This is a genomic window from Rhodococcus zopfii NBRC 100606 = JCM 9919, from assembly GCF_001895025.1.
Classification (GTDB): domain Bacteria; phylum Actinomycetota; class Actinomycetes; order Mycobacteriales; family Mycobacteriaceae; genus Rhodococcus; species Rhodococcus zopfii.
The window spans coordinates 57077-114217 of the sequence record NZ_BCXI01000010.1 but is presented as its reverse complement, the minus strand read 5'-3'; the positions used below and the strand labels follow the sequence as shown (position 1 = coordinate 114217).

Below are 57141 nucleotides of genomic sequence, written 5' to 3'. Positions count from 1 at the left end.
CCGGCAGGGGGCATCATGGGTGCCACAGACGAGCCCACCACAGGGAGAGACACGATGACGACCGGCGATCCCGACACGTCCGTGGACGTCGTCGTGATCGGAGCCGGCCAGGCCGGGCTGTCCGCCGCCTACTACCTGCAGAAGTTCGGCAAGGACCCGGACCGCGGCTTCGTGGTGCTGGACAGGTCGTACGGACCCGGCGGGGCATGGCAACACCGCTGGCCGTCCCTGACCCTCGATACCGTCAACGGACTCCACGACCTGCCCGGATCGTCCTTCGCCGAGGCCGTCGACACCACCGACGGGACGGTCGCCGCCGCAGAGGCGGTGCCCGAGTACTACCGCGCCTACGAGCGGCAATTCCACCTTCCGGTGCGCCGGCCCGTCCAGGTGATCGTCGTGTGCGACCGCGGCGAATACCTGCGTGTGGAAACCGATCACGGCGTGTATGCCGCGCGCGGCATCATCAACGCGACCGGAACCTGGGAGCACCCGTTCGTGCCGTGGTATCCCGGTGCCACACGGTTCCGCGGTCGGCAACTGCACACCAAGGACTACCGGACCGCCGACGAATTCGCCGGTGAACACGTCCTCGTGGTCGGCGGTGGCATCTCCGCGGTGCAATTGCTCGACGAGATCTCCCGCGTCACCGACACCACCTGGGTCACCAGACGCGAACCCGCTTGGCGGGAAGAGAAATTCAGTCCCGAGATCGGGCGGGCCGCGGTCGCGCTCGTCGAGGACCGGGTCCGGCACGGCCTGCCACCGGGATCGGTGGTATCGGTGACCGGACTGCCCCTCACCCCGGCGATCCGCGCCGCCCACGAACGCGGTGTGCTCGAACATCTTCCGATATTCTCCGAGATCACCGAACACGGTGTCCGATGGCCGGACGGACGACAACTCGACGTCGACGTGATCCTGTGGTGCACCGGATTCCGGAGTTCTCTCGACCATCTGGCACCGCTCGGTCTGCGCAACCCCGGCGGCGGAATCACCATGACCGGCCGGCTCGCGACGCAGGTCGCCGCCGATCCGCGCATCCACCTCGTCGGATACGGTCCGTCGTCGTCGACGATCGGCGCGAACCGTGCCGGCCGGGCCGCGGCCCGCGAACTCGTCGACCACCTCGACGAACAGGCCCGCGCGAGGTGAGGGCACCCGGTTCGATGCTGCTGGTCGTCGCCGCGACGGCCGCGAGCCTGACCCTGTCGGCGCCGGCCGCCGTCGAAACGGTCGTGCCTCCCCCGCCGCCACCGGTTCCAGCGGAACCCCCGACCGCGGAGGAACTCGCGGCCCGGATCGTGCCCGCCGTCGTTACGCTCACTGCCACCGACGGCTGGACGGGGGTCGCGGGGACCGGCATCGTGCTGACGCCCGACGGTCTCGTGCTCACCAACCACCACGTCGTCAGCGGCGCCGACGAAATCACCGCCATCAGCGCAGCGACGGGACTGACGTACGACGTCGCCGTCAACGGATACGACCGCGCCCACGACATCGCGGTCGTGCAGCTGGGCAGCGCCCAGGATCTGCCGGTCGCGACGCTCGCCGATGCTCCCGGGCCGGGGGTGGGTTCGTCCGTCACCGCGTTCGGCAACTCCGACGGCGGCGGGGTGGTGGTCGCCGCGCCCGGCACGATCGTCGCGACCGGGCGGAACGTGCTGGTGCGGGATTCGGTCGACGGTTCGCGGCACCGGTTGACCGGGATGTTGCAGTCGGATGCGGCGATCCGGCCGGGCGACTCCGGTGGTCCGCTCGTCGACGCGTTCGGCGCGGTGGTGGGGGTGAACACGGCGGGCGCGGTCGGAGAGGACCCGGCCGACGCCCCCACCGCCCCGGAGGCCTATGCGGTGCCGATCTCCGCCGCAATGGAGATCGTCGAGCAGATCCGCTCGGGTGCCGGCGGCGGCACGGTGCATGTCGGCCCGACACCGCTGCTCGGGGTCACCGTCACCACGGTCCGCGAGGGCGGTGAGGACCGCGGCGCGGAAGTGCTGTGGGTGTCGTTCGATTCGCCGGCCGAGGCCGCCGGACTCGACATCGGCGACGTCATCACCTCGTTCGACGGCAACCCCGTCGCCTCGCACGGCGACCTCGAAACCCTCCTGATGACGCGCCGACCCGGTGACACCGTCGAGATCGGCTGGCGCAACAAGACCGGTGCCCGGCAAACCGCGACGGTTGCGGTCGAGTCCGGTCCCGTGCGCTGACTCGCCGGGAGCTGCTCAGCGCAGCCGGTGCGTGGTCTGCCCGTGCGGATGCTTCGCGAACACGAGCACCTTGCGCGGGTCGACCCGGAAGACCCCGGCGGTGAACTCGTCGGCGCCGAATCCTCCGTCGACCACCTCGAAGCGCCACCGCTCCCCGTACTTCGCGAGGTAGGCGTCGGCGATCACCTGAAGTTGCACGGAGTCGGTGATCTGCCTGGCGTTTCCCTCGACCACCACGTCGGTGCCGTCGGCCCACGTGTTGGCACCCGTCGTCACCGCCACCTGCGTCTCGTGCTGCAGGTTGCGTGCCTTCTGCTCGCCGGGACCCGTGCAGAACCAGAACGCGCCGTCGCACCACAGCCCGACGAGGGGGGTGACGTGCGGCCCGCCGCCGCGCCCGGTGGTGCTGAGCCAATACAGTTCCGCGTCCGCGAGCAGGTGCTCGGTGTCGCTCCACGCCATCGGCTGCGCGTCCGAATCCCCGAATCGTGTGTCGATGGTCGTCACCGGTGTGCTCATGCCGGCCTCCCTCGTTTCGTCGATTGTCCACCGGTACCGACCTCGACAACCGACGGAACTCAGCATCCCCGGGGTGGCGGGAACCATCGTTCGGTCCGACCGGGTGACGGGACCGTTCACCGGGGGCGGGATAATCGCCGGGTGAGCGCAACACTACGAATCGACGGGCTGTCCGCGTCCCGCGGCGAGCGGACGCTGTTCAGCGGGCTGGACCTGACGGTCGCGCCCGGCGACGTGATCGGGCTGGTCGGCGCGAACGGCGCCGGGAAGTCGACGCTGCTCACGACGCTCGCCGGTGTCGGCACCGCCGACGTGACCGGCACGATCTCGCTCAGCCCGCCGGACGCGACCGTCGGCTATCTCGCGCAGGAACCGGAGCGTATCGCCGGTGAGACCATCCTCGGGTTCCTCGAACGCCGCACCGGTGTCGCCGACGCCGAACGTGTGATGAACGCCGCGGCGGAAGCACTCGGCGAGTCCGACGTCGACGAATACACCCCGGCGCTCGAGCGGTGGCTCGCGCTCGGCGGTGCCGACCTGGTCGAACGCGCCGAGAAGACCGTCGCAGATCTGGGCCTCGACGTCGGGCTCGACGCCCTCATGACCGGTCTGTCCGGCGGGCAGGCGGCCCGCGCCGGACTCGCGGCGCTGCTGCTGTCGCGCTACGACGTGCTGTTGCTCGACGAACCGACCAACGACCTGGATCTGGCCGGCCTCGAACAGCTCGAGCGGTTCGTCGCCGAGACCCGCACCGCGGTGGTGGTGGTCAGCCACGACCGGGAGTTCTTGGCGCGCACCGTCACCGGCATCGTCGAACTGGATCTGACGCAACAGCAGATCGCCGTGTACGACGGCGGGTACGAGGCGTTCCTCGTCGAACGGGACGTCGCGCGACGGCACGCCCGCGAGGCGTACGACGAGTACGCCGACACCAAGCAGCAGCTCGAGGATCGCGCCCAGATGCAACGCAACTGGCTCGAGCACGGCGTCCGCAACGCGCGCCGCAAGTCGAAGGACAACGACAAGGCCGGCAAGAAGTTCCGGGCCGAATCCACCGAGAAGCAGGCGGCGAAAGCACGCCAGACGCAGCGCCGCATCGAACGGCTCGACGTCGTCGAGGAGCCCCGCAAGGAATGGGAGCTGCGGATGTCGATCGCGGTCGCACCCCGCAGCGGAGCGGTCGTGGCGACACTGAACGGCGCCGAAATACGACGTGGCGCTTTCCGTTTCGGCCCCGTGACGACTCAGGTCGACTGGGGTGACCGAATCCTCGTGACCGGCCCCAACGGTGCCGGGAAGACGACGCTGCTCGGCCTGCTGCTCGGTACGCTGACCCCCGATGCGGGCAGCGTGTCGCTGGGTTCCGGCGTACAGGTCGGCGAGATCGACCAGGCGCGCGGCCTGTTCGAGGGCGACGAGCCGTTGGTCGAGGCGTTCGGTGCACAAATTCCCGACTGGCCCGATGCGGAGGTCCGGACCCTGCTCGCGAAGTTCGGATTGAAGGGCCACCACGTGCTGCGGCCGGCGTCGTCGCTGTCCCCCGGGGAACGCACCCGTGCCGGGCTCGCGTTGCTGCAGGCCCGCGGGGTGAACCTGCTGGTGCTCGACGAACCGACGAACCATCTGGACCTTCCGGCGATCGAGCAGCTCGAACAGGCCATCGACAGTTTCGAGGGGACGCTGCTGCTCGTCACGCACGACCGGCGGATGCTCGAGACCACCCGCAGCACGCGACGCTGGCGACTCGACGACGGGACGCTGAGCGAGGAGGCCACGTGAGCGGCAGTGTCCGGGTCGACAGCTGGACGTGGTCGGTGCGGTTGTTCAAGACCCGATCGGCCGCTGCCACCGCATGCCGGGCCGGGCACGTGCGGGTCGACGGGGTGACCGCGAAGCCGTCGACGCCGGTGACGATCGGCGCGGAGGTCCGGGTACGCGCCCACGGACTCGAAAAGATCGTCGAGGTAACCCAACTGGTGAACAAGCGCGTCGGCGCCCCGATCGCGGCCACCGCCTACATCGACCGCAGTCCCCCGCCCCCGCCGAAGGAGATCCTCGCGTCGATCCCCCGCCGCGACCGCGGTACCGGGCGCCCGACGAAGAAGGACCGCCGCGAACTGGACCGGATTCGCGGGTTCAACGAGGACTGAGTTTTCGCGGTCACTCCTCGCCGGCGGGCGAAAGCCCGTGTTCCACGAAGGTGCGGAAGGCCCAGGCGAGGTCGTCCCGGGATCGGCGGGTTCCGCTCTCGTACCCGACGAGCATGTACATCGCGACGGTGGCGTGCCGTTCGGACAGCTCACGGTCGCCGGTCGCGGCGAAGTACGCGTCGGCGATGAACTGCCGGCGTTCTTCGTCGGCCTCGACCTGAACCGCCCGGACATCGGGGTCGTGGGCGGCCCACACGCGGATCGCCGCCTCGGAGTCGTGGGGCAGATTCAGGGCGATGTCGATCAGGAATTCGAGCCGCTCGACCGGGTCGGTGATTTCCCGGGCGTTGCCGATGAGCCGGTCGCTCCTGGTCTCGCGCCAGTAGTGGATGAGCTGGGACGTGTACTCCCCCCAGCTGGGGAACGCATGGTAGAAGGATCCGCTGGTGGCGCCGACCGCCTCGCACACCGTCGCGAGTTTCAATCCGGCATACCCGCGGCCGCCGAGGACGTCGAGCCCCGCCTCGAGGTAGCGCAGTTGGGCCCCCCGTGTGGGCACCTTCCTCTTTCCACCGTCCGCAGCCATGACTCCTCTACCTCGCATTCCGGACCGAATTGTGAACTCTTGCACAAAAGTGTAACCCTACTTACACTTCGGGCCGGTGCGAGGGAGGAGAACGTGAGCAAACCGAACCGCAACGCCGGACTCGACCCGGAAAGCCGATTCCTCGAGATCTACCGAAACGTCTCGAATCCGCAGCTACCCCAACGGATTCGACATCAAGACCATGGGCACCTTCACGCCGGGCTGCCCCGTGCCGCATGCCGCTCCGGAGGAGTCCACCCCGTAGCTACGAGGTCCGAGGACAAGGCCCGCTGACCGTTCGCGTCAGCGAGCCCCCTTCGTTCCGAGCGAATGTATCGTTCATCTCCTCAGATCGACTGAATGTACCGTTCGCTCGGATTGGGCGGTTGACAAAACGCGGGGTCGATCCCGCCGAGATCGCAGACGCCACCACGCAGGGTCCATCCTGTCCAGCTCGTCCCACAGCGGATTCCAGAAGCCCTCGTCCCGCATGCGTTCCACGGTCGGGCGTCGCGGGCGGTCACGACACGTCCTGTCGCGGCGACCGAGCGGTCTCGACCAGAGCCCGCTTGAGGATCTTCCCGGTGGCGGTCATGGGCAGCACGGTCATGAACTCGATCCGGCGGGGATACTTGTACGCCGCCATCTGCTCCTTGCACCAGTCGATCAGCTCGGTCTCGCCGAGTCGACTTCCGGGCTCGGGGATGACGAATGCCTTGACCTCCTCGCCGTGTCGCTCGTCGGGGACTCCCACGACCGCGGCCAGCGAAACCGACGGATGGCTCATCAGCACCTCCTCGATCTCTCTCGGATAGACGTTGAATCCACCGCGGACGATCAGGTCCTTGGCCCGGTCGACGATGTAGTAGAACCCGTCGTCGTCCCTGCGCGCGAGGTCGCCGGTACGGAACCAGCCGTCGCGCATCACCTCCGCCGTAGCCTCGGGCCGGTCCAGATATCCCTTCATGATGTTGTGCCCGCACAGCACGAGTTCACCGACCACGTCGGGTCCGATCACGGGGTTCTCGTGCTCGTCGATGAGCATCGCTTCGATCCCCCACACCGGAACCCCGATCGAACCGGGCCGCGGGTCCCGTTCGGGGTCGCTGAACATCGCCAAGGGCGACGTCTCCGATAGGCCGTAGCCCTCGAGGATTCCGATGCCGAAACGATCGGCGAACCGCGTCAGGATCTCCACGGGCAGCGCCGCACCGCCGGAGATCGCACGGCGGAGGGTGCGGGCGATCTGCTTCACATCGACGGACTCGTCCACCGCGCCGAGCAGCGCCCAGTACATCGTCGGGACACCCGCGAACACGGTGACCGACTCGGCGAGCATGAGGTCCAGTGCGGCCTTCGCCTCGAATCGCGGCATGAGCACCAGCGTTGCGCCCACCGATAACCCGGCGTTCATCGTTACCGTCTGCCCGAAGGAGTGAAACAGCGGCAGCGTGAGCAGGTAGGTGTCATGGCGCAGCGGATTGCTGTCGAACAGACGGTTCGCGGTCAGTGCGTTGAGGACCATGTTCGCGTGCGTGAGTTCCGCGCCCTTCGGCCGGCCGGTGGTTCCGCTCGTGTAGAGCACGACCGCGGTATCGGTGGGGCAGCACACCCCGGCGCGGGTCCCGACCAAGTCCAAGTCGATACCGGGCTGCACATCGGTTCCATCGGCCGTCGTCACCGCATCCGAATCCGCGGAGAGAAAAAGTATTTCGCGACAGCCGTCCGCTTCCGAGAACGCGGACCGCCCGTACTCACCCGTCGGCATCGCGTCCGTGCCCTCGAAGCAGAAGTAGAGCACTGCCCCGGAATCGTCCAGGTGGTAGGCGATCTCGCGGGATTTGAACAGGGTGTTCAGCGGCACCACCACGCCCCCGGCCTTGAGGATGCCGTAGTACACGGCGGGGAATGCAGGGATGTTCGGACACGTCAACGCAATTCGGTCGCCGGGCCGAATACCGCGATCGGCCAGCAGAGCCGCGATTCGGGCGGCGCGGGCATTCAGATCGGCGTAGGTGAGGCGCTCGGTGCCGTAGATCAAGGCGACCCTGTCGGGGTAGCGGCGAGCGGAATCTTCGAGAAGTACAGAAAGATCGAGCATGGGCTGGATCGATCCTGTCGTAGCGATGTGATGTCCGGTCGGCGACGCCTCGACGTCGTCTACTCTGCCTGCGAGAGCATCGGACTCGTGTCGTCGATCAGTTCCTGCAGCAGCTTCTCGGCACCGGGCCACGGGCCGTACCCCGCTGCGGGATTCAGATGCCCGACGTCACCGAGGTCGACAAGACGACTCCCCCACGCCTCGGCCATTCCGGCGACCCGCCGGAATCCGGCGAGCGGGTCGGTGCGGCTGGCCGCGACGATGCTCGGGAACGGCAGTGTGCGGCGCGGAACGGGCGTCCATCCCCCTCGTTCGAGTTCGTCCGTAGTGGGATATCCGGATGGGAGTGGCAACTCGACGTCCGCGGGGGTCGCGAGCAACGCCCCTCGGATCGGGCGGGTCGGATTCTGTGCCCAGTGGACAGTGGTGACGACGCCGGCACTGTGCGCGACGAGCACCACCGGTCCGGCGATGTCGGCAAGGACGGCGTCGAGGGCGGCGACACGCGCGGCACGGTCGAGTCTGTGGTGTTCGAGCGGCGGCACGATACGGGCGTTGCCGAGTCGTTCGGCGAGGAGGGTCTGCCAGTGATCCGCGACGTGGTCGCGGAGACCGGGCACGATGACCACGGTCGGGGACTGGGACGAATTCACGATGAGCTCCGGGGGATTGTCGGGTAGAACGCTGGGTCAGCGGACCGGGACGGCCGGGGCGCCCAACTCGGCGAAGCGGCGCAGGCCCGCGGGGTACAGTCGCTTGCCTGCGATCAACGCCGCGATGGCGACGGCATAGACCAGCGGCGACAACTGCAGCGCACCGACGAGACCGAGGCGGTCGGCGAGGATTCCGATGACGAACGGGCCCAGCGCGAGACCGAGCAGATTGTTGGCGACGGTGAGCGTTCCCATGGCCGAGGCACGGACCGAGGAATGAGTGAGGTTGGCGACCATCGCGGCCGTCGGGCCCGACGATCCGGCGGAGAAGAACGCGCCGATACCGAGGAGCACCAACTGAGCGGCGCCTGCTTCGAGGTGGAACGCCGTCGTGAGGGACACCAGCGAGATCGCACAATAGACGATGGCGGTGGTCCACTTCCGGGCGATGTCGAGGCGCCCGACACGGTCGGTGATCACGCCGCAGACGACCATACCGCTGCCGACGAGGAGGACGACGATCGCGGCCGCGGCTGCGGCCTTGTCCGGGGACAGGCCGTAGTACCGATTGAAGAAGCTCGGCGTCCACGAGAGCAGGACCGCCGCGGTGAACATCTGCAGGCCGCCACCGGCGTAGGCACACAGCACCGCGGGGTTGGTGAACAGGCTGGATACGGGAGCGCGGAAGCCTTCCGGCGGTGCCGCAACACTCGGTTCGGGATCATCGCCGGCTGAATACCGTGCCAGTTTTCGTTCGCTGACAAGCGCACGGAACAGCGCCACGAGGATGAGACCGAACACCGCCATCGCCGCGAACGACCACCGCCAGCTCAGATGCACGGCGATCAGACCGCCGAGGGCGACACCGACGACCGAGCCGAACGAGCCGCCGGCCATGAACGCGCCACTGAGGGTCGCGTGGACCCGGGGGGCGAACACGCTGAGTACCAATGCGATACCGACGCTGCCGTAGGCCGCTTCACCGACGCCGACGAGGAACCGGGCACCGAGCATCTGCTCGTAGTTGCCGGCGACCGCGCACAGCAGCGTCGCGACGGACCACAGCACAGCCATGAGCACCAGGCTTTTGACGCGGCCCCACCGGTCGGCGAGCAACGACAAGGGCAGGGTGAGCAATCCGACCATGAGCGCGACGACGCTTGTCAGCGAGGCAAGCTCCGAATCAGCCAGTGCCCATTCGGATTTGAGATACGGGAAGACGGCGCTGAGGACCTGCCGCGACATGTAGTCCGAGAGCAACAGTCCGAAGGTGAGCGCGAAGACGATCCACGGGTAGATCCGCGACCGGGTGCTCGATCCGGCGGCGGCGCTCGGAACGGCGATGGAGGTGGTGTGCAGTCCCATAGGTGCTCCTGGGGAGACGGTGTCGGTGGGCGGGGACTCGGGCGTGGGCCACGCGGTCCCGGGACACGGCGCGAGTGCGTGCCCCGGGACCGGCGGAGACGGACAGGATCAGGCGTGCTGGGTGAAGCCGACCTGCCCGGGGCGCCGGTTGGGCGCGTAGCCGAGCTTGGCGAGCGTTTCGTCGGCGTCGCGGTAGGTCTCGCCGATGCGGTAGATGTCGCGGGCCTCCTTGCCGGTGGCGACCTCGCGACCGAGCTCACCGGCGATCCGGACGAGCTGCCGGATCTGCTGGACGGAGGTCATCTTCTCGCCCTTGCGACCCCAGATGGTGTCCTCGTTGCCGCACCGGGTGTGCAGGCCCATCGCGATGGCCATGGTGTTGACGGGAAGCACCGACCGCATGAGAGTTTCGAGGGTCAGGCACGCGCCGTCGGGGACCCGCTGGATGAAGTTCATGATGTTGTAGGGGTTGGGTCCGTCGAAGCCGCCGCCGATGCCCACCCAGGTGAGGTTGAGCGGACCGGTGTAGACGCCGCGGCGGATGAGTCGTTCGACGGTCTCGAGCTGCGGGATGCTCGACAGCTGGAAGTGCGGCTGGATTCCCGCGGCCTGCAGGCGGCGCAAGTGTTCCTCGACCCACTCGGGTCCGGCCGGCACCGTCATCTCGCGGTAGGTCGTCGCCAGCTCGGGACGTTCCATCGAGGTGCCCGCGATGTCGTCCGCGGTCATCAGTTCCATGATGTTCATCTGCGAGGTGTTGATCGCGATGGTCACCTGGTCGGGCTTCGGATCCAGTTCGGCGAGCATGTGCCTGACATCGTCGGACAGCCATCTAGCTTCGGCGCCTTCGCCTTCCGGAGCAAAGGAGATGGAGCCGCCGACCTGCAAAATCATGTCCGGCACGGCCTGACGCAGCCCGGCGAGCAGTTCGTTGAACTTCGACAGCCGCTTCGAACCCTTGCCGTCGAGCTCGCGGACGTGGATGTGCAGCACCGTCGCGCCGGCTTCGTAGCAGTCCACGGCCTGCTGGATGTGCTGGTCCATGGTCAGCGGCAGATCCTCGGGGAAGTCGGCCGGTTCCCACTCCGGGCCGTAGGGCGCGGCAGTGATGACCAGCTTGTCCTGGCACTCGGGGAACAGGGCGTCGTCGTGGAAATGCATGGGAGTCTCCGTTTTCGGGATAGATATCGGTGAGAGGTCGACAGAAGGTCAGAAGGGCCGGTCGCCGACGATTCCGGCGCGCTCCATCTTGCGGACCGCCGGCCAGTAGTCCTGGACCGCGTAGTGCTGCGTGGATCGGTTGTCCCAGATGGCGATGCTGTTCCTGGTCCAACGCCAGCGCACCTGATACTCCGGAATCGCGGCCTGGGATGTCAGGTACCGCAACAGATCTCCGGCACCTGGCGCATAGTCGCTGCCGAACCGTACGTTCTGGGGCGTGTGGTAGTTCACCAGGTGTGTCGTGAACGAGTTGACGAACAGGATCTTCTCGCCGGTCTCCGGGTGGGTGCGGACCACCGGATGCTCGGCGTCGGGGAACCGCGTGTGCAGCGCGTGACGCTCCTCCGTCGGCAGCGCCGCACCGAAACTCGACTCGATGCTGTGTCGCGCACGGAGACCGTCGATCTTCTCCTTCACCGCATCCGGCAGCCGCCGGTACGCCTCGACCATGTTCACCCAGATGGTGTCGCCACCGACGGGAGGCGTCTCCACACACCGGAGCACACAACCCATGGGCGGGTTCTCCCGCCACGTGGCATCACAGTGATAGGCGTTCTCGTAGTGTTCCGGTGCGCTGTCGAGGTCCTTGTAGATCCGCACCAGACCCGGGTGGTCGGGGTGGCTGCCGAGGACTGGATGACCCTCGAGGGTGCCGAATCGTTCGGCGAGAGAGACATGTTCGGCGCAAGTGATGTCCTGGTCGCGGAAGAAGAGCACCTTGTGTTCGAGGAGCAGCGCGCGCAGCCGGGCGAACAGTGTCTCGTCACGGGCGACGTCACCGAGATCCACGCCCGACAGTTCGGCGCCGATCGTCGCGGTGAGCCGCTCGACCCGAAAGGCGGTGCGGGTGTCACCCGCCGGAGGAAATGTTGCGGTCATGGGAGTGTCCTTCGAGTGGTACAGGTCAGAGAGCGAAGACCGACGAGCCGATGCTGCGGCCGGATTCGATGTCGCGGTGGGCGCGGACGGCGTCGTCGAGCCCGTACCGCTGGTTGATCTCGACGGTGATGTCGCCCGCCGCGACGTGCGAGAACAGCTCACCGGCGAGTTCGGCGCGTTCGGCCGGGTCGGCGATGTAGTCCGCCAGCGCAGGGCGGGTGACATACAGCGAACCCTTGATCGCGAGTTGCATGGCGTCGATGGGCGGTACCGGTCCCGAGGCGGTGCCGAAGCAGACCAGCAGACCGCGGCGGGCGAGCGAGTTCAGCGACGTCTCGTAGGTGGTGGCGCCGATGCTGTCGAAGACCACCGGGACGCCCTTGCCGTCGGTGAGTTCGCGGACGCGCCGGGCGACGTCCTCGCGGGTGTAAAGGATCACCTCGTCGCACCCGTGTGCCCGCGCGACCTCGGCCTTCTCCTCCGTGGAAACGGTGCCGACGACCTTGATACCCAACAGTTTCGCCCACTGGGTGAAGATCAGGCCGACACCACCGGCAGCGGCATGGAGCAGGACCGTGTCGCCTGCCGCGAGAGGTCGAATCCGGCGCAGCAAGTAGGAGGTGGTCAGTCCGCGCATCGTCATCGCCGCGGCGGTCTCGAAGGAGATCTCGTCGGGCAGATGGATCAGGTGCTCGGCCGGCATCACGCGTTCGGTGCTGTAGGCGCCGAGCGGGCTTCCGGTGTAGGTGACGCGATCGCCGGGCGCGAAGCCGTCGACGCAGGTTCCAACGGCCTCGATCACACCGGCGGCCTCGACACCCATACCCGCCGGCAGCGGCGCGGGATACAGGCCGGTGCGGAAGTAGGTGTCGGCGAAGTTCATGCCCACGGCCTCGTGGCGGATGCGGACCTCGCCCGGGCCCGGGTCACCGACCTCGACGGCCTCCCAGGTCAGGACCTCGGGACCACCGGTTTCGTAGAAGCGGACGGCTTTCGCCACGGTATCTCCTTCGCGGCCGTGCCAGGCCACAGCAGTGCTGCGGCCGGCGGGCCAGGTTTCGGGGCGCGAGCGATCCCGTCGTGTGCGGGATCGCGGGAATCACCTACGCGGGTTTCGCGCCCGGTGCGGTGTGCCGGGAGAGGAGGAACGATGCCGCACTGCGTGTCGAGTGTGCATCGAGCCCCCTTTCGGCTCTTGGTGTGATGGGACTAACAGTAGAGGGCTTGCGGCCACTATGCTTTTCTCTACGGGACATGGTCCTGTTCATTTCGGGACATTGGATGGTGACGTGAAGCCACTCGCCCGCTATGCGGCACTCAACAACTACGTCGATCTCGCGCATGCGGTCGGGCTCGACCCCGCCCGCATGGTCCGTGACGCCGGCCTCGACCTGCCCAGCCTCAGCCTCCAGGACCGGTGGGTGCCCGCGTCGGCCATAGCGGAACTGCTCGAAGACTCGGCGGCGGCGTCAGGCCGCGAGGACTTCGGCATCGCACTCGCCGAACTGCGCCGCTTCTCGAACCTGGGGCCGCTGAGCCTGGTCGTCCGCGAGGAACCGGATGTTCGCAGCGCCGTGAAGGTGCTGGTCCACTACGAGCACATGTACAACGAGGCCCTGAGGACGCGGATCAGCGAGAACGGCGGGATCGCTACACTGCGCGTCGGACTCGATGTCGGCGTGCCCGGCGACTTCCACCAATCGATCGATCTGGCGGTGGGGGTCCTGTACCAGCTGCTCCAGGGATTCCTCGGCCGGACCTGGCGGCCGCTGTCGGTGTCGTTCACCCGTCCCGCACCCCGCGATCCCGCTCCCTATCGCCGAATGTTCGGAACCGAGGTGCTCTTCGACGAACGTTTCGACGGAATTTCCCTGTACAGCAAGGATCTCGACGCGCCGAACGCCATGTCGGATCCGTTGCTGCGTCCGTACACCCAGAAGATCCTCGAGGAGATCGACGCGCACCAGGACGTCACCACCGTGAGCAGGGTCCGCGAGCTGATCGAACTGCTCCTGCCCACCGGTCGGTGCTCGGCCGAGCAGGTCGCCGGCAGCCTGGGTGTCGATCGCCGAACCGTACACCGCAAGCTCGCCGCAGAGGGCCACACGTTCGCGTCGGTGCTCGATTCCACCCGCGCCGACCTTGCCTCACACATGGTAGGCAGCAGGCGGCACTCGCTGACCGAGGTCTCCGAGCTCCTCGGATTCTCCTCGCCCGCGAACTTCTCGCGCTGGTTCCGAAAGCAGTTCGGCCGCAGCCCGAGTCAGTGGCGTTCCGAGTCCGTCGAGGAACGCCGGGCGTAAAATCACCAGCCCTCGCAAAGGCATATCGAATCGATATGCCGTGATGCGGGAATGGCGTCTATCGGTATCGCCTCACTCCGGTCAGGGTGGAATGATGGCTCTGTCTCCCCCGGTCACCCCCACCTCACCGATGCGGACGCGTCTACGAACGCCGTTGCCCGGGATCGCATTCTGTGCCCTCGGTGCAGCGGTCTCGCTGGGCATCGCCGGGCTCGTCGGCGGCGTCAGCCCGTTGCTGATCGCGATCGTTCTCGGTGCGGTGATCACCAATTCCGTTGCACTGCCCTCTGTCGCGGCGCCGGGTATCGCGGTCGCCTCCCGCAGACTGCTCCGCATCGGAGTGGCACTGCTCGGCCTGCAACTGCTGCTGTCCGATGTACTCGACCTCGGTTGGGGTGTGCTCGCCGTCGCCGTTGCCGTGGTGGTGGGGGGAATCGCGGGCACGATGGCGGTGGGGCGGCTGCTCGGAATGGAGTGGGGCGAGCGTCTTCTCATCGCCTGCGGCTTCTCCATCTGCGGAGCTGCCGCGGTCGCGGCGGTCGACGGCGTCGCCAATGCCCGCAAACAGCACGTCGTCACCGCCGTGGCACTGGTGGTCGTGTTCGGAACCGCCATGATCCCCGGGCTTCCGTTCGCCGTGACACTGCTGGGGCTCGACGCCACGCAAGCCGGCATCTGGGCCGGCGCTGCCGTCCACGAGGTGGCACAGGTCGTGGCTACCGGTGGGGCGATCGATGCAAGCCACCTCGGACCGGTCGGGGTGAGCGCCCTCGCGGTCGCCGTCACCGTCAAACTCGCCCGCGTCGCGTTGCTCGCGCCCGTGGTCGCCTGGATCGGCGCGGCCTCACGCCGTCGCACCACCTCGGAAGGCGGGGCCGGACGCCCGCCGCTGGTTCCGCTCTTCCTGCTCGGATTCGTCGGGTTCGTGGCGCTGCGTGCGACCGGGCTGCTTCCCGACCGGGCACTCGAGCTCGGACGGCTCGCGCAGACCGCCCTCCTCACCACCGCGATGTTCGCGCTCGGCACCGGCGTGCGGGTCTCCGTCCTCCGCGGTGTCGGCTGGCGCCCGTTCGTCCTCGCTGCCGTCTCCACGATCTGGGTCTCGACGATCGCCCTCGGTGGCGTCCTTCTCCTCGGGTGATTGCGCACCGGCCCGGGCCGGTACCGGTGTCCGGCACAGGTCGGCGCAAAGGACAGTCGTCGGCGCCATCCCGGGGTCGAGGCTCCGGCGACAACGACACAAGCCTCCGTCAGCCGCGGTACGTCCCCAGCGGCGTCGAATCCGGCCGGTCGAGCCGCCAGAACGTGCCGCCGTCACAGGTTTCGGTGTCGCCGCTGATGTAGCTGGCGACGGCGCTCGCGGCGGTCGTCGCGTCGGGGAATCGTCGGCCTTCCATCGGACCGGCCGTGATCTCGAGGGCGCCGGTGTCCGGGTCGAACCGCCCCTTGACGCGGTAGCCGTGCCGGTCGGCGATCACCGGCAGCCGCAGGTCCTCGACGGCCTCGGGTTCGGCCGGCTTGCGCGCCGCGCCGACGCTTGCCTTCCGCGCACGGTTGCGGGCGCGCCGCTCGGCCTCGGCTTCGGCCGCGTCGTCGTCGGTGTAGCGGGTGGTGTCCTTGGCGGGCGTCAGACCGAGCAGGTCCCAGCAGTCCCTGCCGTGGACGACGCTGCTGAGGGGGATGGCGTGGCTGCCGGTATGCGTCCGGCCGGGGGCATCCGCCATCCAGAGGTCGACCTCGTCGGCGATGCCCGCCGCGACCTCGTCGGAGGGCAGCACGAAGTATCCCGTCGGGTCGGTTCCCAGGTCGACGAATACCCAGAACTGCGAGCCGGTGTCGTCGGTGTCGGGCAGGGCATCCTGCCGCCGGGCCTGCCAGTCCCCGTCGATCTTGGTGCGAACCCGGACGATGCGGCTGTCCCCGTCGGCACCCCAGACCTCGACCGGGTTGCGCGGCAGGTGATCGAGCCGCTCGGCGCGGCCTCCACGTTGGATGACCTCGGAGATGAAGGCTTGGATCCCTCGACCGGCAGTGTCCCGCACTCGACTGCGTCCATTCTGTGTTGCGCCCCGTACGCCTCGGTGAGCTGTGTTGCGACGGGTCCACGCGGCACGACTCGAGTTTCTGTACTCCACAGTACGGGTCCGGGTCGGGCGGCCGCGAGATGCGTCGGCATCCGGTGGGTCGGGCCGGGCACCGGGCGACCCTCCGGTATAGCTTGACGCAAAAGTGACGACGACAGGTGGAGGCGACGTGGCCGGCAGCAGGATCTCCGCACGGGAGTTCATCGACAGCGTCCTCGACGAGGGCAGTTTCGTCTCCTGGGACACAACCCCCGTCGATGTCGGCGCCGACGCGACGTACCGCGCCGAGCTCGATCGTGCGGCCGAGCGTTCCGGCGTCGACGAATCGGTGATCACCGGTGCAGGCACGGTGCACGGCCGTCCCATCGCGATCATCGCGTGCGAATTCGCCTTCCTGGCCGGGTCCATCGGGGTCGCCGCGAGCGAACGCATCGTGTCGGCGATCGAACGGGCCACCACCGAAGGGGTTCCCCTGCTCGCGTCCCCCACCTCCGGCGGCACCCGCATGCAGGAGGGCACGCTCGCGTTCGTGCAGATGGTGAAGATCGCCGCAGCGGTCGCCGCTCACAAGGCCGCGCACCTCGGATATCTGGTGTACCTACGCAATCCCACGACCGGCGGCGTCTTCGCGTCATGGGGTTCGCTCGGTCACATCACCGCCGCCGAGCCCGGCGCGCTCGTCGGGTTCCTCGGCCCGCGCGTCTACCAGGCGCTGTACCACGAGGAGTTCCCGAAAGGCGTGCAGACCGCTGAGAACCTGTCCGCCAAGGGCGTGATCGACGGGGTGGCACCGCTCGAAACGGTGCGGCGGCTCGTGCATCGCACACTGCGGGTACTGGTCGAGCCGAGCAGCCCGGACGAAGGCGCCGAACAGGCCGTCACCGATATCGACGAGGTGCCGGATGTGCCCGCGTGGCAGTCGGTGATCCTGTCCCGCCGACCCGAACGACCCGGAATCCGGCAGTTGCTGCGGCACGCCGCGTCCGCTCAGGTACCGCTGTCCGGTACCGGTCAGGGCGAGACCGACAAGACGGTGCTGCTTTCGCTCGCCCGGTTCCGGGGCGTGTCGTGCGTGCTGTTCGGCCAGGACCGAAGCGGCCAGTCCGCCGCGCTGACGATGGGGCCGGGCGCGCTGCGCGAGGCGCGTCGCGCGATGCGGCTCGCGGACGAGCTGCGGCTGCCGCTGGTGCTGGTCATCGACACCCTCGGCGCTTCACTGTCGCGAGAGGCCGAGGAGAAGGGCCTCGCACCGGAGATCGCCCGGTGCATCGCCGATCTGGTGACGCTGCCGACTCCGACGGTGTCGGTGCTGCTCGGTCAGGGCACCGGCGGAGGTGCGCTGGCACTGCTGCCCGCCGACCGCGTGCTGTGCGCGCAGAACGGCTGGCTCGCGCCGCTGCCGCCGGAGGGCGCGAGCGCGATCGTGCACCGCGACACAACCCATGCACCGCAGATGGCCGCCGCACAAGGGATCCGCTCGCGGGACCTGTTGCGCCACGGCATCGTCGACGGTGTGATTCCCGAATTCCCGGACGCTGCAGAGGAACCCACCGAGTTCGTGAAGCGGGTCGGCGCGGCGGTCGCAGTGGAACTCGGCGGTCTGGCACGCGAATCCGCCGACACCAGGTACGCGCGGCGGCTCGAGCGCTACCGCAGACTGGGGTTGCCCGACTGAATCCGGTGGATCCCGGGTGCGGGACCTCGCTCACCCGCTCGAGGCAGCGACGGCACCGGCGGTGACCGCGGCGATCATCGCGGCGTTGACCGCCTCGACCGCCCGACGAACCGCAGCCCCCGCCCACTCCCCTTCGGCGATCTCCTCGGCACGCCTCTTCACGGCGCGCTTGTCCGCGTCCGGGAAGATCTTCGGCGCCGCGGAGACGGCCGAAAGCATCGAGACCAGCGCCGCGGTCCGCGGTGACGGCGTGAGGCCGTCGACCAGCGCGGCCCGCAGTTCGGCACGCACGTTCCGTTCGTGGCTCTCGTCGACCGCGGGCCAGCGGCGTGTCGGGAACAGCCCCAGGATCCGGCCGCGGTCCTCGCGCACCCAGCCGCGGTCGGCGATCCGCTCGAGCAGCGTGTCCTGCAGACCCTTGGCGAGCTTCTCGATCGCCGATGCCGGTTTCATCGGTTTCGCGTCGGCGAGCCTGCGAGTGGCGTCGGCGAGCACCGGATCCGCCGGCGCCGGGTCCGGGCGCACCACGAGCCGGCCCTTCCGGACGACGGCGCCCTCGAGGGCGGGCGTGACGGTTCCGGCCAGCGCCAGTTCGAGCAGCACCGCACCGGCCAGCACGCGCGGCAGTTGACTCCCGTCGACGATCGCCTTGCCCGACTCGTCGTCCAGCAGCACCAGCAACAGGTCCTCGGCGAGCAGCGTCATGGATCCACGCTACCGCCCGCCACCCGCTCGTCGCCCGATCCGCACCGTCCGGCGCACCGCACCCGCGCGGGACCACCGGTCACACCCACGGCACCGTCCGGTCACATAGGGTGTTCGGCGTCACAGTGCAGTGCGGAGGAAGGACACGAATCGATGAGCTCGTACGCGGAGGCGTTCCGGCAGAGTGTGGAGGACCCGGAGGCATTCTGGCTCGATGCCGCACGCGCAGTGGACTGGGTGCAGACGCCGACCCGGGCTCTCGACGGTTCCGACGCGCCCAACTTCCGCTGGTTCCCGGACGGCACGCTCAACACGAGCGTCAACGCCCTCGACCGGCACGTGCAGGCGGGTCACGGCGACCGCACCGCGCTGATCTGGGATTCGGCGATGGTCCCGGCCAAGCGCACCTACACCTATTCCGAGCTGCTCGACGAGGTCGCCGCGTTCGCCGGGGTGCTCCGCGACCAGGGCATCGTCGCCGGTGACCGTGTCATCGTCTACATGCCGATGATCCCGGAAGCGGCCATCGCGATGCTCGCGTGCGCCCGCATCGGCGCCGTGCACTCGGTGGTGTTCGGCGGGTTCGCCGCGAAGGAACTCGCCACCCGCATCGACGACGCGCAGCCGGCCTTGCTGGTGACCGCGTCCGGCGGTCTCGAACCCGGCCGTACCGTCGAATATCTGCCGATGGTGGAACAGGCCATCGGGTTGTCGCAGACCCCGCCGCACACCGTGATCGTCAAGGACCGTGAGTCCGTCCCGGGCTCGGCCGCCGAGTACAAGACGTCGTCGGCGGCGTGGTTCGACTGGGACGAACTGGTTTCCGACGCCACCCCGGCCGATCCGGTCACGGTCGCGGCCACCGACCCGCTGTACATCCTGTACACCTCGGGGACCACCGGGAAGCCGAAGGGCGTGGTGCGCGACAACGGCGGCCACGCGGTCGCGCTGACCTGGTCGATGCGCAACATCTATGACATCTCCGCCGGTGACGTGTGGTGGACGGCCTCCGACGTCGGCTGGGTCGTCGGCCACTCGTACATCGTGTACGGACCGCTGCTCGTCGGCGCGACGACCGTGATGTACGAGGGCAAGCCGGTGGGCACTCCCGATGCGGGTGCGTTCTGGCGGGTCATCTCCGAACACGGTGTGCGCGCCCTGTTCACCGCGCCTACCGCGATCCGTGCCGTCCGCAAGGCCGACCCGGATGCCGAGGAGTTGAAGAAGTACGACATCTCGTCGCTGCGGACATTGTTCGCGGCCGGTGAGCGCCTCGACCCGGACACCTACGAATGGGCGACCGCGATCCTGGACCGTCCCGTCGTCGACCACTGGTGGCAGACCGAGACCGGCTGGGCGATCGCGGCGAATCTGCGGGGACTCGAACCGATGCCGCTCAAGGCGGGCTCCCCCACCGTCCGGGTTCCGGGATACCGAGTCGAAATCGTCGATGCCGAAGGAAAACCCGTCGAGGCCGGGGCCGAGGGCAACATCGTCATCGCGCTGCCGTTGCCGCCCGGCACCCTCGCCGGTCTGTGGCGCGACGAGGACCGTTACCGCCGGTCATACCTGGACACGTTCCCCGGCTACTACCTCACCGGTGATTCCGGATATATCGACGAGGACGGGTACGTGTTCGTCCTCGGCCGCTCCGACGACGTCATCAACGTTGCCGGACATCGCCTTTCGACGGGAAGTATGGAAGCGGTCGTGGCGTCGCACCCGGCGGTCGCCGAATGCGCGGTCATCGGGATCCGCGACGAACTCAAGGGCCAGCGGCCCAGCGGCTACGTCGTCCTCAAGGCCGGCGCCGACATCGACCCGGAGTCGCTCCGGAAGGAACTGGTCGCGATGGTCCGCGAACAGATCGGCGCCGTCGCGACCTTCCGCGACGTGACGGTGGTGCAGGCGCTGCCGAAGACCCGGTCCGGCAAGATCCTGCGGAAGACGATGCGCCAGATCGCCGATCACGAGCAGTACACGGTGCCCTCGACCATCGAGGATCCGGCGGTGCTCGAGGCACTGGAACGGCAACTCGGCGGCTGATTCGGATCGGCTCGGCGCCCAGCCACCCGCTGCGACGATCGTGGCAGCGGGTGGCGGTCAGGCCCTGTCCGTGTCGTCGTCCGCGCCGGCACGCAATCGTCGACCGTAGTCGACGAGTTCCTGCAGTTTCGCGTCGTTCTTCTCGCTCACCCGGGTGTCGCGTTCGGGCAGCTGCAGCGACTCCTCGGCGGCGATCCCGGCCTGCAGCTGGCGGCCCCGCTCGAGTTCCGCGTCGAACTCGGCCCCGAACAGCAACGCCAGGTTCGTGATCCACAGCCAGAGCAGGAAGATCACTGCGCCGGCGAGCGATCCGTACGTGCGGTCGTAGCTGCCGAAATTCGTGACGTAGAAGGCGAAGATCACCGAGGCGGCGACCCACGTTCCGATCGCGATGAGCGATCCGAGGCTGAGCCACCGGAACTTCGGTTGGGCCACATTGGGTGTCACGTAGTAGAGCACCGCCACGATCACCACGACGAGCAGCAGCATCACCGGCCATTTCGCGATGTTCCACACGGTGACCGCGGTATCGCCGAGCCCGACGGCATCGCCGAGGGCACGCGCGACCGGGCCGCTGATCACGAGCATCGCAGCGGTCGCGCCGGCGGCGACGAGCGCCAACGCCGTGACGAGCAGCATCAGCGGCCGCAGTTTCCACACCGGCCGGCCCTCGTCGATCTCGTAGATCCGGTTCATCGCGCGCCCGAACGCCCCGACGTAGCCCGACGCGGTCCACAGCGCGCCGAGCACACCGACGATCAACGCGAGTCCGGCCGACGGAGCGTTCACGAGCTGCTCGACGGGGCCACGGAGGGTATCCACCGCCGAAGCGGGCCCCAGCTCCTCGACCATCTGCAGCACCCCGTCGACGGTGGAGCGTCCCTGGCCGACCACACCGAGCAGCGACACCACCACGAGCAGCGCGGGAAAGAGCGACAGCACCGCGTAGTAGGTCAGTGCGGCGGCCAAATCCGTGCACTGGTCGCGCCCGAATTCGCGAACGGTCCTGCGAAGCACGTATTTCCACGACGGCTTCGTCAGATCCGTCGGTGAGTCAGGTTTGCGGGGATCGTCGGGCGCAACCGTCCCACCGGTGCGTCCCGAACCTTCGTCGACCGTCATGGCAGCACGGGTACCCGCGCTCGGCGTCCCACCAAACGCCCCCGGCTCCGGTGCGCACGGCGTCGATTCGACGTACGATGCGGCCGTGTCCGATGCCATCAGCGGCTCGAGCGACGGGTTCTCCTCGATCGTGGACCGGCTCGACTATCCGATGTTCGTGGTGACCACGCGCGCGGTGAACGAGCGCAGTGGCTGCCTGGTCGGTTTTGCCACCCAGTCGGCGATCGATCCGCCGCGGTTCCTGGTGGGCCTGTCCGACAAGAACCGCACGTTCCGGGTGGCTACCGCAGCCGACCATCTCGCCGTGCACGTCCTCGACCGGCGACACCTGTCGCTTGCCAGGCTGTTCGGCGAGCGGACCGGCGACGAAGTCGACAAGTTCGCACGCTGCCACTGGACCGAGGGACCGCACGGGCTTCCGATTCTGGACGACGCGGCGGCGTGGTTCACCGGTGAGATCCTCGGCCGATTCGATCTGGGCGACCATGTCGGTTTCCTGCTCGCACCGGATCGCGGGGAGCTCCGCGGCGACCTCACCGACCTCGTGACGTTCCGCGACGTGCGCGATCTGGACGCCGGTCACGACCCGTGAGACCGGTCCTCCGGACATCCGCTCGGTGGCCGGTCATCCTTCCCGGCGATCGTCACAGCGGATCGCTGGCGGCACCGCGGATACCCGTGATCTGATCGAAGGATGCGCCGCCTCGACGACCCGATCGATCCCAGTCGGATACTGGACGACGCCGGACTGCGTGCCCTGTACTCCTATCCCCCCGAGCCGGACAGGCCGTGGGTCCGCGTCAACTTCGTGTCGTCGCTCGACGGTGCCGTGGCTGTGGACGGTAGGTCCGGCGGTCTCGGTACCCCCGCCGACAAGAAGGTCTTCGGGATGCTGCGCGAGCTTGCCGAGGTCATCGTCGTCGGTGCGGGCACGGCTCGCGGCGAGAACTACGGGGGCGCGCGGACGAGTCCGGCCCTGCGCGAGCGTCGGGCAGCGGCGGGCCTGCCCGAGATCGCGCCGATCGTGGTGGTCACCGCGTCCGGCGACCTCGACCCGCAGATGCGCCTGTTCACCGACACGTTCGTGCCGCCGGTGGTGTTCACCAGCGCCCGGGTGCCCGATTCGAAGCGCCGCGCGTTGACCGATGCCGGTGCGGACGTGCAGGTCGTCGCCGACCACGAGATCGACGGCGCCACCCTCGTCGCGGCGCTCGACGGCGCGGGCTGGCGGCGGGTGCTGTGCGAGGGCGGCCCGAGATTGTTCGGCACCCTGATCGCGGACGGGTCCGTCGACGAACTGTGCCTGACGCTCGCGCCGATGCTGGCGGCCGGTTCGGCGGGCCGCATCGCGACCGCCCCGGTGTCGGCGCCGACGTCGATGCGACGCGAGCACCTGCTGGCCGACGACGACGGAACGCTGCTGGGCCGGTGGGTCCGGTCCGGCAACGGGGAAAGGAAACTCGAATGAGTGACGTGGCCGACGGCACGCGCCGGTCCGACGAACTGATCGAACGGCTCGCCGAGCTCACGGCCGCCCGCGGCTACACCGTGGCGTGCGCGGAGTCGCTGACATCGGGGTCGATCGCGGCGCGGCTCGGCGCCGGGCCGAAAAGCTCGGAGTGGTTCCGGGGCGGGATCGTCGCGTACTCGTGGTCCGTCAAACACGGTCTGCTGGAAGTGCCCGAGGGTCCGGTGGTGTGCGAGGCGGCCGCGCGGACGATGGCCGAGAGCACGGCGCGGCTGCTGGGCGCCGATCTCGTCGTCGCCGTCACCGGAGCGGGTGGTCCCGAACCGCAGGACGGGCGTCCGCCGGGGACGGTGTGCTTCGCGACGACCGGACCGGACGGCACCCGTTCCGAGGAGCGGCATTTCGACGGAGATCCCGAAGATGTGCTGGCGCAGACGGTGCGGCACGCCCTGACGTTGCTGGCCGATCGGGCGTCCGCCTGACCGACCCCCACCCGAAGCCGACTCGGCACCGGTGACGGAAAACCGGATGCACACGGGTCGGCGCGGCGGCTACCGTACGAGCATGCAGGTTGTGTTCACCAAGGGTCCCGGCACGAGCTATGACATCGCTGTGCGCCGCGAGACCGGTGCCACGCTGGCTCCGCGCAACGGGCCCGGCGGCCATCCGCATCTGCCGCACGATCTGGTGCACCTGCTCGTCGAGCGGGAGGCCGGCATCGACTTCGGAGTGTTCGGGCAGCTCGCGGCGGGCGACAACGGACTGTTCTGGCCGGCAGATCCCGCCGAACGAGCGAAGGCCGCCCGCCGCCGGAAGTCGAAGGGCGCCACGTCCTCCGAGCGGGCGACGATGGACATGGCCCGATCGGAGGAGTTGGCGGGTATCGCCGTTCCGGTGTGGGAAGTCCGGCGCGGGTTCGCGGAATCCTTGCCCGCGTACGTCACCCGCAATGCGATTCCACCCGTCATCGAGAAGATCGTGGGGTGCTTCGACGACTACGCCGACCGGTGGCATGCGCTCCCGGTCGGCGAATCGCTCACCGTGACATGGTGATACGTCAGAACGCGTCGGGTGAGATGTCGAGCGTCGTGCGGTCCAGGCTGTCGAGCAGATCGAACTGAGGTCCGGTCTTCGGCAATTCGAAGCGGTAGAAGAACTGCGCGGCGGCGCGCTTCCCGTCGAAGAAGGCACCCTCGCGGTCGCCGGCGGCGAGGAGTTGTTCGAGCCAGATCCACGCGACCACCACATGCCCGACGGCCTCCAGGTATACCGACGAGTTCGCCAGCGCCAGTTCGGGATCGCGACCCGCCCACAGTGTCGCGGTGGTGGTGGCGACGCGCACGACGGCCGCCTCGAGCTGCTGCGCGTATTCGGCGATGTCACCGCCGGCGGCCCGCGCCTGCGCGACGGTCGCGGCGATGGTCTCGCCGAGCAGCGCCAGACCGGCACCGCCCCTCATGATCACCTTGCGGCCGAGCAGATCCATGCCCTGGATGCCGTGGGTGCCCTCGTGGATCTGGTTGAGCCGGTTGTCGCGGTAGAACTGCTCGACGTCGAACTCGCGGGTGTAGCCGTAGCCGCCGTGCACCTGGATCGCCAGACTGTTCGCCTCGAGGCACCACTGCGACGGCCACGACTTCGCGATCGGGGTGAGCACGTCGAGCAGCAGGCCGGCGCGGTCGCGGGCGTCGGCATCCGCGGCGCTGCGCTCCTCGTCGACAAGCTTGGAGCAGTACAGTCCGAGCGCGAGGGCGCCCTCGACGTACGCCTTCTGCGCGAGCAGCATGCGCCGGACGTCGGCGTGCTCGATGAGCGGTACCTGCGGCGAGGACGGGTCCTTGTCGGCGAGCGGACGCCCCTGGGTACGGGTGCGCGCGTACTCGACCGACTGCAGGTACCCGGCGTAGCCGAGGGAGGTCGCGAGGAACCCGACCCCGATTCGCGCCTCGTTCATCAGCAGGAACATGTACGACAGGCCCTTGTTCGCCTCGCCGAGCAGGTACCCGACGGCGCCCTCGCGACCGTCCGGGGTGAAGGAGCCGTCACCGAAGTTGAGGAGGGTGTTGGTGGTGCCGCGGTTGCCCATCTTGTGGTTCAGGCCCACCAGTGCGACGTCGTTGCGCTCGCCGAGCGTGCCGTCGGCGTCGACGAGGAACTTCGGGACGATGAACAGCGAGATGCCCTTCACGCCCGCCGGTCCGCCGGGGATTTTCGCGAGCACCAGGTGCACGATGTTCTCGGTCAGCTCGTGGTCGCCGCCGGAGATCCACATCTTGGTGCCGGTCAGCCGGTAGGTGCCGTCGTCCTGCGGGATCGCCTTGGTGGTGATGTCGGCGAGCGACGAGCCGGCCTGCGGCTCGGACAGGCACATGGTGCCGAAGAATCGACCTTCGAGCAGCGACGGAACGAACGTCGAGACCTGCTCCTCGGTGCCGTGGGTGGCGATGACGTTGGCGTTGCCGACGGTGAGGAACGGGTACGACGAGGTGCCGGCGTTCGCGGCCTGGAACCATGCCATCGCCGCCCGCAGCACCGACACGGGCAGCTGCATGCCGCCGAGCGATTCGTCGAAGCTCGCGGAGATCAGGCCGGCCTTCGCGAACTGGTCGAGCGCCTCCCTGACCTCGGGAATGATCTCGACGCGCCCGTCCTCGCCGATGCGCGGCTCGTTCGCGTCGGCCTTCTTGTTGTGCGTGGCGAAATGCTTGGTGGCGAGGTCGGCGCTGAGGTCGAGGATGCCGTCGAACGTCTCGCGGGAGTGCTCGGCGAAGTAGGGGCGGTCGGTCAGCGACACGACGTCGAGCCAGTCGTACAGCAGGAAGTCGAGGTCGCGCCGGGACAGGACGGGAGCGGGCATGGCTATCCTTTCGGGACGACTAAGCGCTCACTTAGTTAACCGGCGGCGGTGCATGATGTCAACGAGCACCACGATCGACAGGACGGACCGTTGACCGACAGCACTGACACCGCCCCACCCGCGGACACCACCGGACCCGGCGCCCTGACCGGCGTCAAGTCCGAGGTCGCCCGCCGGCTCGTACTGTCGGCCGTGGACTCGTTCGCCCGGCGCGGCTACCACGCCACGACCACCCGCGACATTTCCGTCGGCGCGGGCCTGAGCCCCGCCGCGCTCTACGTTCACTTCCCCTCCAAGGAGGAAGTGCTGTTCGAGGCGAGCCGCATCGGACACCGATTCGTGCTCGACACGATCACCGCGGCCGCCGCCGGCGCCGACGGCCCCGTCGACCGGATCCGCGCGATCGTCGACCGGTTCGTGCGCATCCACGCCGAACACCACACGATGTGCCGCGTCGCCCAGTACGAATTGCACGCCCTCACCGACGAGCATTACCGGGAGATCGCCGAGATCCGGCGCGCCACCGACGCGGTGATCCGCGACGAGATCCAGCGCGGCGTCGACTCCGGTGCGTTCACGGTGGGTGACGTTCCGACCGCCGCGCTGGCGATACTCTCGCTGGGCATCGACGTCTCCCGCTGGTACCAGCCGGGCCGGATGGCCATCGACGCACTCGCCGGCAACTACGTCGCGCTCGTGTTGTCCATGCTCGGCGCCGGCCAGGGCACAATGCCTGCATGAGCGCCCCCGCCACCGTCCTGGTCGTCGACGACGACGAAGACGTGCTCGCGTCGCTGCGCCGCGGACTGCGCCTGTCCGGTTTCGCAGTCCTCACCGCCACCGACGGTCACGGCGCCCTCGCGGTCGTCGGCCAGCAGCGGCCGGACGCGATGGTCCTGGACATGAACATGCCGGTGCTCGACGGCACCGGTGTGGTGACCGCGCTGCGCGAGGCGGGTGACGACATCCCGATCTGCGTGCTCAGCGCGCGCAGTACCGTCGGCGACCGTATCGCCGGGCTCGAGGCCGGCGCCGACGACTACCTCACCAAACCGTTCGTGCTGGCAGAGCTGGTTGCCCGGATCAAGGCGATGCTGCGGCGCCGGCCCGGCGGCGTGCCCTCGGCGACCGTGCGGGTCGGCGATCTCGAGCTCGATCCTGCCGGTCGTCGCGTGCACCTCCGTGGGATTCCGGTCGAGCTGACCAAGCGCGAGTTCGAGCTGCTCGAGGTGCTGGCACGCAACGCGGGGATCGTGCTGTCCCGCGATCGGCTGCTGGCGCTGGTGTGGGGTTACGACTTCGACTCCGACACCAACGTCGTGGACGTGTTCGTCGGATATCTGCGTCGTAAGCTCGAGTCCGGTGGCGCACCGCGTCTCGTGCACACGGTGCGCGGGGTCGGATTCGTGATGCGGGAATCGTGATGAGCCAACGCTTTTCGCTTCGGGCGCGGGTTGCGGCGGCGACGGCACTGGGCACCACCCTCGTCGTCGGGGTGCTCGGGGTCCTCGTCGCGATCGAGATCGCCCGCAACAACCTCGCCCAGCTCGACCGCCGCCTCGACACCGCCGCGCAGGTTCTCGTCGCCAACGCCGGGACCGCCGGGTTGTTCCTGCCCGCGCTCGGCGACGCGGGCGCGTTCGCCGTGACGATCCGCGCCGACAAGGACGGCCGCGTACGCACCAGCACCCCGACGCAGCTTCCCGAGCTCGACCCGGGTGCCCACACCGTCACGGTCGGCGACGTCCGCTACCGCGCCGTCACCGCACCGATCGAAGCGACACGAGCCCGCATGTCGGTCGCCGTTCCGTATGCCGAGGCCCAGGACATCACGACCACGCAGCATCGGCAGCTGGCCGTCGCCGGGCTGTGCGCGATCGCGGTCGCCACCGCGCTCGGCTGGGTGTTCGGCGGCCGCGCGGTGCGGCCCCTGGTGGATCTCACCGGCCGGATCGCCGCGCGCGACCCGGATCTCGCGCCCCGCAGGTCCGGTATCCGCGAGGCCGACGAGCTCGCGTCCGCCGCCGGGTCGATGCTCGCCGACGTGGCGCACGCCCAGGCTGCGACCGACGCGGCGCTCGCCACCGCGCGGGATTTCGCAGCCGCCGCCGCCCACGAACTGCGGACGCCGTTGACGGCGATGCGCACGGACCTGGAGGTGCTCTCGACACACGATCTCGCCGTCGGCGACCGCACCGAGATCCTCGGCGATCTCATCCGTACCCAGGGTCGCGTGGAATCGACCCTCGACGATCTCGAACGTCTTGCCCGCGGCGACCTGTCGAACGCCGCCGATTTCGTCGACACCGATCCGGTGGAGATCTGCGACGCGGCGGCCGCCGATGCCCGCGGCCGCCACCCGGGGCTGGTGGTGGACGTCGACGGGGAACCCGGTCGTCCGGTACGGGCGCTGCCCGGCGGCCTGCGGCTCGTCGTCGACAACGCGATCGCCAACGCGGTCCGGCACGGCGACGCGCACCGCATCCGGCTGGCGGTCGCCGCGGACGGTCCGGACACGGTCCTCACCGTCGACGACGACGGCACGGGCGTTCCTCCCGGCGAGCGGGAGGTCGTCTTCGAACGGTTCCGGCGCGGCGCGGGCGCGTCCCGCACCGGTTCCGGGTTGGGGCTGACCCTGGTCGCGCAGCAGGCGGCGCTGCACGGGGGCACGGCGCGACTCGAGGGTTCGCCGCTCGGCGGGGCGCGGCTGACGGTGCGGATCGCCGGATCGGTGGGGTGAGCCCGGTCCACACCTCGGGTGGGTACGCGACGCCACCGGCCGCGGGCACGATGGACGTGTCAGATCAACCGCCAGTTCCCGGAGGACCGAATGTCGAAGAGCCGCAGGTTGTTTGCCATCACGACCCTGAGCACGCTGTCGCTTCTCGGAGTCGCGGGCACTGCCGCCGCCGACCCGATGCACCGGAGCGACAGCGGCCGCTGCGACGTCGCCATCGTCGACGACCACGGCAGGATCGTCCGCATCGACGAGAAGTCGCCGGGCACCCGGCTCGACGGGCTGCGGTGCGACGACGGCCTGTGGCGCTTCACCACCGACGGTAGCGGTCACCGCCGAGACGATATCGCGACGGCCACCCTCGTCCGGGAGCGGTGAGAACGCACGACGCCCCGCATCGCGAACGATGCGGGGCGTCGTGGGATCGATCTAGTTGGTGCCCAGCAGATCGATGACGAACACCAGGGTCTTGCCGCCGAGGGGATGCCCGGATCCGGCGGGACCGTAGGCGAGCTCCGGCGGGACCGTGAGCTTGCGGCGGCCACCGACCTTCATGCCGGGGATGCCTTCCTGCCAGCCGGGGATCAGGCGCCCGAGCGGGAACTTCACGGACTCGCCGCGGGCGAACGACGAGTCGAACACGTCGTTCGTGTCGTATTCGACACCGTGGTAGTGCACGTCCACGACCGCGCCGGGCTGCGCCTCGGAACCATCACCGACGGTGATGTCCTCGACGACCAGCTCGGCCGGGGCCGGACCGGTGGCCGGTTCGACGACCGGAACCGCCGGCGGCACCTTCACGTCGAGCAGGTCGATGATGAAGACCAGGGTCTTGCCGGACAGCCGGTGGCCGGACCCTGCCGGGCCGTAGGCGAGCTCCGGCGGGATCGTCAGCTGACGACGCCCGCCGACCTTCATGCCGGGGATGCCTTCCTGCCACCCGGCGATCAGACCGGCCAGCGGGAAGGTGATGGACTCACCGCGGTTCCACGACGAATCGAACTCCTCGCCGGTGTCGAACTCGACGCCGACATAGTGCACCTCGACCTTCGCGCCGGGCGTGGCCTCGGCACCATCACCGACCGTCAGGTCCTTGACAACCAGCTCGGTGGGTGCGGGACCGTCCTGGAACTCGATCTCCGGCTTGCTCATGCGTGTTCTCCTCGTCGAGGTTGCGTTCGGGCGCGGGTCAGCGCGCGTCGAGGGCGGCGTAGTCGCGCTCGGTGTATCCGGTGTAGATCTGGCGCGGGCGGCCGATCTTCAGGGTCGGATCCGAGTGCATCTCGCGCCAGTGCGCGATCCAGCCGGGCAGGCGGCCGAGCGCGAACAGCACGGTGAACATGCGGTCCGGGAAGCCCATCGCCCGGTAGATGAGACCGGTGTAGAAGTCGACGTTCGGGTACAGCTTGCGCTCGATGAAGTACTCGTCGGTGAGCGCGGCTTCCTCGAGCTTCATGGCGATCTCGAGCAGTTCGTCGCCGGCGCCGAGTTTGGTGAGGATCGAGTCGGCGGTCTTCTTCACGATCGCGGCACGCGGATCGTAGTTGCGGTAGACGCGATGACCGAAGCCCATGAGCTTCACGCCGTCTTCCTTGTTCTTGACCTTGCGGACGAACTCGTTGACGTCGCCGCCGGAGTTCTTGATCGTGTCGAGCATCTCGAGCACGGCCTGGTTGGCGCCGCCGTGCAGCGGGCCCCACAGGGCGTTGATGCCACCGGAGATCGACGTGAACAGGTTGGCGTCGGACGAACCGACCAGGCGCACCGTCGACGTGGAGCAGTTCTGCTCGTGGTCGGCGTGCAGGATCAGCAGCATGTCGAGCGCCTGCGCGACCTCGGGATCGATCTCGTACGGCTCGGCCGGGAACCCGAACGTCATGCGCAGGAAGTTCTCGACCAGCGACAGCGAGTTGTCCGGGTACAGGAACGGCTGGCCGACGGACTTCTTGTAGGCGTAGGCAGCGATCGTCGGCAGCTTCGCCATGAGGCGGATCGTCGACAGTTCGACCTGCTCCGGATCGTCCGGGTCGAGGGCGTCCTGGTAGTACGCCGACAAAGCGTTGACGGCGCTGGAGACGACCGGCATCGGGTGCGCGTTGCGCGGGAAACCGTCGAAGAAGCGCTTGAGATCCTCGTGCAGCAGCGTGTGCCGGCGGATCTTGTCAGTGAACACCTCGAGCTGCTCCGCGGTCGGGAGCTCACCGTAGATCAGCAGGTAGCTGACCTCGATGAACGTCGACCGTTCCGCGAGCTGCTCGATCGGGTACCCGCGGTAACGCAGGATGCCCTTCTCACCGTCGATGTACGTGATCGCCGACTTCGTGGAGGCGGTGTTGACGAAACCGGGGTCAAGGGTGGTGTACCCGGTTGCAGCAAGGAGCTTGCCCAGCTCGATACCGTCATTGCCTTCCGTCGCCTTGGCGATCGACATCGTGTGCTCGCCACCGGGGTAGCTGAGGGTGGGGTTTGTGTCATTCTCAGCGGGCACGAAGGATCCCTCTCAAGCTCAGACCTACGAGAAAACTTCCGAACATTCACGTAGAACCTAGCCGCTGGCCGGGGCGGGCGCCCAGGGAGGGTCGGTCGAAAGTCCCGGAACGGTTACCCACGCGTAGCGGGGGCAAACCCTCGTCGGGTCCGGCGATCGGCTCATACCGACGGACATGCATGCCGTTCACCTGCGACAACACTCCACGTAAATCGGTATCACGATACCGGATCTCCGCCGGTGAGGCACCCCCGGCGTGTCCCGTCCGAGAGGTCGCCGGTCACCGGACGACCGGTCACACGAGCGCGCTCAGCCCCCACTGCCCCGTCCACGTTTCACCGGCCTGCAACACGACGATGTCGATGCCGAGATTGAACGCGTCCGGCGGGCACGTCGACGGCGCGAGCGCGAGGGCACGTCCACGGCCCGGATAGCCGGGATCCGAGCCGGTGATCGACGCGTGCACCCACCCGAAGCCCGGGCCGGTCCACATCCGCACCCCGCGACCGTCCGGGCCGAGCAGGTCGTGCCGTACCCGTCCGTCGACGTCCTCGTCGAGGGCGCTGAAGGGAGTGTCGAGGGTCACGCCGCGCAGCGGCCGCGGCGCCGTGAAGTCGTAGTCGCTGTCGACGACCGGCTGCGAGTAGGCGTTCGGCAGGGACCGCTCCGGATCGACGGGCAGCCGGGTGCCGGCGGCGATCTGCAGGGTGCAGTCGTCGAGGTCGGAGTCACCGGCCCGCAGATACGGGTGCGCCCCCAATCCGAACGGGGCGTGATAGCCGCCGATGTTGGTCGTGGTGTGGGTTACCGTCAGCCCGGCCGGTCCCAGTTCGTACGTGACGGTGAGCCGCAGCTGGTACGGCCAGCCCTTGTGCAACCCGACCTCGAGCGCCTGCACGACCTTGCTCTCGCTGTGCGACAACAGTTCCCAGTCGGTCATCCACGCGAACCCGTGCAGCGCGGCACCGTGCTGCGGATCTGTCAGGGCGAGCTGGTGCTCGATGCCGTCGAAGAAGAAGTGGCCGTCGCGAACCCGGCCGGGCCACGGGGCGAGCACGACACCGCTGTACATCGGAGGGCGCTCCCCGGGTGGCCAGCTCTCGGTGAGCCGGTAGGCACCGTCGGGCGCCTCGTGTTCGAGCAGACGCAACGCGCCACCCGCACTGGACACCGCTGCCCGGTACCCGTCTCTCTCGATACCGAAATCCCTCGGATCGGACATGCTCCACAGTTTCCACGGCTGCGGCGGTCCTCACCACCGAATCGGCGCGTCCGCGCCCGTGTGCCCTGCTCCCGTGGGCCCTCGGGGCGGCCGGAACACGAGGCGGCCTATACCTCTCTCAACCCGTCCTTCGCGACCCGGAACCGTACGAACGCGGGGAACGCGAGCACACAGATCACCGTGCCGATCACGACGAGCACGCCACCGCCCGCCGCCGCGATCGCGGTGCCGACCGACGCGGCGGCAATGCCGTGTGCGACGTCGCCGATGCGCGGTCCCCCGGCGACGACCACGATGAACACGCCCTGCAGCCGGCCGCGCATCTCGTCGGTCGCGACGGTCTGCAGCATCGTCGAACGGAACGCGGCCGACACCATGTCGACGGCCCCGCCGAATGCCAGGAAGGCCAACGCAATCCACAGCAGCGCGGCGCTGCCGCCGGGTTCGGCGAACGCCACGGTGACACCGAATCCGATCATCGCGACGCCCCACAATGCGATGCACACCATCACCGCGAGGCCCTGCCGGCGCACCCGCGGCAGCCACCCGGAGAACACGCCGCCGAGCACCGCGCCGACGGACATCGCCGCGAACAGCAAACCGAGGGCGAATCCGCCGGTCACCGGGTCGCCGAACGACTCGTGCGCGATCTGCGGGAACAGAGCACGGGCCATGCCGAAGACCATCGCGACGATGTCGACGACGAACGAGGCGAGCAAGATCTTCTGCGTCGACAGGTACCGGAACCCGTCGATCACCGCGTGCAGCCCGGCCTTCGTGGTCTCCCCGAGCGGCGGGATCGACGGAAGCCGCATCACCGCCCACAGCGTGGCGAGCAGCGCGATCGTGTCGATCAGATACAACGCCGACAGCCCGAGCATCGGGATGAGGACACCGGCGAGCAGGGGTCCGGCGATCGCCCCGAACTGCACGACCGTCATGTTCAGCGACGTCGCCGCCGCGATCTGTCCCGGCGGCAGCAGCCGCGGGATGATCGCGGCCCGCGTCGGCTGGTTGACCGCGAAGAACGCCTGCTGCAGCGCGAACAACCCGAGCAGCACCCACACGTTGTTCAGTCCCGCGGCGGCCTGCGCCCACAGCAGCAGCGACGTGACGCCGAGGCCGGTCGTGGTGATGGTGAGCAGCCGGCGCCGGTCCATGACATCGGCGAGCGCCCCGCCCCACAACCCGAACACGACCAGCGGCACCAGCCCGAACACACCGGTCAGGCCGACGTACGCGGAACTGCGGGTGATCTCGTAGATCTGCTGCGGCACTGCCACGACACTGAGTTGTGCGCCGATGGTGGTGACGACCCCGGCCCACCACAATCGTCGGTAGTCCGGGTTGCGCAGCGGTGTGGTGTCGGCGAGCAGCCGCCTCACGGCTGGAGCCGCACGGTGGACCACTGCCCGTCCACGAGCCGGGTGAGCACCCGGTTGTGGAGCCGATCGGCGCGGCCCTGCCAGAACTCCACGGATTCGGGACTGATCCGCAGACCACCCCAGAACGGCGGGACCGGGATGTCCTTGTCGACGCCGAAGCGATCCCCGGCCTCGACCATGGCGTGTTCGAGCGCGGCCCGGGACTCGATCGGCTGCGATTGCCGCGACGCCCACGCGCCGAGCCGCGAACCGCGCGGCCGGGTGTGCCAGTACTCGGCGGTCTCCTCCGCCGAGACCCGCATGACCGGCCCGCGCACGGTGACCTGCCGGTGCACGGGAAGCCACGCGAACGTCGCCGACGCGTACGGCACCGCCGCGAGCTGACGCCCCTTGTTCGAGTCGTAGTTGGTGAAGAAGGTGACGCCGTCCGCGTCGATGTCCTTGCACAGCACAGTGCGGGTCACCGGACGCCCGTCCTCGTCGACCGTGCCGAGCACCATCGCGTTCGGTTCCGGTACCTCCGCGGCGACCGCCTCGGCGAGCCACTGCCGCAGCAGCGGCAACCAGCCGCCGGCGAGGTGTTCGGGTTCGAGATCGACGGCGGCGAACGCGGCCCCTCCGGGACCGGCATTCGCGTAGTCCACGCGCATCGCGGCGAGGTCGCCGCGACGGCGGGTTCGGTTCTGCGGATCTGACGGCACGGGCGAAGACGCTACTCCCGAGACTCGGAGTTCGACGTCCAGTGGTGAGGTCTACAGTTTGGTTCGACGACATCGGGTGGGGCGCCGATCACATTCCGGCGCCTCGCCTTCACAGGCAGTGCGGCCCGGACCGGGCTGCACGCAGACAAGGAGAGTCCATCGTCATGGCATCGCGCGCGGCAGTACCCGAGGATTTCGTCGCCGGCCTCGAAGGCGTCGTTGCCTTCACCAGCGACATCGCCGAACCGGACAAGGACGGCGGCGCGCTGCGGTACCGCGGCGTCGACATCGAGGACCTCGTCGATCGCGGGGTCACGTTCGGGGACGTGTGGGCGCTGCTGGTGGACGGAAAGTTCGGGCAGGGCCTGCATCCGGCCGAGCCGTTCCCTCTCCCGATCCACACCGGCGACGTCCGCGTCGACGTCCAGGCCGGCCTCGCGATGCTCGCCCCGATCTGGGGGTTCGAACCGCTGCTGGACATCGACGACGAGACCGCCCGCGACAACCTCGCCCGCGCCGCGGTGATGGCCCTGTCCTACGTGGCGCAGTCCGCCCGCGGCATCTACCAGCCGGCGGTGCCGCAGAAGCGCATCGACGAGGCGAAGACGGTCACCGAGCGTTTCATGGTCCGCTGGAAGGGTGACCCGGATCCGGCGCACACCGCCGCGATCGACGCGTACTGGGTGTCCGCGGCCGAGCACGGCATGAACGCGTCGACGTTCACCGCCCGGGTCATTGCGTCCACCGGCGCCGACGCCGCCGCAGCCCTGTCCGGCGCGGTCGGCGCGATGTCCGGCCCGCTGCACGGCGGCGCGCCTGCACGGGTGCTGCCGATGATCGAGGAGACCGAACGCAGCGGCGATGCGCGCGCCCTGGTCAAGGGCATCCTCGACCGTAAGGAGAAGCTGATGGGCTTCGGCCACCGCGTGTACCGCGCGGAGGATCCGCGGGCCCGGGTGCTGCGCAACACCGCCAAGCGCCTGAACGCGCCGCGCTACGAGGTGGCCGCCGCGCTGGAGCAGGCCGCGCTCGCCGAGCTGCGCGAGCGTCGTCCCGACCGGGCCATCGAAACGAACGTGGAATTCTGGGCGGCGGTGATCCTGGACTTCGCCGAGGTCCCCGCCGCGATGATGCCCGCGATGTTCACGAGCGGCCGCACCGCGGGCTGGTGCGCGCACATCCTCGAGCAGAAGCGCCTCGGGAAGCTGGTGCGTCCGTCCGCGATCTACACCGGTCCCGATGCGCGTTCCCCCGAGAGCGTCGAGGGCTGGGACGCGATCTCGCATCGCTGAGCTGCCGTCGGCGGGCGGATCGTCGAAGCGAGCCGGTCGGGCCCCGCGACGGGGGCGGTTTAGACTACCTGTGCACCTGTCCCTCGACGCTTAGGACACGCATTCCGATGGCTGACGCTTCACCGATCATTCCCGCCGACCTCAAGCCCACCGACGGCCGCTTCGGCTGTGGCCCCTCCAAGGTTCGCCCCGAGCAGCTGCAGTCGCTGGTCGACGTCGGCGCCTCGGTGTTCGGTACCAGCCACCGCCAGAAGCCGGTCAAGGACGTCGTCGCGCGGGTGCGCGGCGGTCTGCGCGACCTGTTCTCGCTGCCCGACGGTTACGAGGTCGTCCTCGGTAACGGCGGATCGACCGCGTTCTGGGACGCGGCCGCGTTCGGCCTGATCCGCGAGCGTTCGCAGCACTTCACGTACGGCGAGTTCTCGTCGAAGTTCGCGTCGGTGGCGAAGAAGAACCCGTTCATCGGCGACCCGGTCGTCGTGTCGGCGGAGCCGGGCTCGGCTCCCGAGATCGTCGCCGACGGTGACGTCGACCTCATCGGCTGGGCGCACAACGAGACCTCGACCGGTGTCGCGGTGCCGGTTTCCCGTCCGGCTGGTTCCGAGAAGGCCCTCATCGCGATCGACGCGACCTCGGGTGCCGGTGGTCTGCCGGTGAACATCACCGACGTCGACACCTACTACTTCGCGCCGCAGAAGTGCTTCGCCGCCGACGGTGGCCTCTGGGTCGCGCTGATGAGCCCGGCCGCGCTCGAGCGTGTCGCCGAGATCAAGGAGTCGGGCCGGTTCACGCCCGAGTTCCTGTCGCTGCCGATCGCGGTCGAGAACTCGGTCAAGGACCAGACGTACAACACCCCGGCGCTCGCGACGCTGTTGATGTTCGCCGACCAGATCGAGTGGATGAACCGCAACGGCGGTCTGGACTGGACGACCGCGCGCACCAAGGATTCGTCGTCGCGCCTGTACGAGTGGGCCGAGGCGTCCGAGTACGCGACGCCGTTCGTCGCCGATCCGGCCTACCGTTCGCAGGTCGTCGGCACCGTCGACTTCGCCGACTCGGTCGACGCGGCGGCGGTCGCGAAGATCCTGCGTGCCAACGGCATCGTCGACACCGAGCCGTACCGCAAGCTGGGTCGCAACCAGCTGCGCATCGGCATGTTCCCGGCGATCGATCCCGAGGACATCAGCCAGCTCACGAAGAGCATCGACTGGGTCGTCGGGCAGCTCTGACTTTCGCGTCACGGGGGGAGGACCGGGCCCGGTGGGTCCGGTCCTCCCCCCGTTTACCGCCCCACCCGAACCCTCGACCCATGGTCGAGACTTCGGGTGAACCCAGCACCATAGCGCGTCCGGGTCGAGGTTGCACGACAACCCGCCCGGCGTGGCGCGGCGTGTCCCGCCCGCACCGACCGTGCCGGTCCGTTACAGTCGGGCGGGTCAATCGCGAACCGGCGCGAGGAGGTCAAGGTGCGAGAGCTTCGAGTGGTCGGCCTCGAGCCCGACGGATCCCACGTCGTGCTCGCGGATCCCGCAACCGGCGACAAGTTCCGCATCCCGATCGACGACACCCTGCGTGCCGCATCCCGCGGCGACCTCGCACGTCTCGGCCAGATCCAGATCGAGACCACCAGCCAGCTCCGCCCCCGGGAGATCCAGGCGCGGATCCGCGGCGGGGCGTCCGTCGAGCAGGTCGCCGAGGAAGCCGGCATTCCGGTGGCGAAGGTCGAGCGTTTCGCCTACCCCGTCCTGCTCGAGCGGTCCCGGGCCGCGGAGATGGCACAGAAGGGGCACCCGGTCCGGCCGGACGGTCCCGCGGTCGAAACCCTCCTCGAGGTCGTCTCGCAGGCCTTCCGCGCGCGCGGTCACAACATCGACGCCGCGACCTGGGATGCGTGGCGCGACGACGACGGCCACTGGGTCGCGCAGTTGCAGTGGCACGCAGGCCGTTCCACCAACAGCGCTCACTGGCGTTACCAGCCGGACGCGCACGGCGGCACGATCGTCGCGCTCGACGACATCGCGAGCGAGCTCGTCGACCCCGACTGCGCCCGGCCGCTGCGGTATCTGACTCCGGTGTACTCGGCGCGGGACGTCGACGACACCCTCGACACCGACACCGTGGGCGAGCGGGTTCCGGTCGTGGCGGAGCCGATCACACTGGATCGGGTCGAGCCGGAGCGGACCGAGCAGCCGGTCACCGCCGAGGCCGACGCCCACACGTTCGACCTCCCGGCCGAGGACGTCGAGGCGGAGTCCGAGGACGATCCGCAGCCGAAGCGGGCACCGCAGCACACTCCGGGCAAGGACAAGCGCGGCAAGCCCGCGCTCCCGTCCTGGGACGACGTGCTCCTCGGTGTGCGCAGCAACGGACGCGCCTAGGGACGGCCCCGATGGCGGCGTCCGTCTCGACCCTCTGGTACGTCGACGCCCCCGAACCGGCCGCGGTGCTACGCTCCGCACACCCGGCGCGCGATTCCGCGCAAGCACTCGTGGGGCGCCTCTATCCGCATCTGAATTCGGTTCCGCTGGAACGGGTTCCGCTCGCCGAGGCGGTCGCGTGCGCCGAGCCGGACCGGGTACACGTGGGCAGCTATCCGGGTGTCACCGTGGTGTGCAGTCCGGATCTGCACCAGCGACGGCCGTCGTCGATTCCCGAGACCTGGACGCACACACTGGGTTCCGAAAACACCTACCTGATCCGGTCGGATCCACCGCGGGCGTGGGGTGCGTTCGCGCAGTGGCACCACGGGGAACTGCGGCGCGCGTTCAGCGCGACGACCGTCGACATCTTCGAGGACCACGGGGTGCCCTTCGTGTGGGAACGTCCGTACTGGGCCGGTGACCATCCCGTGCGCTGGCCCGTCGACATTCCGCCTCCCCCGCAGGCACTTCCGTTCCATCCGCGTCGGCTCGTCGAAACCGCCAACGATGCGTGGCTCGGTTTCCGGTACATCGGCGGCGATCCCGGCGGGCTGACCCCGGCCGGCATCGAGGTGTGGCGGTTCGGGCTCTACCGCGACGGCGAGATACCGCCGGGCACATCCGATCCCGCGCCGCCCCGGGAAAGACGAGGGCGCCGCTGGTGGCACCGCACCCGATGACGCCCCGGCGCTGATATCACAGCGACGCCGCCAGCAGGATCAGCCACCCGGCCGGAATTCCCGCAGCGACCCCGGCAACCACCCAGCGCCACAACGGAACCCGGCTCCACACCCACAATGTCGGGGCGACCCCGGCGCCGGCGACGAGGTTGACCACGAGTGCGAGCACCGGACTGATGCCGACCAGCACCGAACCGAACGCGACGACGGTCACGACAGTGACGGCCAGCGCGAACGCCGCGAGCGTCAGGCCCGTCGCCCACGGGGTCACGGAGGGAGCCGACGACGGAGTCATCTCGGGATCCGCACCCGCTCGTAGAACGCCATCGCGGCGGCGGTCGCAACATTGAGCGAATCGGTGCCCGGCGCCATCGGGATGCGCGCCCGCACATCGGTGGCACGCATCGCGTCCTCGGTCAGTCCCGGCCCCTCCGCGCCGAGCAGCAACGCCACCTTCTCCCCCGTCATCGCCTCGGCCAGCGTGACGGCCTCGGGGTTCGGGGTGAGCGAGATCAACTGGAAGCCGTGCTCACGCAACCGGTCGAGATCGGCCGGCCAGTTCGGCGCGTGCGCGAACGGCACGCGGAGCACGTGCCCCATCGACACGCGCACCGCGCGGCGGTACAACGGGTCGGCGCAGCCCTTGCCGAAGAGCACGGCGTCGACGCCGAGGCCGGCGGCATTGCGGAACATCGAGCCGATGTTCTCGTGGTCGTTGACGCCCTCGAGCACGGCAACGGTCGTCGCCTTCTCGAGCACGTCGCCGAGGTCGAGTGGATCGGGCCGGGACGCGGCGGCTAGGACACCCCGGTTCAGGTGGAACCCGACGACCTCGGCCATCACCTCGGCGGAGGCGCGGTAGAACGGCACATCCACGTCGCGCAGGTCGTCGGCGAGTTCACGGAGCCGGCGGTCGACGCCGAGCAGGCCGTTCGGGGTGAACCGCGAATCGAGCATGCGCTGCACGACGAGCACACCCTCCGCGATGACCAGTCCCTTGCCGTCCGGGAGGTCGGGGCGGCGATCCGACGAGTTGAGGTCGCGGAAGTCGCCGAGCCGCGGGTCGGCGGGATCGTCGATGTCGATGACGTGAACCACGCTGTCCATTCTCCCAGGTCACACGGCGGGGTTCGGCGCCGGGGCGAACGAGTCAGCCGCCGATGCCGGGACCTCGGAACTCCGCACGGTGCCCGAATCCGGGCACCCCGAACTACACCGTGTTCCCCGAACCGGATCCCGCAGAGCCGGCCGTCACTTGTCTTCGGCGACGATCACGGTGAGGATGCCCACCGCGTCGCGCAAGGTGTCGAGGCTGTCCTGATCGAGCTGCTGCAGTCGCTCCGTCAGCCACGCCTCGCGCGCCTGCGCCTCGTCGCGCAGCAGATCCCGCCCCGACTCGGACAGGTCGACGATGATCTGCCTGCCGTCGGTCGGATGCGGAGTCCGCTCCACCAGACCGAGATCGTTGAGCGACGCAATGACACGTGTCATCGACGGCGGCTGGACCTTCTCGCGCGCGGCAAGTGCGCCGGGGGTCATCGCTCCATCCTGGCTCAGCGTCGACATGGCCGACAGCTGGGTCAGGGACACTCGCGAATCGGTGCGTCTCCCCCGCAAATGACGCGTCAAGCGCACGACGGCCAGGGCGAGATCGCCCGCCAGTGCGCGTGTTTCCGATGTCATGGCGAGCACAATACGTTATGGGAGGGAAACTACCGACAGATGTCTAGGTGAGCACGCTGGTGATGGGATCCACCACGAAGTAGGCAGTGAACAATGCTGCTACAACCCACATCAGCGGATGTAGCGTGCGGATCTTCCCGCTCGCCGCGTGCAGCACCACCCAGGTGATGAAGCCGACGCCGATGCCGTTGGCGATCGAGTAGGTGAACGGCATCACCACGATCGTCAGGAACGCGGGCAATGCGACCTCGAACTTGCTGAAGTCGATGTCTCGGACCTGCCCGATCATCAGGGCGCCGACGACGATCAGGGCGGGCGCGGCCGCCTCGATCGGGACCATCTCGTACAGCGGTGTCAGGAACATCGCCGCGAGGAACAGCACGCCGGTGACGACGTTCGCCAGGCCGGTGCGGGCACCGTCGGCGATGCCCGACGCGGACTCGACGAACACGGTGTTCGACGACGACGAGGCGGCCCCACCGACGATGGCGCCGGTGCCCTCCACGACGAGAGCCCGGCCCACGTTCGGCAGGTTGCCGTCCTTGTCGACCAGGCCGGCTTCCTTGCCCAGCCCGGTCATGGTGCCCATCGCATCGAAGAAGTTCGCGAGCACCAGGGTGAACACGAGCAGCGTCGCGGCGATCACGCCGATCCGGGTGAAGGCACCGAACAGGTCGACGTCCCCGACCAGACTCAGATCCGGCACGCCGGCAATCTGCCCGGGCACCTCGGGGGTGCTCAGGTTCCAGCCCTTCGGATTGGTGCCCATCGACGGTCCGACGTCGGTGATCGCCTGCACGATCGCCGCGACCACCGTGGTGATCACGATGCCGATGAGCAGGCCGCCACGCACCTTGCGCACGACCAGCACACCCATCAGCAGCACCCCGAAGATGAACACCGCGGTGGGCCACGACGCGATCGAACCGTCGATGCCGAGACCGACGGGCACGGTGGTGCCTGCCGCGTCGGGGATGCGGCGGACGAAGCCGGCGTCGACGAGACCGATGAACGCGATGAACGCACCGATGCCCGCCGCGATGGCCGATTTCAGTTCCGGCGGAATCGCATTGAACACCGCGGTGCGGAATCCGGTCAGCGCCAGGACCACGATGATGATGCCGTCGATGACGACCAGGCCCATCGCCTCGGGCCACGTCACCTGCGGCGCGATGGACACCGCGAGCAGGCTGTTGATGCCCAGGCCGGCGGCCAGCGCGAACGGATAGTTGGCGACGATGCCGAACACGATGCTCATCAGACCGGCGACCAGCGCCGTGACCGCGGCAACCTGGTTGATCGGCAGGATGTTACCGAGCACGTCGACCTTGGCGGTGGCGTCGTCGGCCGAGAAGCTGCCCAGGATCAGCGGATTGAGCACCACGATGTACGCCATCGCGACGAAGGTGACGACACCGCCGCGAACTTCCCGGGACACCGTCGACCCACGTTCGGTGATCTTGAAATAGGTGTCCAGTAATCCGGTGCCTACGGCCATGTCGAAATATCCACTCCGAAGAAGGTCTGCTCGAGTCGAACCGGGAGATTATTGCAACGGGGAACTACTAGTCTGCAAATTGTGAAAGACGCACACGACGTTGCCGTGCAGGTCCGACGGCTCGGCGACCCCCGGCCTGCGCTCGCCCTCGGCACCGCCGCGTGGGTCGTCGCGACGATCGTCGTTCTCCTCGCCGGGGAACGCTGGGCCGCGACGCTGCCGGTGTGTGTGGCCGGAATCGTGGTGGGGCTGCTGGGTTCTGCACTGTTCCTCGCCCAACGGCGCGCCGCGCGCCGCGGTCGGCGAGGAGCCCAGGTCGGTCTGAGCTGACGATCCGGGCCGCCAGCTCGTCGGGTCAGCGACGGATCCGCACCCGCGTGACCAACCACACCCACAGCAGAGCCCACAGCGATCCGAGGATCCAGCCGGCGACGACGTCGGTCAGCCAGTGCGCCGCGAGGTAGACGCGGGACAGTCCGACGGCCAGGGTGTAACCCGCGAGGCCGGCGTACAGCGCGGTGCGCCACGGGCCCTGCGGACGCGCGGAGCGGGCGAGGACGGCAGCGAGGGTGACCGCCAGGACGGCGGACATCATCGCGTGACCGGACGGGAACGAGTGCGTCGACAGCTCCACCAGCCGCTCCGGCTGCGGCGGCCGGTCGCGACCGAACAGCAGTTTGAGCAGGCTCATGGCGGGCCAGCCGGTGAGCACGGCGCCGCCGACCAGCAGCGCGTCCTGCGGCCGCGACGCCCGCAGCAACAGCAGCGTTGCGACGGTCGCCAGGATCGTGACCCCGACGGTGCCGCCGGTGTGCGTGACGACGGTGACGGCGGTCGTGCTCGCGGGCTCGCGGATACCGAGCATCCAGTCGAGTACCGCCACGTCGAGGTTCACGTCCCTGCACCGCCGCTCGCGACGGCGGCGGCGAACCCGGCGGCAGTGCAATGGGTGGTGCCGGACCGGTCCACCCACCACGCCACGTCGTGTTCCCCCGTCACCGCACCCGCACAGCGCACGACGAGCCGCTCGTGGACGGTGAGCGGTCCTCGCGGCAGGGGCACCCCGGCAGTCGCGGCGGCGAGCACGGCCTGTGGTTCCCGCGACCATTCGGTGGCCCGGCCCGGGCCGGTCGGTTCGGCGGACACCGCGTCGGACGCGAGCGGGAGGTCGAGCAGTTCGGCCAGGGCGCGGGCAGTTGCCGTGGCGCCGATCACGATCCGCTCCGCGGGGATCACCGCGGCGAGCCACGGGCGGTCCGGCACGAGCCCGTCGGTCGCGTCGACGACGGTGCCGGCGATGCTGCGCACCGCGTCCGGCAGATCCAGTTCGGTGACATCGAGGACTCCGGCCCCGTACGCCCCGGCGAGGGCACTGTGCGCCGCGGCGACGACCGCGGGGGTCGGATGGCGATTCGGGTCGGCGAGGCGCTCGAGCAGCAGCGCGGCCAGTGCGGTGCTGTCGACGGCCGACGCGGCGAGGCACGCCCGCAGTTGCTCGGCGTCGGGATGCGGGCACGGATCGAGCAGGCCTTCGAAGGTGAGGTCGTCGGGGGCGCGCAACCGGCCCAGCAGCTGCCCGTCGAGGACCGCGTAGGTGCGCAGCCACCACGCGGTGTAGCCGTCGCGGTCGGCGAGCGCGGCGGCGGTGTCGGGGTCCGCGGCGAGCAACGACAGGGCCTGCGCCCACCGGGTCTCGTCGACGAGGTCGAGATCGCGGACCGCGACGAGGGTGTCCGGGTCGGTGTCGACCGTGTCCCACCACTGCTCCTCGTCGGGCAGATCATGGTCCGGCCCGGTGGGCAGGTCGGCCCGCAGCACGGTGAACCCCCAGCCGACCCCGACGGCCCGCAACGAGTCCGCGGCGTAACGGTCGGCGGTCTCGGAATCCACTGTGCCGAAAGGTGATTTGTCGACGAGAACGGCAGCGAGAGGCGCCCCCGGCAGGAGCAGTTCGTCGGCGGGAACCAGTTCGCCGTCGGTGTCGGGAAGCAGCAGGGCCCCGAGCTCGCGGGGCAGGGCGCCGGCCGGAACGTGCTCGGCCAGCCGCAGCACCGTGTCGGCGAGTTCGGCGGCCGCGTCGGCGTCGTCGGGATCGACATCCTCGACGGCAGCGAACAACGCGGGATCCGACAGCAGGTCGACGGCGGTGACGGTGCCGGCTCCCAGCCGCGCGAGCAACGGGTGGGCGGCGTCCGGGTGCACCAGCCGCACCCACGGCAACGCGAGCGGACCGCCCACCCCGAGATCGGACCCGAGCACGGTGGTGCGCGGACCGGTGACGAGGCGCCCGTCCGACAACGGCACCGGGATCGACGCGAGTTCCTCCGCGACCACCGAATCCACGACGAGCGGCTCGAGCGCGTCGTACAACCGGCACCACCAGTGCGGGTCGCGGTCGAGGCCGGTGAGCAGTTCGGCGATGCGGGCCGGTCCGATCCGGTGCACGTCCACGGCACCGAGCACCGACGCATACCGCGGGCTGCACAGCGCGGGGGCGACGAGACCGGGGACGACATCGGCGAGGGCTTCGGCCAGCTCCTCGGTGAGCCCGTCGAGTGCCGTCGCGCGTTCGGGCACCAGGTCGTTGCCGCCGGCCGCGGCGGGCAGCCACGGGTGGGTGCGTAGTTCCGCGAGCACTGCCTCCCGGAGCAGTCCGTCGGCCTCGCTGCGCGCGAATCCGGGCACCGGCACCAACGCGATCCGCTGGTCTGCGGGCAGCGACGCGGCGAAACGCGCATAGCCCTCGGCGATCCGATCGACCCGGGCGCCGGGAAGCAGTCGCCGCCGATCCGGTTGCATCGGCACGTCGGCGATGACGAGGACCGGTAGCGACAGTTCCTCGTCGGACCGGGTGGGGGCGCGCAGCACGTCGTCGCCGACGGGGGCGATCTCGCCGGTGCCACCGACCGGAGCCAGCCAACGCGCATGCGGCCCTTCGCCTTCCCACCAGCGGCGTCCGGCGACGGCGATCTCGTGGATGCCGTCCCCGAGATCGGTTCGGACGCAGGTGAATTCGGCGTCGCCGATGGTGACCGAGCCCAGGGCAGGCAGTTCCAGCAACAGGTCCGCGACCTCGTCCCGGAACCCGCCGAGCAGAGCACGCGCGTCGACGTCGGGGCGCAGCCGAAGCACGATCTCGGTGTCGAAGCCGGACACCGGCGGTGCGGCGGTGGGCCACGCCAGGCGCAGGACCGGCACTCCGGACCGTGGTGGCGTCAGGTCGCGCTCGCGCAACACCGTGCGGGTGCGCTCACCGGAGAAGCGGACCGACCCGGTCCGGGACCGGATCTCGATGTCGTCGGAGACCGAGAGGACGGCGGTGAAGCCGACACCGAAGCGTCCGACCCCCGCGGTTTTCGCGGACGCCCGCAGCGCCGTCAGTGCCTGCACACCGGGACCGTCCAGCGGGGCACCGGTGTTGGCGACGTGGAGCCCGTCGTCGCCGACCCACACCCGCATCGCACCGGCCGTGCCCGCGCGGGTCGCGGCGTCGGCTGCGTTCTGCGCGAGTTCGGTGAGGACCCGGTCGCGGTAGCCGGCCCGGACGAGGTCCGATTCTGTGGCGGTGTCCTCCCGCAGACGGGTCGGCGAGGCTTGCCACGCGAGCAGCGTGCCGTCCCGCAGCGCCGCGGTGCCGAACGGGTCCGCGGGGTCGGGCGGGGTCACGTCAGTCGGTCTGTTCCGGCCGGCCGGCATCGTCGGTGGCTGCCGCGCCGTCGGTGGCTGCCGCGCCGTCGGTGGCTGCCGCGCCGTCGGTGGCTGTCGCACCGGAGGGCTGTTCGGACCCGACGGTCTCGTCGTCCCTTGGTTCCGGACGGGTGATCGGGACGATCTCCACCGCGGCGTCGTCGTACGCCTCGAATCGGGGCGACCCCGCACCGGTCGGGAGCGTGGTGTCCGAGTGGGCGCCGCAGCCGTACTGCGAGTGCACGACGTGCCCGTCCGCAGCGTACTCGTTCCCGCACACCCCGAACGCCGCGTGCAACGACCCCGCGAGCGGCAGGTAGAAGCCGCACAGCAGGCACGTGGAGGGGGCGGCCTTCGCCATCTCGCTGTCGGGTCCGTAGCCCTCGAACCAGCGCTGCGCCGCGTCGAGACGACCTTCGAGGCTCATGACCTGCCGGCGGCCGAGACCGATCTCGAGCGCGGTGTCATCGACCTCGGGGTCGCCGGACTCGATGTATCCGGGCACCAGACGCGGATCGTCGGCGGTCGGGGCGAGCAGGTCGCCGGGGCCGAGGTCGCCGGGGCGGATCCGCTCGTTCCACGGCAGCCACTCGGGCGCGATCAGCGCGTCGGGTCCTGGCAGCAACACCAGTTCGCTGACCGTGACGTGATCGGACTCCGGCGCGGCGGCCACGACGACAGCCCACTGCCAGCCGCGGTACCCGGGTAGGTCGGCGACGAAACGATGGGTGGCCGCGCAGTCGTTCTCCCCGGTCACACCCAGGTGTGCACCGATCCCGCCTTCGCCGAGTTCGTCGAGAGCCGCGCGGGCGACGTCGACCGCATCGGCGAGGACGGGTCGCACAGCCGCGGCGGCCGAACGTTCCGCGCTGGGGGCATCAGCAGAAGACACAGCACTCACGGCCCCCATTCTGCCGCACCGGGACGGGAACGCGACCCTTGGCCGCCGAGACGGCGGCCGACAACTGCGATGATGAGGCCCGTGCGACTGCGACAGGGAGCCGGACCCCCCGGCCCGATCCGAGCCGCCGGGGTCCTCGCCGCGACCTCCGCGGCGCTCGCCGGCGGGGTCCTCGCCGGTTGCAGCGAACAACCCGCCGCCGACCCCGGGCCGCCCGCCGAGCGGCTGCGCGTCGAGATCGTCGCGGCCCGCCCGCACGACACGGAAGCGTTCACGCAGGGACTCGAGATCTCCGACGGCGAACTGCTCGAGGGCACCGGCCGGAGCGGCCGGTCGTACCTGTCGGCGCGGGCGCTCGACACCGGCGCCGAGCGGACTCGGGTGCCGGTTCCCGACGGCATGTTCGGCGAGGGCATCACCGTGGCCGGTGACACTGTGTGGCAGTTGACCTGGAAGGACGGCGTGGCGATCGCCCGCGACCGCGTGACGCTGGCGCCCCGCGACCGCGTCGAATACGACGGTGAGGGCTGGGGTCTGTGCGCGGCCGGGGACCGTCTGGTCATGAGCGACGGGTCGTCGACCCTCACGTTCCGGGACCCGGCAGGTTTCGACGTGCTCGGCACCGCGGCCGTGCGCGCCGACGGTCGCGAGGTGGACAACCTCAACGAACTGGAATGCGCCGACGACGGCGCTGTCTACGCCAACGTGTGGAAGACCGACGAGATCGTCCGCATCGACCCGCACTCGGGGCGGGTCACCGCGCGCATCGACGCGGGCGCGCTCCGCGGCGCGCTCACCGACGATCAGCGCGAGGGCATCGACGTTCTCAACGGAATCGCGCAGGTTCCGGGCACCGACCGGTTTCTCGTCACCGGCAAGTACTGGCCCACGATGTTCGAGGTGCGCTTCGTCCCGTGAGCACTGCCCGTCGCTTCTCACGCGGGTACCTGTCTGCAGCACCGTCGGCGGGTGGGGAAGAATCGAAGTCGTGACCGATCCGGACGAGCGCCGACCCGCCGACCCGGCGCGCGGCCGTGCCGGCGCCGACGGCAGCGACCGCCGCTCGGCTGCGCACCGCTCGCGTCCCGGCCGGCACGACCCCGATGCGGACCACCCCGGCTACCGGAACTATCCGCCCCCGCGGCGCACCGCTGCCCGACGCACTCCGCTGCCGCCGCTGCACCCCCTCGACGGGGCCCGCAAACCCCGCGACGACGCGCGCACGACCCCGGAGTCCGATGCGCCGCGCGCCCCGCGGATGCCGCGGAAGCTGACGGTGACGCGGGTCGCGGCCCTGCGCAGCCGGGAACTGACCAACAAGGGCATCGCGACGTTCCGTCGCGCGGCCACCGCGGACGGCGCCGACAAGTCCGGGCTGACGGCCCTGATGTACGCGACGATGGCGAATTTCGCGAGCGATGCGGCGATCGCGGTGGCCCTGGCGAACACCTTGTTCTTCTCGGCCGCGACCGGGGAGGACAAGACGAAGGTCGCGCTGTACCTGCTCATCACGATCGCACCGTTCGCGATCATCGCCCCGTTGATCGGCCCGTTGCTGGATCGGTTGCAGCACGGTCGTCGGCTGGCGCTGGCGGCGTCGTTCGCGCTGCGGTGTGTTCTCGCGGTGGTTCTCGTGTTCAACTTCGACAGCTGGGGGCTGTATCCGGCGGCCCTGGCGATGATGGTGCTGAGCAAATCGTTCTCGGTGCTGAAATCGGCGGTGACGCCCCGGGTGCTGCCACCGGAGATCGATCTGGTGCGGGTGAATTCCCGGCTGACCGTGTTCGGCCTGGTCGGCGGCACGTTGGGTGCCGGTGCGGTCGCCGCCGCCGCGGCGTGGCTGTTCGGGTCGTCGGGGGCGCTGTGGTTGTGCGCCGGGATCACCGCGTTCGGCGCGTATCTGAGCATGCGGATCCCGGCGTGGGTGGAGGTCACCGAAGGCGAGGTCCCGGCGACGCTGTCGTATCGCGGGGCCGAGGCGCGCACCGAAGTGCTCGACACGAAGACCGAGGTGATCGCCGCGCCGGGCGCGCGACGCCGTCAGCCGCTGGGCCGGGCGGTGGTCACCGGGCTATGGGGCAACGGCACGATCCGGGTGCTCACCGGCTTCCTGACCCTGTTCATGGCGTTCGTCGCGAAGTCCAAGACCGAGCACGAACCGCTGGTGCAGGCGGCGATGCTCGGCCTGGTCGGGGCGGCCGCGGCGATCGGCAACTTCACCGGCAACGCCACGGGGGCGCGGCTGACGCTGGGCCGGCCCGCGCTCATCGTCGTCCGCTGTACCGCGGCGGTGGTGATCGTCGCGGCGATCGTGGCCGCCACGGACAACATCTTCGCGGCTGCCGCCGCGGCGTTGGTGGCGGCGTGTGCGAGCGCCCTGGCAAAGGTGTCGCTGGACGCGTCGCTGCAGCAGGACCTGCCCGAGGAGTCGATCGCGTCCGGGTTCGGACGTTCGGAGACGGTACTCCAGTTGAGCTGGGTGACCGGTGGCGCGCTGGGTGTGTTGTTGCCGCCCGAGTACTGGATCGGCTTCGGCGTCGTCACGGTGGTGCTGGTTCTGGGACTGATCCAAACGGTCCTGACCTACCGTGGGAAGACGCTGTTGCCCGGCTTCGGGGGTAAACGCCCCGAGCACGCCGATCAAGAGACCGCCGACCGGCGCACCCCACGCGCCGGCGGACATACGAGCAGGAACGGAAGTCGATGACGCTGCAAGCCCGGACGAAGAAGATCATCTCGCTGATCGCGGTGGTCGTGTTACTCGTGGCGGGTGGTCTCGCCGCCGTGGTGTGGAAGCTCGTCGACTCGGCCGATCCGAAGCTGCCGACGGTCACCGCGTTCGCGCACGGCACGAGCGTGACGGTCGAGCCGACCCAGCACTGCAACCTCTACCTGGAGGAGTGTGTCGAGAATCCGCTCGGCAAGCTCGACGTTCCGGCCGGGTTCCCGCTGCAGTTGTCGCTGCCGTCGGAGATTTCCGATGCCCCGTGGCGCCTGATCGTCGTCTACGGCGATCCGAAGACGGGCGAGACGTTCGTGGACGGCCGCCTCTTCACGCCCGGCGAGCAGCGCGCGGTGACCGTGCCGTCCGACCCGGCGATCCAGCTGCTCGGCGTGGAGATCCAGTTGCCGTCGGCGGTGCAGGACGAGACGGGCACCGCGATCGCCCACGCGGTCTGGGCGATCCAGACGTACTGACCGCTACTCACGGCGAGGGCCTCCGGTGCATCACCGGAGGCCCTCGCCGTGAGTGCGGTGTCGAGCGTCAGGAGTCGAGCTCGCGGGCGACGGCGCGCAAGACCTCGGAGATTCGCTGGGCTGCCTTGCGTTCCGGGTACCGGCCGCGCCTCAGATCAGGCTGGACCGCGGTGTCGAGCAGCGTGATCACGTCTTCGATCATGCTCGCCAGATCCTCGGGATTGCGGCGTTCGCGCTCCGGGGTGTTCTCGCGGCGGCCGCCCTTCTGCCGCAGGGTCGGTTGTTCGAGCAGTTTCACGCTCAGTGCCTGCGGGCCGCGGCGTCCGACGGCCATGCCGAACTCCACGCGCTGGCCCGGCTTGAGTGCGTCCACTCCGTCCGGAAGCGCGGACGCCCGGACATACACGTCCTCGCCCTCCTCCTGGGACAGGAAGCCGAAGCCCTTTTCGACGTCGTACCACTTCACCTTGCCGCTTGGCACCGCGCTCACCCGCTCCTCGACAGCTGTGCCCACCGGGCACCTGTGGATATGCAAAACAACGCGCCCCGCAATCGGGTGCGGGACGCGTAGACGGCGCCAGTGTACCCCGATCCGGGTTCGGGCAGCCCGTGCGACCGTCGTGTGCCGGCGTCGACGCACTACCGTGGACGACGTGGGTACTTCCGATTCTTCTACGGGGCCGAGCAACGGCCTGCTCAAAGCCGCGCTCGCGTGCTTCGCTGTCGGTATCGTCGCGGTTGTCGCAATTTTTCTGACCCCGGTGGTCACCGACGGCAAACCGGGCCTGGTGCTGTATCTCCTGACCGCGGCGTGGCCGTTGGGCTTCCTGCTGGCCATCACGTTCGCCCTGCGGTCGGGCCGTCGCGCGCGTGGAGGTGGGTCGTGAAGTTCCTGCTCAATCTCATCTGGCTGATCTTCGGGGGGCTGTGGCTGGCGCTGGGGTACTTCCTCGCCGGCATCATCTGCTGCGTGCTGATCGTGACGATCCCGTTCGGCATCGCGGCGTTCCGCATCGGGGTGTACGCGCTGTGGCCGTTCGGCAAGACCGTGGTGGACAAGCCGACAGCCGGGGCCGGGTCCCTGATCGGCAACGTGATCTGGGTGATCGTCGCGGGAGTGTGGCTCGCGATCGGGCACATTGCGACCGCGGTTGCAATGGCGATCACGATCATCGGGATCCCGCTCGCCCTCGCGAACCTGAAGATGATCCCGATCTCGCTGATGCCCCTCGGCAAGGACATCGTGCCCGTCGGATCACTCCAGCAACATCTGTGACGTTCATCACATCACGACGCCATAACGTTCCGGCCTCGAACGGTCTCGACGGGACGAGATAGCGCGCTACCTGCGCGTTCCCGATCGGCCCTCCCCGAGGTCACGGCACGCGCGCAAAGGATCGCGCGTTATCAATTGGTGACACTCGGCCCCCGGACCCGTTACCGTCGACTCCGGTCGGACTGGTCCGGCCACCCCGGATCCGCCGCGCCAAATCCTGTCCCGCGGAACCGGACCCCGACGAACGATCCAGGGGACAGGAAACGGGGGACCCACACGGTCTCCCAGGGAGCGGAAGTTCCCAGGAGGCACCCGGGCCGAAGCACCACGCAACGGCCCTTGGGGTGAAGCCGAATCGCTCCCAGCGGGAGCAACGCGGCCGGGCTACCTCTTCAGCCCGAACCCGACAGCTGACCTCGTAGGCGCGTGCGGAGAGGAAACCGGAGCAATGAGCGGACGCCATCGCAAACCCACCAACACCGGCCGTACCGTCGCGAAGTTCGCGCTGACCAGCGCGGTTCTCGGCGTCACCGGCGTCGCATTCAGCGGCACCGCCAATGCGGCCCCCGACTCCGACTGGGACCGCCTCGCACAGTGCGAGTCCGGCGGCAACTGGGGCATCGCCACCGGCAACGGCTACCACGGCGGCCTGCAGTTCTCGCCGAGCACCTGGAACGCCTACGGCGGCCAGCAGTACGCGCCGACCGCCAGCCAGGCCAGCCGTGACCAGCAGATCGCCGTCGCCGAGCGGGTCCTCGAAGGCCAGGGCTGGGGCGCATGGCCGTCCTGCTCCTCGAGCCTCGGCCTGAGCAGCGCACCGTCGCAGCGTTCGGCGCCGACGTCCGGCACCCTCGCGGACACGGTCGAGACGCAGGAGCAGACCGCCCCCGAGGCGGCGCCGACCCTGCAGGAGAGCATCCCGTTCATGGCGCCGCAGAGCGCCAAGGCGGGCTTCGCACAGGGCATCGACGCGCTGCGCGCCGCCGGCATCCCGGTCGATCAGGGCCTGGTCAATCAGGTCACGGCCATCCTGCCGAACTGACACCGGAACACAGCGAAGGGGCCCGCACCGGATTCGGTGCGGGCCCCTTCGCTGTGTTCCGGAAACCTGAGGAATCAGCGGTTGATGACGGTGCGGGGGTGCGTGTACGGGAGGGAATCGACCGGGATCGGGAAGTCCGTCTCCTCACCGTACGGAGAGAGCGGACCCGAACGCGTGGAGGACAACTCGGTGACGGCGAGATCGCCGTCGACGAGCTCCGGCCATCCGCGATCAACGTACTGGTTCTTCGAAGTGTTCGCCATGCGCTCATTTTGGCAGGTGAGTTCGCGGTGGGCCACCTCAGGTCTCTAATCTGAATCCGATGACCACCACCACCCCGTCCGGGCCGGACGCCCGGCCCCCGTCGCTCGCCCGGTGGCTGGCCGGACGTCGCGACTCCGACCTGGCCGCCCTGCTGCGCGCCCGGCCGGATCTGGTGGTGCCCCCGCCGGCCACCATGATCGTCCTGGCGAACCGCGCCCAGCAGCGGGCATCGGTGTTCCGAGCCGCCGACGAACTGACCACCGGCGATTTCGGTGTGATCGAGGCGCTCGCCCGGCTCGGCGCCACCAGGGCACCCGTGACGCGCCGCGCGCTGCTGGACCTGCTCGCGGGCCGCACCACCGCGAAGAACGTCGACCGCACCCTCGACCGGTTGCGCAGCCTGCTGCTCGTGTGGGGTCCCGCCGACGAACTGTCCCTGGTTCCGGCGGCCACCGACACCGTGCCCTGGCGCATCGCCCGCAGCACCGCATCGGAGCTACCCGACGACACCCGACTCGCGGCCATGATCGACGACCTCGACGCCGCCCGCCGCGGCATCCTCGACACCCTGGCACGCACCTCCCCCGTCGGCCGGACCAAGGACGCCGCCCCGGACACACCTACCGACCGGCCGGTGCAGCAGCTGATCGCGTCCGGGCTGCTGATCCGCCTCGACGAGGAAACGGTCGAACTTCCCCACCGGGTGGGTCAGCACCTGCGGGGTGAGGCACCCTTCGATCCGGCCGCGCTCAGGCCGCCACCCGCGATACCGGCGACGCACACCGTCGCGGAGGTCAACGCGACCGCCGCGGGCGCCGCGCTGGAGTTGCTGCGGCACGCCGAGGAACTGATCGACGCGCTCGGCTCTGCCCCCGCCCCGGCCCTCAAGTCCGGGGGGCTCGGTGTGCGCGAAGTCCGCAGGCTCGCGAAGACCGTCGGCATCGACGAAACCCACGCGGCGCTGCTCGTCGAGGTGCTCGCCGCGGCCGGACTGATCGCGCGGGGCCTGCCGGACCCGCCACCACCGACCGATGTCGACGACTACTGGGCCCCGACGACATCCGCCGATGGCTGGTCGAAGGCACCCAGCGGACACCGATGGGCGGTACTCGCCGGTGCCTGGCTCGACTGTCCTCGGCGACCGTGGCTCGTCGGCCGGCGCGACCCGAACGACAAGCCGATCGCCGCGCTGTCCGACGAGGTGCAGTCCCCGCCCGCGGTCCGCGACCGGCGGCTTCTGCTCGAGTTGCTCGCCGAGACCCCCGGCTCCGCCCCCGATGCGGCCCAGGTGCGCGCGGCACTCGCCTGGCGGCGACCTCGCTGGGCGGGAAGGCTCGGAGCCGACGCGGTCGCGGGGACGTTGCGGGAGGCCACCGTGCTCGCCGTCGTCGCGCACGGGTCGATCGCGTCCCCCGGCAAGGCCCTGCTGCACGGCGGCGACGCCGAAGCCGAGATGGACGCCGCGCTGCCGGAACCGGTGGACTATGTCCTCGTGCAGGCGGACCTGACCGTGGTCGCGCCCGGACCGCTGGTGCCCGACCTCGCCGCGCGCATCGCGCTCGTCGCCGACGTCGAATCGGCCGGAGCCGCGACTGTGTACCGGATCGGGGAGGCCGGCGTTCGGCGGGCCCTCGATGCGGGTACCGGAGCGGGGGACCTGCACGCCCTGTTCGCAACGCATTCGCGGACACCGGTGCCGCAGGCACTGACCTATCTCATCGACGACGTCGCGCGGCGGCACGGGCGGTTGCGCACCGGCGTCGCGTCGTCGTTCGTCCGGTCCGACGATCCGGCGCTGCTCGCCGAGGTCCTCGCCGCGCCGGTCGCCGGCGCGCTGGCGCTACGGGCGCTGGCACCGACCGTCGCGATCTCCCAGGCACCGCTGGCCGAGGTGTTGCAGCAACTGAGAGCGGCGGGCTTCTCCCCCGCCGGGGAGGATTCGTCGGGCGCGGTACTCGACCTGCGGCCGCCCGGTGCCCGGCTGGCGGTGCCGCGCACCCGCGCCCGCTACACCGGTCCGGTCCCCCCGTCCACCGAGCAACTCGACACGCTGGTCCGTACCCTGCGCGCCGGTGACCGCGCCGCGACCACGTCGGCGTCGAAGTCCGTGCAGGCGGACGGCAGCCGGTCCGGGGGCGCCGCCACGATGGCGCTGCTGCAACTTGCGGTGCACAGCAAACGCAGCGTCACCCTGGGATACGTCGACGCGCAGGGCGTCGCCACCCGTCGCATCGTCGACCCGGTCGCGGTGAGCGGCGGCGCGCTCGAAGCGTTCGATCCCGCGGCCGGCACGGTGCGTAGCTTCGTACTGCACCGGGTCACCTCGGTCGCACTGGTCGATTGACCCGAGTCGCCGGCCCGCAGCGGCGCACATCCCCACTTTTTCGAGCGGCACACCCCCACTTTCCGAGCGAACGATACGTTCAGTCGATTGAAGGAGACGAACGGTACATTCGCTCGAAAAAGGGGGGCGAAGCCCGGGCTCAGGACCGAGGGTCGTCGCGGACGAGGACGAACGGCGACGCCGCCACCCGCGACCACGATCCCCCTGCGAAGGTCAGCCCGAGCAGGGTCCGCTCGTCGAGGGCACGGAACTCGTCGCGCACCCACCGCCACGGGATCGGGCCGTCGGCGCCGTAGGAGACCACCACCGCGGGCCGGCCGTCGAGCCAGGACGGCCCGGTCGCGACCGCGATCGGCAGGTGCTCGCGGAGCGTCCCGTCGTCGGCGCCGAGCAGGTTGGCCGCGGTACCGTCCCCTGCGACGCGCTTGCCGTACCAGCGCGGCATCCCGCCGAGAGCGATCGCGCGCGGGGCCGCGAAGCGGAGCAGTGCCGGTCCGACGAAAACGGCGCGGTAAGTACCGGGTGGCATGGTCGTGGCCGAGGGCAGGGACCGGAACCGGTCGCGCAGCCCGCGTATCGACCCGGGCAAGCTCCGGAGGGCGTCGGTATCCCCGGTGTTCACGTCGTCTGCCCGCTTTCCTTCCGTGCTGCATACCGCGCGGCGAAGCGTTCGGCCATGGCGGCGATCGTCAGGCTCGGGTTCACCCCCACGTTCGCGGGAATCGCCGAGCCGTCCACCACGTACAGGCCGGGATGTCCGAACACCTCGTGGTCGGTGTCGACGACGCCGTGCGACGCGTCGGAGCCGATCGCCGCGCCGCCGAGGATGTGCGCGGTGATGGACTTGCCTCCGATGCTCTCGAGCAGCAGGTTGAGCGGGCGACCGCCGATCGACTCGGCGAATGCGCGGGCGACCGCGTTGGCCTGCGGCAGATAACTCGGCGCCTGCCGGCCCGGAACACCGCGCGACCGGAGCACCTTCCGCCACGGCCGGATCGGCGACCGGGCGTAGTCGAGCCGGATCTCGCTCTCCACGTCCTGCATCACCGTGAACACGCTGAGCCGTTCGATGAAGTTGCGCGCGAACACGGTTCGCACCTGGCGCACGGGATGTCGCAGCAGGGTCGCCACGGCCGCCCGGCGGCGTCGACGCGGATCGGCGCCGTCGACCAGCGGCCCGACCTGGAACCGCATGTGCCATCCGCCGACGTAACGGTTCTGGGTGACGTGGGTGCGTTCGTCCGGATAGAACTCGCTCGAGATGGTCGGTCCGCGAGTCAGATCGGTGTCGACGTCGTCGGCGAGGACCGCGGTGATCGCCTCCGAGTTGGTGCGTACCCGGTCGCCGAGCCGGTCGGAGATATGAGGGAGCCCGCCGTTCGCGTGGGACCTGTACAGCAGTTCCACGGTTCCGAGCACCCCGGCGGCGAGCACCACCTCGGGTGCGCGCAGCCGTTCACCGCCGGCCAGCTGCACCTCGTATCCGTCGTCGAGTGCGGTCACCGACGTGACGTGCTGCTCGGGCCGGATTTCGACGCCGCGGCGTTCGGCCAGCCACAGATAGTTCAGGTCCAGGGTGTTCTTGCTGCCGTGCGGGCACCCGATCAGGCACGCGCCGCACAGCCGGCATCCGGTGCGGTCGGGGCCGTCGCCACCGAAGAACGGATCCGGCACGGTGACGCCTTCGTCCCCGAACCAGATCGCCATCGGGGTGGGCCCGTACGTCTCCTCGACCCCGAGCGTCCGCGCAACGACACGCAGGTGCTCGTCCATCGGGCCGCTGAACGGGGCCGTGGTGCGACCGAGCATGCGAGCGGCGGTCACGTAGTGATCCGAAAGCTCTGCGCGCCAATTCTTTTCAGATGCCGGCCACGCCGGATCGGTGAAGAACGCCTGCTCCGGTTCGAGGAGCACACCGGCCCAGACGATGCTGCCGCCGCCGACGCCGGCACCGCCGATGATGCCGACGTGCGCAAACACCCGCTGCCAGAAGAACCCGCGCAGGCCGAGTTCGGGCAGCCACAGGTATCGGCGCGGGTCGCGGCGCGCGGCCGTCAGGTCCGCGCGTGAATGGCGTCTCCCCTGTTCGAGTACCAGAACGCGACGTCCCTGCTCCGCCAGCCGTAGAGCGGTGACCGAACCGCCGAATCCGCTGCCGACCACGATCACATCGGCAGCGATTCTCGTATTGCCCTCGGCTTCCACGGTGCACAGCATAGGTCCCGTTGGCCGCACGACGTCGACGAGCCGGTTCGGCCTCTGCCCGCCGATTCCGATTCCTGTCGAGTTCGATTTTTCGGCGACTGGCTTTTTTCTGCAAATGGGCTATGGTCGGGTCCTGTCGGGTTGTTCAGCCCCTTTTTCGAGAGGAGAAAA

56 protein-coding genes, 1 pseudogene and 1 riboswitch are annotated in these 57141 nt (G+C 69.5%); of the genes and pseudogenes, 28 read left to right on the top strand and 29 right to left on the bottom strand.

Translation table 11 applies throughout. The features are described 5' to 3' along the window. Positions 1–54: 54 nt before the first annotated feature. Positions 55–1155, top strand: a complete 1101-nt coding sequence (locus RZ1_RS06915) for an NAD(P)-binding domain-containing protein (RefSeq protein WP_072810406.1) — start codon at positions 55–57, stop codon at positions 1153–1155. Between the two features lie 14 nt (positions 1156–1169). Next, on the top strand, positions 1170–2213 hold the full coding sequence (locus tag RZ1_RS06910) for a S1C family serine protease (RefSeq protein WP_072810404.1): 1044 nt from the start codon (positions 1170–1172) through the stop codon (positions 2211–2213). A 15-nt stretch (positions 2214–2228) separates the two neighbouring features. Here the strand turns inward: RZ1_RS06910 and RZ1_RS06905 are convergent, their stop codons facing one another. Then, on the bottom strand, positions 2229–2732 hold the full coding sequence (locus tag RZ1_RS06905; protein ID WP_072810403.1) for a pyridoxamine 5'-phosphate oxidase family protein: 504 nt from the start codon (positions 2730–2732) through the stop codon (positions 2229–2231). 141 nt (positions 2733–2873) lie between these two features. On the opposite strand from RZ1_RS06905, the gene RZ1_RS06900 reads away from it, so the two are divergent. Both RZ1_RS06900 and RZ1_RS06895 read left to right on the top strand, forming a co-directional pair. After that, the gene (locus tag RZ1_RS06900; protein ID WP_072810401.1) at positions 2874–4511 is read left to right on the top strand and encodes an ABC-F family ATP-binding cassette domain-containing protein; all 1638 of its coding nucleotides are present in this window, start codon (positions 2874–2876) and stop codon (positions 4509–4511) included. Then, positions 4508–4882, top strand: a complete 375-nt coding sequence (locus tag RZ1_RS06895) for an RNA-binding S4 domain-containing protein (RefSeq protein ID WP_072810400.1) — start codon at positions 4508–4510, stop codon at positions 4880–4882. The genes RZ1_RS06900 and RZ1_RS06895 overlap by 4 nt, the downstream gene beginning before the upstream one ends. 10 nt (positions 4883–4892) lie before the next feature. Here the strand turns inward: RZ1_RS06895 and RZ1_RS06890 are convergent, their stop codons facing one another. The 7 genes from RZ1_RS06890 to RZ1_RS06860 form a co-directional block, all read right to left on the bottom strand. Then, positions 4893–5441, bottom strand: coding sequence for a TetR/AcrR family transcriptional regulator (locus RZ1_RS06890; protein ID WP_307718278.1), 549 nt, complete (start codon positions 5439–5441; stop codon positions 4893–4895). Positions 5442–5988: 547 nt separating this feature from the next. Next, a complete protein-coding gene (locus tag RZ1_RS06885) occupies positions 5989–7569 on the bottom strand; it encodes a long-chain-fatty-acid--CoA ligase (RefSeq protein WP_072810397.1) in 1581 nt (526 codons plus the stop codon). A 59-nt stretch (positions 7570–7628) separates the two neighbouring features. Continuing rightward, positions 7629–8222: an RBBP9/YdeN family alpha/beta hydrolase gene (locus RZ1_RS06880; protein ID WP_072810395.1), complete on the bottom strand. Its 594-nt coding sequence runs from the start codon at positions 8220–8222 to the stop codon at positions 7629–7631. Between the two features lie 36 nt (positions 8223–8258). Further along, positions 8259–9587, bottom strand: coding sequence for an MFS transporter (locus RZ1_RS06875; protein WP_072810394.1), 1329 nt, complete (start codon positions 9585–9587; stop codon positions 8259–8261). A 108-nt stretch (positions 9588–9695) separates the two neighbouring features. Then, on the bottom strand, positions 9696–10748 hold the full coding sequence (locus RZ1_RS06870; protein WP_072810392.1) for a beta-keto acid cleavage family enzyme: 1053 nt from the start codon (positions 10746–10748) through the stop codon (positions 9696–9698). Positions 10749–10796: 48 nt separating this feature from the next. Then, positions 10797–11687, bottom strand: a complete 891-nt coding sequence (locus tag RZ1_RS06865) for a TauD/TfdA dioxygenase family protein (RefSeq protein WP_072810391.1) — start codon at positions 11685–11687, stop codon at positions 10797–10799. A 25-nt stretch (positions 11688–11712) separates the two neighbouring features. Next, the gene (locus RZ1_RS06860; protein ID WP_072810650.1) at positions 11713–12687 is read right to left on the bottom strand and encodes a quinone oxidoreductase family protein; all 975 of its coding nucleotides are present in this window, start codon (positions 12685–12687) and stop codon (positions 11713–11715) included. Between the two features lie 289 nt (positions 12688–12976). On the opposite strand from RZ1_RS06860, the gene RZ1_RS06855 reads away from it, so the two are divergent. Beyond that, positions 12977–13990, top strand: a complete 1014-nt coding sequence (locus RZ1_RS06855; protein WP_072810389.1) for an AraC family transcriptional regulator — start codon at positions 12977–12979, stop codon at positions 13988–13990. Positions 13991–14084: 94 nt separating this feature from the next. Further along, on the top strand, positions 14085–15131 hold the full coding sequence (locus RZ1_RS06850; protein WP_072810387.1) for a YeiH family protein: 1047 nt from the start codon (positions 14085–14087) through the stop codon (positions 15129–15131). A 109-nt stretch (positions 15132–15240) separates the two neighbouring features. On the opposite strand, the gene RZ1_RS06845 is transcribed toward RZ1_RS06850, so the two are convergent. Further along, entirely contained in the window at positions 15241–16032 is a 792-nt protein-coding gene (locus RZ1_RS06845; RefSeq protein WP_072810385.1) for a hypothetical protein, read from the bottom strand. Positions 16033–16243: 211 nt separating this feature from the next. Here RZ1_RS06845 and RZ1_RS06840 point away from each other — a divergent pair, with 211 nt between their 5' ends. Continuing rightward, positions 16244–17749 carry a carboxyl transferase domain-containing protein gene (locus RZ1_RS06840; RefSeq protein WP_072810383.1) on the top strand — a complete coding sequence of 502 codons (1506 nt, stop codon included), beginning with the start codon at positions 16244–16246 and terminating at the stop codon, positions 17747–17749. Between the two features lie 30 nt (positions 17750–17779). On the opposite strand, the gene RZ1_RS06835 is transcribed toward RZ1_RS06840, so the two are convergent. Then, positions 17780–18454, bottom strand: coding sequence for a GOLPH3/VPS74 family protein (locus RZ1_RS06835; RefSeq protein ID WP_072810648.1), 675 nt, complete (start codon positions 18452–18454; stop codon positions 17780–17782). A 105-nt stretch (positions 18455–18559) separates the two neighbouring features. On the opposite strand from RZ1_RS06835, the gene RZ1_RS06830 reads away from it, so the two are divergent. Further along, the gene (locus RZ1_RS06830) at positions 18560–20500 is read left to right on the top strand and encodes a propionyl-CoA synthetase (RefSeq protein ID WP_072810646.1); all 1941 of its coding nucleotides are present in this window, start codon (positions 18560–18562) and stop codon (positions 20498–20500) included. A 57-nt stretch (positions 20501–20557) separates the two neighbouring features. On the opposite strand, the gene RZ1_RS06825 is transcribed toward RZ1_RS06830, so the two are convergent. Next, positions 20558–21622 carry a YihY/virulence factor BrkB family protein gene (locus RZ1_RS06825; RefSeq protein WP_072810382.1) on the bottom strand — a complete coding sequence of 355 codons (1065 nt, stop codon included), beginning with the start codon at positions 21620–21622 and terminating at the stop codon, positions 20558–20560. An 85-nt stretch (positions 21623–21707) separates the two neighbouring features. Here RZ1_RS06825 and RZ1_RS06820 point away from each other — a divergent pair, with 85 nt between their 5' ends. From RZ1_RS06820 to RZ1_RS06805, 4 genes are all read left to right on the top strand, one after another. Further along, positions 21708–22214, top strand: a complete 507-nt coding sequence (locus tag RZ1_RS06820) for a flavin reductase family protein (RefSeq protein ID WP_280522815.1) — start codon at positions 21708–21710, stop codon at positions 22212–22214. Between the two features lie 102 nt (positions 22215–22316). Then, positions 22317–23090 (top strand): pyrimidine reductase family protein, encoded by a 774-nt coding sequence (locus RZ1_RS06815; RefSeq protein ID WP_072810380.1) that lies wholly within the window; start codon positions 22317–22319, stop codon positions 23088–23090. Continuing rightward, positions 23087–23572 (top strand): CinA family protein, encoded by a 486-nt coding sequence (locus tag RZ1_RS06810; RefSeq protein WP_072810379.1) that lies wholly within the window; start codon positions 23087–23089, stop codon positions 23570–23572. The genes RZ1_RS06815 and RZ1_RS06810 overlap by 4 nt, the downstream gene beginning before the upstream one ends. Before the next feature lie 82 nt (positions 23573–23654). Next, positions 23655–24143 carry a hypothetical protein gene (locus RZ1_RS06805; protein ID WP_072810642.1) on the top strand — a complete coding sequence of 163 codons (489 nt, stop codon included), beginning with the start codon at positions 23655–23657 and terminating at the stop codon, positions 24141–24143. Between the two features lie 4 nt (positions 24144–24147). On the opposite strand, the gene RZ1_RS06800 is transcribed toward RZ1_RS06805, so the two are convergent. After that, positions 24148–25947, bottom strand: a complete 1800-nt coding sequence (locus tag RZ1_RS06800; RefSeq protein ID WP_072810377.1) for an acyl-CoA dehydrogenase — start codon at positions 25945–25947, stop codon at positions 24148–24150. Positions 25948–26037: 90 nt separating this feature from the next. Between RZ1_RS06800 and RZ1_RS06795 the strand changes: the two genes are divergently transcribed. From RZ1_RS06795 to RZ1_RS06780, 4 genes are all read left to right on the top strand, one after another. Then, a complete protein-coding gene (locus RZ1_RS06795) occupies positions 26038–26688 on the top strand; it encodes a TetR/AcrR family transcriptional regulator (protein ID WP_238071722.1) in 651 nt (216 codons plus the stop codon). After that, complete coding sequence (locus RZ1_RS06790) at positions 26685–27371, top strand: response regulator transcription factor (RefSeq protein WP_072810375.1); 687 nt, start codon at positions 26685–26687, stop codon at positions 27369–27371. The genes RZ1_RS06795 and RZ1_RS06790 overlap by 4 nt, the downstream gene beginning before the upstream one ends. Beyond that, on the top strand, positions 27371–28687 hold the full coding sequence (locus RZ1_RS06785; RefSeq protein WP_072810373.1) for a sensor histidine kinase: 1317 nt from the start codon (positions 27371–27373) through the stop codon (positions 28685–28687). The genes RZ1_RS06790 and RZ1_RS06785 overlap by 1 nt, the downstream gene beginning before the upstream one ends. A 90-nt stretch (positions 28688–28777) precedes the next feature. Beyond that, positions 28778–29062 (top strand): hypothetical protein, encoded by a 285-nt coding sequence (locus tag RZ1_RS06780; RefSeq protein ID WP_072810371.1) that lies wholly within the window; start codon positions 28778–28780, stop codon positions 29060–29062. Positions 29063–29113: 51 nt separating this feature from the next. Here RZ1_RS06780 and RZ1_RS31175 read toward each other — a convergent pair whose 3' ends face one another. The 6 genes and pseudogenes from RZ1_RS31175 to pdxH form a co-directional block, all read right to left on the bottom strand. Next, a complete protein-coding gene (locus RZ1_RS31175) occupies positions 29114–29479 on the bottom strand; it encodes an FKBP-type peptidyl-prolyl cis-trans isomerase (protein WP_238072012.1) in 366 nt (121 codons plus the stop codon). Between the two features lie 9 nt (positions 29480–29488). Next, positions 29489–29836, bottom strand: a pseudogene (locus tag RZ1_RS31170) (FKBP-type peptidyl-prolyl cis-trans isomerase); the annotation flags it as partial. Positions 29837–29873: 37 nt separating this feature from the next. Further along, entirely contained in the window at positions 29874–31172 is a 1299-nt protein-coding gene (locus RZ1_RS06770; protein ID WP_072810368.1) for a citrate synthase, read from the bottom strand. Between the two features lie 295 nt (positions 31173–31467). Beyond that, on the bottom strand, positions 31468–32394 hold the full coding sequence (locus RZ1_RS06765; protein ID WP_083583556.1) for an aldose 1-epimerase family protein: 927 nt from the start codon (positions 32392–32394) through the stop codon (positions 31468–31470). A gap of 107 nt (positions 32395–32501) precedes the next feature. Further along, positions 32502–33779, bottom strand: a complete 1278-nt coding sequence (locus tag RZ1_RS06760) for an MFS transporter (protein ID WP_072810364.1) — start codon at positions 33777–33779, stop codon at positions 32502–32504. Continuing rightward, complete coding sequence (pdxH, locus tag RZ1_RS06755) at positions 33776–34429, bottom strand: pyridoxamine 5'-phosphate oxidase (RefSeq protein ID WP_072810638.1); 654 nt, start codon at positions 34427–34429, stop codon at positions 33776–33778. The genes RZ1_RS06760 and pdxH overlap by 4 nt, the downstream gene beginning before the upstream one ends. Positions 34430–34644: 215 nt before the next feature. Between pdxH and RZ1_RS06750 the strand changes: the two genes are divergently transcribed. From RZ1_RS06750 to RZ1_RS06735, 4 genes are all read left to right on the top strand, one after another. Then, on the top strand, positions 34645–35772 hold the full coding sequence (locus RZ1_RS06750) for a citrate synthase 2 (RefSeq protein WP_072810363.1): 1128 nt from the start codon (positions 34645–34647) through the stop codon (positions 35770–35772). 107 nt (positions 35773–35879) lie between these two features. After that, positions 35880–37001: a phosphoserine transaminase gene (gene serC, locus RZ1_RS06745; protein ID WP_072810361.1), complete on the top strand. Its 1122-nt coding sequence runs from the start codon at positions 35880–35882 to the stop codon at positions 36999–37001. 237 nt (positions 37002–37238) lie between these two features. After that, positions 37239–38150 carry a septation protein SepH gene (gene sepH, locus RZ1_RS06740; RefSeq protein ID WP_174565171.1) on the top strand — a complete coding sequence of 304 codons (912 nt, stop codon included), beginning with the start codon at positions 37239–37241 and terminating at the stop codon, positions 38148–38150. Positions 38151–38161: 11 nt separating this feature from the next. Next, entirely contained in the window at positions 38162–38872 is a 711-nt protein-coding gene (locus tag RZ1_RS06735) for a DUF6928 family protein (protein WP_072810358.1), read from the top strand. A gap of 16 nt (positions 38873–38888) precedes the next feature. Here RZ1_RS06735 and RZ1_RS06730 read toward each other — a convergent pair whose 3' ends face one another. The 4 genes from RZ1_RS06730 to RZ1_RS06715 form a co-directional block, all read right to left on the bottom strand. Then, positions 38889–39167: a DUF2537 domain-containing protein gene (locus RZ1_RS06730; RefSeq protein ID WP_072810356.1), complete on the bottom strand. Its 279-nt coding sequence runs from the start codon at positions 39165–39167 to the stop codon at positions 38889–38891. Next, entirely contained in the window at positions 39164–39970 is an 807-nt protein-coding gene (locus tag RZ1_RS06725; RefSeq protein ID WP_072810636.1) for a TrmH family RNA methyltransferase, read from the bottom strand. Before RZ1_RS06725 ends, RZ1_RS06730 begins: the two co-directional genes overlap by 4 nt. 153 nt (positions 39971–40123) lie before the next feature. Continuing rightward, positions 40124–40555 (bottom strand): Rv0880 family HTH-type transcriptional regulator, encoded by a 432-nt coding sequence (locus tag RZ1_RS06720; RefSeq protein ID WP_072810355.1) that lies wholly within the window; start codon positions 40553–40555, stop codon positions 40124–40126. A 43-nt stretch (positions 40556–40598) separates the two neighbouring features. Continuing rightward, the gene (locus RZ1_RS06715) at positions 40599–42053 is read right to left on the bottom strand and encodes an NCS2 family permease (protein WP_072810353.1); all 1455 of its coding nucleotides are present in this window, start codon (positions 42051–42053) and stop codon (positions 40599–40601) included. A gap of 81 nt (positions 42054–42134) precedes the next feature. Between RZ1_RS06715 and RZ1_RS06710 the strand changes: the two genes are divergently transcribed. Beyond that, a complete protein-coding gene (locus RZ1_RS06710) occupies positions 42135–42383 on the top strand; it encodes a DUF2530 domain-containing protein (protein ID WP_072810351.1) in 249 nt (82 codons plus the stop codon). A 25-nt stretch (positions 42384–42408) separates the two neighbouring features. Here the strand turns inward: RZ1_RS06710 and RZ1_RS06705 are convergent, their stop codons facing one another. Genes RZ1_RS06705 through RZ1_RS06695 form a run of 3 tightly spaced genes read right to left on the bottom strand, consistent with a single transcriptional unit; the run spans position 42409 to position 46650 of the window. Continuing rightward, the gene (locus tag RZ1_RS06705; protein WP_072810350.1) at positions 42409–42948 is read right to left on the bottom strand and encodes a phosphatase PAP2 family protein; all 540 of its coding nucleotides are present in this window, start codon (positions 42946–42948) and stop codon (positions 42409–42411) included. After that, complete coding sequence (locus RZ1_RS06700; RefSeq protein ID WP_072810348.1) at positions 42945–45719, bottom strand: sacsin N-terminal ATP-binding-like domain-containing protein; 2775 nt, start codon at positions 45717–45719, stop codon at positions 42945–42947. The genes RZ1_RS06705 and RZ1_RS06700 overlap by 4 nt, the downstream gene beginning before the upstream one ends. 1 nt (position 45720) lies before the next feature. Beyond that, a complete protein-coding gene (locus RZ1_RS06695; protein WP_083583554.1) occupies positions 45721–46650 on the bottom strand; it encodes a DUF3027 domain-containing protein in 930 nt (309 codons plus the stop codon). A 72-nt stretch (positions 46651–46722) separates the two neighbouring features. Here RZ1_RS06695 and RZ1_RS06690 point away from each other — a divergent pair, with 72 nt between their 5' ends. From RZ1_RS06690 to RZ1_RS06680, 3 genes are all read left to right on the top strand, one after another. Beyond that, positions 46723–47559, top strand: coding sequence for a glutaminyl-peptide cyclotransferase (locus tag RZ1_RS06690; protein ID WP_244899317.1), 837 nt, complete (start codon positions 46723–46725; stop codon positions 47557–47559). 70 nt (positions 47560–47629) lie between these two features. Further along, positions 47630–49348 (top strand): MFS transporter, encoded by a 1719-nt coding sequence (locus RZ1_RS06685; RefSeq protein ID WP_072810344.1) that lies wholly within the window; start codon positions 47630–47632, stop codon positions 49346–49348. Further along, the gene (locus RZ1_RS06680) at positions 49345–49839 is read left to right on the top strand and encodes a DUF2771 domain-containing protein (protein WP_072810342.1); all 495 of its coding nucleotides are present in this window, start codon (positions 49345–49347) and stop codon (positions 49837–49839) included. The genes RZ1_RS06685 and RZ1_RS06680 overlap by 4 nt, the downstream gene beginning before the upstream one ends. 67 nt (positions 49840–49906) lie before the next feature. On the opposite strand, the gene RZ1_RS06675 is transcribed toward RZ1_RS06680, so the two are convergent. Continuing rightward, entirely contained in the window at positions 49907–50320 is a 414-nt protein-coding gene (locus tag RZ1_RS06675; protein ID WP_171061674.1) for a cold-shock protein, read from the bottom strand. Between the two features lie 172 nt (positions 50321–50492). On the opposite strand from RZ1_RS06675, the gene RZ1_RS06670 reads away from it, so the two are divergent. From RZ1_RS06670 to RZ1_RS06660, 3 genes are all read left to right on the top strand, one after another. Continuing rightward, a complete protein-coding gene (locus RZ1_RS06670) occupies positions 50493–50726 on the top strand; it encodes a hypothetical protein (protein ID WP_338109545.1) in 234 nt (77 codons plus the stop codon). After that, the gene (locus tag RZ1_RS06665; RefSeq protein ID WP_072810336.1) at positions 50723–51115 is read left to right on the top strand and encodes a YccF domain-containing protein; all 393 of its coding nucleotides are present in this window, start codon (positions 50723–50725) and stop codon (positions 51113–51115) included. Before RZ1_RS06670 ends, RZ1_RS06665 begins: the two co-directional genes overlap by 4 nt. Positions 51116–51343: 228 nt before the next feature. Then, positions 51344–51556: riboswitch (cyclic di-AMP (ydaO/yuaA leader) on the top strand. A 7-nt stretch (positions 51557–51563) separates the two neighbouring features. Further along, positions 51564–52157 (top strand): transglycosylase family protein, encoded by a 594-nt coding sequence (locus RZ1_RS06660; RefSeq protein WP_072810334.1) that lies wholly within the window; start codon positions 51564–51566, stop codon positions 52155–52157. Positions 52158–52231: 74 nt separating this feature from the next. On the opposite strand, the gene RZ1_RS06655 is transcribed toward RZ1_RS06660, so the two are convergent. Further along, positions 52232–52420, bottom strand: a complete 189-nt coding sequence (locus tag RZ1_RS06655; RefSeq protein WP_072810332.1) for a hypothetical protein — start codon at positions 52418–52420, stop codon at positions 52232–52234. Positions 52421–52479: 59 nt separating this feature from the next. Between RZ1_RS06655 and RZ1_RS06650 the strand changes: the two genes are divergently transcribed. Continuing rightward, the gene (locus RZ1_RS06650) at positions 52480–54765 is read left to right on the top strand and encodes a helicase-associated domain-containing protein (protein WP_072810330.1); all 2286 of its coding nucleotides are present in this window, start codon (positions 52480–52482) and stop codon (positions 54763–54765) included. A 139-nt stretch (positions 54766–54904) separates the two neighbouring features. On the opposite strand, the gene RZ1_RS06645 is transcribed toward RZ1_RS06650, so the two are convergent. Then, a complete protein-coding gene (locus RZ1_RS06645; RefSeq protein WP_238072113.1) occupies positions 54905–55294 on the bottom strand; it encodes a hypothetical protein in 390 nt (129 codons plus the stop codon). Positions 55295–55383: 89 nt separating this feature from the next. Further along, positions 55384–56970 carry a GMC oxidoreductase gene (locus RZ1_RS06640; protein ID WP_238072114.1) on the bottom strand — a complete coding sequence of 529 codons (1587 nt, stop codon included), beginning with the start codon at positions 56968–56970 and terminating at the stop codon, positions 55384–55386. Positions 56971–57141: the final 171 nt, after the last annotated feature.

Excerpts from the sequence above, each read along its gene's own strand:
- RZ1_RS06765 (WP_083583556.1), bottom strand. The coding sequence starts at position 32,394 with ATGTCCGATCCGAGGGATTTCGGTATCGAGAGAGACGGGTACCGGGCA.
- RZ1_RS06800 (WP_072810377.1), bottom strand. The coding sequence starts at position 25,947 with ATGCCCGCTCCCGTCCTGTCCCGGCGCGACCTCGACTTCCTGCTGTAC.
- RZ1_RS06750 (WP_072810363.1), top strand. The coding sequence starts at position 34,645 with ATGGCATCGCGCGCGGCAGTACCCGAGGATTTCGTCGCCGGCCTCGAA.
- RZ1_RS06905 (WP_072810403.1), bottom strand. The coding sequence starts at position 2,732 with ATGAGCACACCGGTGACGACCATCGACACACGATTCGGGGATTCGGAC.
- RZ1_RS06655 (WP_072810332.1), bottom strand. The coding sequence starts at position 52,420 with ATGGCGAACACTTCGAAGAACCAGTACGTTGATCGCGGATGGCCGGAG.
- RZ1_RS06865 (WP_072810391.1), bottom strand. The coding sequence starts at position 11,687 with ATGACCGCAACATTTCCTCCGGCGGGTGACACCCGCACCGCCTTTCGG.
- RZ1_RS06785 (WP_072810373.1), top strand. The coding sequence starts at position 27,371 with ATGAGCCAACGCTTTTCGCTTCGGGCGCGGGTTGCGGCGGCGACGGCA.
- RZ1_RS06715 (WP_072810353.1), bottom strand. The coding sequence starts at position 42,053 with ATGGCCGTAGGCACCGGATTACTGGACACCTATTTCAAGATCACCGAA.
- RZ1_RS06810 (WP_072810379.1), top strand. The coding sequence starts at position 23,087 with ATGAGTGACGTGGCCGACGGCACGCGCCGGTCCGACGAACTGATCGAA.
- RZ1_RS06790 (WP_072810375.1), top strand. The coding sequence starts at position 26,685 with ATGAGCGCCCCCGCCACCGTCCTGGTCGTCGACGACGACGAAGACGTG.
- RZ1_RS06870 (WP_072810392.1), bottom strand. The coding sequence starts at position 10,748 with ATGCATTTCCACGACGACGCCCTGTTCCCCGAGTGCCAGGACAAGCTG.
- RZ1_RS06885 (WP_072810397.1), bottom strand. The coding sequence starts at position 7,569 with ATGCTCGATCTTTCTGTACTTCTCGAAGATTCCGCTCGCCGCTACCCC.
- RZ1_RS06910 (WP_072810404.1), top strand. The coding sequence starts at position 1,170 with ATGCTGCTGGTCGTCGCCGCGACGGCCGCGAGCCTGACCCTGTCGGCG.
- RZ1_RS06825 (WP_072810382.1), bottom strand. The coding sequence starts at position 21,622 with ATGACGGTCGACGAAGGTTCGGGACGCACCGGTGGGACGGTTGCGCCC.
- RZ1_RS06650 (WP_072810330.1), top strand. The coding sequence starts at position 52,480 with ATGACCACCACCACCCCGTCCGGGCCGGACGCCCGGCCCCCGTCGCTC.
- RZ1_RS06730 (WP_072810356.1), bottom strand. The coding sequence starts at position 39,167 with ATGACTCCGTCGTCGGCTCCCTCCGTGACCCCGTGGGCGACGGGCCTG.
- RZ1_RS06660 (WP_072810334.1), top strand. The coding sequence starts at position 51,564 with ATGAGCGGACGCCATCGCAAACCCACCAACACCGGCCGTACCGTCGCG.
- RZ1_RS06780 (WP_072810371.1), top strand. The coding sequence starts at position 28,778 with ATGTCGAAGAGCCGCAGGTTGTTTGCCATCACGACCCTGAGCACGCTG.
- RZ1_RS06915 (WP_072810406.1), top strand. The coding sequence starts at position 55 with ATGACGACCGGCGATCCCGACACGTCCGTGGACGTCGTCGTGATCGGA.
- serC (WP_072810361.1), top strand. The coding sequence starts at position 35,880 with ATGGCTGACGCTTCACCGATCATTCCCGCCGACCTCAAGCCCACCGAC.
- RZ1_RS06875 (WP_072810394.1), bottom strand. The coding sequence starts at position 9,587 with ATGGGACTGCACACCACCTCCATCGCCGTTCCGAGCGCCGCCGCCGGA.
- RZ1_RS06850 (WP_072810387.1), top strand. The coding sequence starts at position 14,085 with ATGGCTCTGTCTCCCCCGGTCACCCCCACCTCACCGATGCGGACGCGT.
- RZ1_RS06835 (WP_072810648.1), bottom strand. The coding sequence starts at position 18,454 with ATGACGCTGCTCGCCGAGGACCTGTTGCTGGTGCTGCTGGACGACGAG.
- RZ1_RS06805 (WP_072810642.1), top strand. The coding sequence starts at position 23,655 with ATGCAGGTTGTGTTCACCAAGGGTCCCGGCACGAGCTATGACATCGCT.
- RZ1_RS06680 (WP_072810342.1), top strand. The coding sequence starts at position 49,345 with ATGACGCTGCAAGCCCGGACGAAGAAGATCATCTCGCTGATCGCGGTG.
- RZ1_RS06815 (WP_072810380.1), top strand. The coding sequence starts at position 22,317 with ATGCGCCGCCTCGACGACCCGATCGATCCCAGTCGGATACTGGACGAC.
- RZ1_RS06735 (WP_072810358.1), top strand. The coding sequence starts at position 38,162 with ATGGCGGCGTCCGTCTCGACCCTCTGGTACGTCGACGCCCCCGAACCG.
- RZ1_RS06645 (WP_238072113.1), bottom strand. The coding sequence starts at position 55,294 with ATGCCACCCGGTACTTACCGCGCCGTTTTCGTCGGACCGGCACTGCTC.
- RZ1_RS06695 (WP_083583554.1), bottom strand. The coding sequence starts at position 46,650 with ATGGGGGCCGTGAGTGCTGTGTCTTCTGCTGATGCCCCCAGCGCGGAA.
- RZ1_RS06720 (WP_072810355.1), bottom strand. The coding sequence starts at position 40,555 with ATGACATCGGAAACACGCGCACTGGCGGGCGATCTCGCCCTGGCCGTC.
- pdxH (WP_072810638.1), bottom strand. The coding sequence starts at position 34,429 with ATGCGCGTGGACTACGCGAATGCCGGTCCCGGAGGGGCCGCGTTCGCC.